The organism is Stieleria bergensis, from assembly GCA_007745635.1.
GTDB classification, from domain to species: Bacteria; Planctomycetota; Planctomycetia; order Pirellulales; family Pirellulaceae; genus Stieleria; species Stieleria bergensis.
In genome coordinates this window covers 6,683,237-6,740,907 of record CP036272.1, presented here as the reverse complement: position 1 = coordinate 6,740,907, position 57,671 = coordinate 6,683,237, and the positions used below count along the sequence as shown (strand labels likewise).

General features: G+C 55.6%; 39 protein-coding genes and 1 pseudogene (1 of these 40 cut by a window edge). 17 read left to right on the top strand and 23 right to left on the bottom strand.

What is annotated here, in order from left to right:
• Together SV7mr_RS23715 and SV7mr_RS23710 are read right to left on the bottom strand one after the other, a co-directional pair.
• A protein-coding gene (locus SV7mr_RS23715) for a DEAD/DEAH box helicase family protein (protein WP_145277355.1) crosses the window boundary here: on the bottom strand, positions 1 to 466 show its 5' end (the start). The gene continues 3,326 nt to the left of window position 1, outside the view; the window shows 466 of its 3,792 coding nt (coding positions 1-466); the start codon lies at positions 464 to 466; its stop codon lies off the left edge, out of view.
• Between the two features lie 97 nt (positions 467 to 563).
• Complete coding sequence (locus SV7mr_RS23710) at positions 564 to 1,457, bottom strand: HNH endonuclease (protein WP_145277353.1); 894 nt, start codon at positions 1,455 to 1,457, stop codon at positions 564 to 566.
• A gap of 1,099 nt (positions 1,458 to 2,556) precedes the next feature.
• Here SV7mr_RS23710 and SV7mr_RS23705 point away from each other — a divergent pair.
• From SV7mr_RS23705 to SV7mr_RS23685, 5 genes are all read left to right on the top strand, one after another.
• Positions 2,557 to 4,224: an alpha/beta hydrolase gene (locus SV7mr_RS23705; protein ID WP_419187849.1), complete on the top strand. Its 1,668-nt coding sequence runs from the start codon at positions 2,557 to 2,559 to the stop codon at positions 4,222 to 4,224.
• Between the two features lie 318 nt (positions 4,225 to 4,542).
• Complete coding sequence (locus SV7mr_RS23700; protein WP_145277351.1) at positions 4,543 to 5,103, top strand: RNA polymerase sigma factor; 561 nt, start codon at positions 4,543 to 4,545, stop codon at positions 5,101 to 5,103.
• The gene (locus tag SV7mr_RS23695) at positions 5,100 to 6,509 is read left to right on the top strand and encodes a FecR domain-containing protein (protein WP_145277349.1); all 1,410 of its coding nucleotides are present in this window, start codon (positions 5,100 to 5,102) and stop codon (positions 6,507 to 6,509) included. The genes SV7mr_RS23700 and SV7mr_RS23695 overlap by 4 nt, the downstream gene beginning before the upstream one ends.
• A 7-nt stretch (positions 6,510 to 6,516) precedes the next feature.
• Positions 6,517 to 7,770 (top strand): DUF1552 domain-containing protein, encoded by a 1,254-nt coding sequence (locus tag SV7mr_RS23690; RefSeq protein WP_145277347.1) that lies wholly within the window; start codon positions 6,517 to 6,519, stop codon positions 7,768 to 7,770.
• 14 nt (positions 7,771 to 7,784) lie between these two features.
• Positions 7,785 to 10,250: a DUF1592 domain-containing protein gene (locus SV7mr_RS23685; RefSeq protein ID WP_145277344.1), complete on the top strand. Its 2,466-nt coding sequence runs from the start codon at positions 7,785 to 7,787 to the stop codon at positions 10,248 to 10,250.
• A 391-nt stretch (positions 10,251 to 10,641) separates the two neighbouring features.
• On the opposite strand, the gene SV7mr_RS23680 is transcribed toward SV7mr_RS23685, so the two are convergent.
• From SV7mr_RS23680 to SV7mr_RS23665, 4 genes and pseudogenes are all read right to left on the bottom strand, one after another.
• Entirely contained in the window at positions 10,642 to 12,759 is a 2,118-nt protein-coding gene (locus tag SV7mr_RS23680) for a sulfatase family protein (RefSeq protein WP_145277342.1), read from the bottom strand.
• A gap of 269 nt (positions 12,760 to 13,028) precedes the next feature.
• Positions 13,029 to 15,383, bottom strand: coding sequence for a DUF1592 domain-containing protein (locus tag SV7mr_RS23675; RefSeq protein WP_145277340.1), 2,355 nt, complete (start codon positions 15,381 to 15,383; stop codon positions 13,029 to 13,031).
• Between the two features lies 1 nt (position 15,384).
• Entirely contained in the window at positions 15,385 to 16,683 is a 1,299-nt protein-coding gene (locus SV7mr_RS23670) for a DUF1552 domain-containing protein (protein ID WP_145277338.1), read from the bottom strand.
• A gap of 367 nt (positions 16,684 to 17,050) precedes the next feature.
• Positions 17,051 to 17,408 (bottom strand): annotated as a pseudogene (locus SV7mr_RS23665) (ADP-ribosylglycohydrolase family protein); the annotation flags it as partial.
• 414 nt (positions 17,409 to 17,822) lie between these two features.
• On the opposite strand from SV7mr_RS23665, the gene SV7mr_RS23660 reads away from it, so the two are divergent.
• The 4 genes from SV7mr_RS23660 (at position 17,823) to SV7mr_RS23650 (ending at position 27,483) form a co-directional block, all read left to right on the top strand.
• Positions 17,823 to 25,607 carry a sulfatase-like hydrolase/transferase gene (locus SV7mr_RS23660; RefSeq protein WP_145277336.1) on the top strand — a complete coding sequence of 2,595 codons (7,785 nt, stop codon included), beginning with the start codon at positions 17,823 to 17,825 and terminating at the stop codon, positions 25,605 to 25,607.
• A 119-nt stretch (positions 25,608 to 25,726) separates the two neighbouring features.
• Positions 25,727 to 26,368: an SGNH/GDSL hydrolase family protein gene (locus SV7mr_RS25815; protein WP_419187848.1), complete on the top strand. Its 642-nt coding sequence runs from the start codon at positions 25,727 to 25,729 to the stop codon at positions 26,366 to 26,368.
• On the top strand, positions 26,365 to 26,604 hold the full coding sequence (locus tag SV7mr_RS25810; RefSeq protein ID WP_419187847.1) for a hypothetical protein: 240 nt from the start codon (positions 26,365 to 26,367) through the stop codon (positions 26,602 to 26,604). Before SV7mr_RS25815 ends, SV7mr_RS25810 begins: the two co-directional genes overlap by 4 nt.
• A 99-nt stretch (positions 26,605 to 26,703) precedes the next feature.
• Positions 26,704 to 27,483: a BPSS1187 family protein gene (locus tag SV7mr_RS23650; RefSeq protein WP_419187846.1), complete on the top strand. Its 780-nt coding sequence runs from the start codon at positions 26,704 to 26,706 to the stop codon at positions 27,481 to 27,483.
• Between the two features lie 969 nt (positions 27,484 to 28,452).
• On the opposite strand, the gene SV7mr_RS23645 is transcribed toward SV7mr_RS23650, so the two are convergent.
• A complete protein-coding gene (locus tag SV7mr_RS23645) occupies positions 28,453 to 29,577 on the bottom strand; it encodes an alanine/ornithine racemase family PLP-dependent enzyme (RefSeq protein ID WP_145277333.1) in 1,125 nt (374 codons plus the stop codon).
• Entirely contained in the window at positions 29,577 to 30,770 is a 1,194-nt protein-coding gene (locus SV7mr_RS23640; RefSeq protein WP_145277331.1) for an N-acetyltransferase DgcN family protein, read from the bottom strand. Before SV7mr_RS23640 ends, SV7mr_RS23645 begins: the two co-directional genes overlap by 1 nt.
• A 1,274-nt stretch (positions 30,771 to 32,044) precedes the next feature.
• Between SV7mr_RS23640 and SV7mr_RS23635 the strand changes: the two genes are divergently transcribed.
• From SV7mr_RS23635 to SV7mr_RS23625, 3 genes are all read left to right on the top strand, one after another.
• Positions 32,045 to 33,568: a hypothetical protein gene (locus tag SV7mr_RS23635; RefSeq protein WP_145277329.1), complete on the top strand. Its 1,524-nt coding sequence runs from the start codon at positions 32,045 to 32,047 to the stop codon at positions 33,566 to 33,568.
• A gap of 698 nt (positions 33,569 to 34,266) precedes the next feature.
• Entirely contained in the window at positions 34,267 to 34,644 is a 378-nt protein-coding gene (locus SV7mr_RS23630) for a TA system antitoxin ParD family protein (RefSeq protein WP_145277327.1), read from the top strand.
• Positions 34,641 to 35,198 (top strand): ATPase, encoded by a 558-nt coding sequence (locus SV7mr_RS23625; protein WP_145277326.1) that lies wholly within the window; start codon positions 34,641 to 34,643, stop codon positions 35,196 to 35,198. The genes SV7mr_RS23630 and SV7mr_RS23625 overlap by 4 nt, the downstream gene beginning before the upstream one ends.
• A 48-nt stretch (positions 35,199 to 35,246) precedes the next feature.
• On the opposite strand, the gene SV7mr_RS23620 is transcribed toward SV7mr_RS23625, so the two are convergent.
• Positions 35,247 to 36,371, bottom strand: coding sequence for a hypothetical protein (locus SV7mr_RS23620; protein ID WP_145277324.1), 1,125 nt, complete (start codon positions 36,369 to 36,371; stop codon positions 35,247 to 35,249).
• A gap of 1,178 nt (positions 36,372 to 37,549) precedes the next feature.
• On the opposite strand from SV7mr_RS23620, the gene SV7mr_RS23615 reads away from it, so the two are divergent.
• Positions 37,550 to 38,152 (top strand): type IV toxin-antitoxin system AbiEi family antitoxin domain-containing protein, encoded by a 603-nt coding sequence (locus SV7mr_RS23615; protein WP_419187845.1) that lies wholly within the window; start codon positions 37,550 to 37,552, stop codon positions 38,150 to 38,152.
• Positions 38,149 to 39,066: a nucleotidyl transferase AbiEii/AbiGii toxin family protein gene (locus SV7mr_RS23610; protein ID WP_419187844.1), complete on the top strand. Its 918-nt coding sequence runs from the start codon at positions 38,149 to 38,151 to the stop codon at positions 39,064 to 39,066. Before SV7mr_RS23615 ends, SV7mr_RS23610 begins: the two co-directional genes overlap by 4 nt.
• Positions 39,067 to 39,087: 21 nt before the next feature.
• Here SV7mr_RS23610 and SV7mr_RS25805 read toward each other — a convergent pair whose 3' ends face one another.
• Positions 39,088 to 39,264 carry a hypothetical protein gene (locus tag SV7mr_RS25805; RefSeq protein WP_419187843.1) on the bottom strand — a complete coding sequence of 59 codons (177 nt, stop codon included), beginning with the start codon at positions 39,262 to 39,264 and terminating at the stop codon, positions 39,088 to 39,090.
• A gap of 61 nt (positions 39,265 to 39,325) precedes the next feature.
• Between SV7mr_RS25805 and SV7mr_RS25800 the strand changes: the two genes are divergently transcribed.
• Entirely contained in the window at positions 39,326 to 39,577 is a 252-nt protein-coding gene (locus SV7mr_RS25800) for a hypothetical protein (protein WP_419187842.1), read from the top strand.
• A 187-nt stretch (positions 39,578 to 39,764) separates the two neighbouring features.
• Complete coding sequence (locus tag SV7mr_RS23605) at positions 39,765 to 41,003, top strand: integrase core domain-containing protein (protein ID WP_145277320.1); 1,239 nt, start codon at positions 39,765 to 39,767, stop codon at positions 41,001 to 41,003.
• Positions 41,004 to 41,595: 592 nt separating this feature from the next.
• Here SV7mr_RS23605 and SV7mr_RS23600 read toward each other — a convergent pair.
• The 11 genes from SV7mr_RS23600 to SV7mr_RS23550 form a co-directional block, all read right to left on the bottom strand.
• A complete protein-coding gene (locus SV7mr_RS23600; RefSeq protein ID WP_145277318.1) occupies positions 41,596 to 43,041 on the bottom strand; it encodes a glycoside hydrolase family 130 protein in 1,446 nt (481 codons plus the stop codon).
• Positions 43,031 to 45,352: a glycosyltransferase family 4 protein gene (locus SV7mr_RS23595; protein ID WP_145277316.1), complete on the bottom strand. Its 2,322-nt coding sequence runs from the start codon at positions 45,350 to 45,352 to the stop codon at positions 43,031 to 43,033. Before SV7mr_RS23595 ends, SV7mr_RS23600 begins: the two co-directional genes overlap by 11 nt.
• A 31-nt stretch (positions 45,353 to 45,383) precedes the next feature.
• The gene (locus SV7mr_RS23590) at positions 45,384 to 46,439 is read right to left on the bottom strand and encodes a glycoside hydrolase family 130 protein (RefSeq protein ID WP_145277314.1); all 1,056 of its coding nucleotides are present in this window, start codon (positions 46,437 to 46,439) and stop codon (positions 45,384 to 45,386) included.
• Positions 46,436 to 48,208 (bottom strand): phosphoenolpyruvate--protein phosphotransferase, encoded by a 1,773-nt coding sequence (ptsP, locus tag SV7mr_RS23585; RefSeq protein ID WP_145277312.1) that lies wholly within the window; start codon positions 48,206 to 48,208, stop codon positions 46,436 to 46,438. The genes SV7mr_RS23590 and ptsP overlap by 4 nt, the downstream gene beginning before the upstream one ends.
• Before the next feature lie 391 nt (positions 48,209 to 48,599).
• Entirely contained in the window at positions 48,600 to 48,845 is a 246-nt protein-coding gene (locus tag SV7mr_RS23580) for a BON domain-containing protein (RefSeq protein ID WP_145277310.1), read from the bottom strand.
• Positions 48,842 to 49,657 (bottom strand): hypothetical protein, encoded by an 816-nt coding sequence (locus SV7mr_RS23575; protein WP_145277308.1) that lies wholly within the window; start codon positions 49,655 to 49,657, stop codon positions 48,842 to 48,844. Before SV7mr_RS23575 ends, SV7mr_RS23580 begins: the two co-directional genes overlap by 4 nt.
• 359 nt (positions 49,658 to 50,016) lie before the next feature.
• The gene (locus SV7mr_RS23570; protein ID WP_145277306.1) at positions 50,017 to 50,454 is read right to left on the bottom strand and encodes a hypothetical protein; all 438 of its coding nucleotides are present in this window, start codon (positions 50,452 to 50,454) and stop codon (positions 50,017 to 50,019) included.
• Between the two features lie 23 nt (positions 50,455 to 50,477).
• Positions 50,478 to 52,046, bottom strand: a complete 1,569-nt coding sequence (gene groL, locus SV7mr_RS23565; protein ID WP_145277304.1) for a chaperonin GroEL — start codon at positions 52,044 to 52,046, stop codon at positions 50,478 to 50,480.
• Positions 52,047 to 52,077: 31 nt separating this feature from the next.
• Positions 52,078 to 53,190 (bottom strand): flotillin-like protein FloA, encoded by a 1,113-nt coding sequence (gene floA / locus SV7mr_RS23560; protein ID WP_473163697.1) that lies wholly within the window; start codon positions 53,188 to 53,190, stop codon positions 52,078 to 52,080.
• Positions 53,191 to 53,321: 131 nt separating this feature from the next.
• The gene (locus SV7mr_RS23555; protein ID WP_145277302.1) at positions 53,322 to 53,597 is read right to left on the bottom strand and encodes a GlsB/YeaQ/YmgE family stress response membrane protein; all 276 of its coding nucleotides are present in this window, start codon (positions 53,595 to 53,597) and stop codon (positions 53,322 to 53,324) included.
• A gap of 117 nt (positions 53,598 to 53,714) precedes the next feature.
• Positions 53,715 to 54,179 (bottom strand): Na-translocating system protein MpsC family protein, encoded by a 465-nt coding sequence (locus tag SV7mr_RS23550; protein WP_145277300.1) that lies wholly within the window; start codon positions 54,177 to 54,179, stop codon positions 53,715 to 53,717.
• A gap of 562 nt (positions 54,180 to 54,741) precedes the next feature.
• Here SV7mr_RS23550 and SV7mr_RS25795 point away from each other — a divergent pair.
• Entirely contained in the window at positions 54,742 to 54,885 is a 144-nt protein-coding gene (locus SV7mr_RS25795) for a hypothetical protein (RefSeq protein ID WP_419187841.1), read from the top strand.
• A 41-nt stretch (positions 54,886 to 54,926) separates the two neighbouring features.
• Here SV7mr_RS25795 and SV7mr_RS23545 read toward each other — a convergent pair whose 3' ends face one another.
• Positions 54,927 to 55,937 carry a glycosyltransferase family 4 protein gene (locus SV7mr_RS23545; protein ID WP_145277298.1) on the bottom strand — a complete coding sequence of 337 codons (1,011 nt, stop codon included), beginning with the start codon at positions 55,935 to 55,937 and terminating at the stop codon, positions 54,927 to 54,929.
• 1 nt (position 55,938) lies between these two features.
• On the bottom strand, positions 55,939 to 57,498 hold the full coding sequence (locus SV7mr_RS23540) for an alpha-amylase family glycosyl hydrolase (RefSeq protein ID WP_419187840.1): 1,560 nt from the start codon (positions 57,496 to 57,498) through the stop codon (positions 55,939 to 55,941).
• Positions 57,499 to 57,671 lie beyond the last annotated feature (173 nt).

Genomic DNA, 57,671 nt, shown 5'->3' with positions numbered 1-57,671 from the left:
TTGCCCGTTGGCTGCTTGCCCGTTGGCTGGGGCTCGGTTCGTCGGAAGCCCGTTCGCTGGAAGTTTCCGTCAGGTCGTCCTTTAGGTAATTCGCTTTGCTAGGAATCACATATCGAACGCCGCCCCGTGGGTCATCCACATCGCCTGAGTATCTTGGGATCACATGGATGTGGAGATGAGGGACGGTTTGTCCGGCTGCATCGCCGGCGTTGAAACCGACGTTGTAGCCGTCAGGTTTTGGGTGCAGCGATTGGTCAAGTTTCTGTTTGACAACGTTGACGAGTTCCATCAATGCGGATTGTTCGTCCGCCGTTGCATCAAACCAAGTGGGTGTGACTCGCCGCGTGATGATTAGCGAGTGTCCAACGTTCACGGGAAAGCCATCGAAAACGGCGAAGGCCAGATCGTTCGAAGCGATCCAGTTCGCTGAAGGAATTTCGAGAAACGGCGAAGTCGCCATACGCATCCACGCTCGCTAGTAAGTCGCTTGACTGTCGTTGGGAAGTGTCCACATCAATAATTGTGACGCAGTGACGCTTGCACGTCTACTCCAGTGAGCCCAGTTACACGGATCCTCGGAAGCGATGTTTGCGGTGCCAGCGACAGTGATGCTGGTCGGGCCAGAGCTTCTCGTTGATCGGGAGTCGCAAACGCTCGCCGTGGTATTCGGTCAGCGAAGTTTGATCCGGACAAGCCTCCGTGAACGCATCGACCGCCACCAGCACTCGGAAATCGTCGTCGATCGACCAAAGGCCTCGATCGAAGAGCCAGTGAGCATTCTTGCCGAGAGCCAGCCCATTTTGAGGATCATTGTTTCGCGAGTCGGCGAACTGATGAATGTGTGCTGCATCGACGATTGACCCACCATCAAGTGTCGTGATTCGATAGCCAGTCAATGCACACGTGAAAGCGTAGGCCGCAGCAACATCAATTCGGAATCGCCCGTTTCTTCCAGCTCGCTCCGCACCCTCGGGGATTTCGAAGTTGGCATCGCGGGCGATTTGATCATCATCTGGAATCGTTAGCCCAACCATGTGATAAAGCGCGTTCCGCTCTGCCGGTTCAAAGTGCTTTGCGATGATTAAGCGTCTGGCGGACTCGCGAAAACTTGCTTTCGAACACGCCTCGACGAACCCAGGTTCCGGCACAACATATTGGGTCACCGAACGATGTTTCGACAGTGAGCCTTCCTGAGTGAACGCCCGCCAGAAACCATCGGATTTCAAGTGATGGAATGGCATCCGAATATCAATCCGCTGCGTTCGGCGGTAGGTGACAATCTGAGCAAATGTCTCGAAGCGAAACGCGATCTCTGGCGTCAGAGAGACGGACTCGCTTGGCAAATCACTCGCATCTGCAAGATCAAGCACCGTCAGCAGCAACAGTGGCTTGTGAGGCGCATTGTTTCGAGCTTTGTTCAGCTTTGCAATCCGATCGAGCCAGTATTGAGTATCCACTATCTAGTCCGACTCCGAATCGATTTCAGCACGCGGTTGTGTTGGGTGACCACGCCAGACGCCTCTTTCCGTCCCCAGCGTTATGGCCGCGACCCCGTTTGGCTTCCTGCGCGGCGTCTCCTGTGAAACTTGCAGGCAAGTCTAGACGGCTTTGAGGCGTTGGTGGACTCCGCCCCTAATTTACTCGGTCGAGCAGAGTGAGACAAGAAACCGCCCTGTTCAAACTCGGCCATGATGGCGATTGGCTCGCCTCGCACGGAACCGTTGACGAATTCATTTTGCCATTCTCTTGCGGGTTTTCATGGGCGCGGGGTTTCATGGCTGGGGTGTCCTACGCGCTTTTTGTGCGATGAAGTTTATGCCCGACTGTGACTCGACTGGGCGTTTGCTTCTGCGAAATTGGACGCGCGAGTGTTGAATTCAGTCCTGCGGAGTGTATTTGCTCATTGGGGTCGGCCGATGGTGACCGATGGATGGGTGACTCAAATTCTCTTTGGAAACAATGGTGCTTTTTGGGGCAGCATCGAGAAGTTTATCGAGGTGTCGAGTCGTCCCGAGACGGTTCACAGAGGCCATGGAATTCGCTGTCGTGGGCGACGATAAGATGCTGCGTCTGCTCGAACTCTCGATTAGACTTCTAGGTTAGGACGCAACGTAGGCGTCCTGACGTTTGCCACGAAGTCCGAACATTCGCTGGTGTTCGGACTTGTTCCGTCAACTCCAGTGCAATCAGCCAACGTTTCGCAGAGATTGTTTTCGCTCACCGCTGCCTTGGGGATGCTCTTGCCGACGACCACTACAGCTGTGCTTGTTTGCTCCGATTGCCATCAGTAGTGCCGAGACGCTTGAATCGTCACCGTCTCTGTTCGCGCTCGCTGTGCTGATTGCGGCGTCGTCGGTCTTCATGCCACCGGTGTCGCCACCGGTTGTGTCGCTCGTTGTTGAACCGGGCCGCTATCGTTGCATTGGCTTTTTCAAGGGCGCTGTGCCGAGGCTGTTGTTGACGTCGTTGGTAACTCTGTTCTTGGTATCGGTGCTGTTTCCGTTATCCTTTGCGTCATGCCTGGCTCAAGACCTCCAACGACGTGTGAGATTGCTTGTGAATAGCTCTTCGGTTTCGCCGCATCGCGGCCTGTTGGCGTCGCTTTCAGTTGTCGGAGTGGTCTTCGGCACGCTGCTCTTCTGTGCATCGCTGACGCCGTCACTGATCCCGCGAACGTACGTTGTGCAGGGGGTGGAGTCCGGCTTTGCGTTGGCGACTGGATACGGTTTTGGTGTTGGCGTTCACTGGTTATGGCAATGTCTCGAATTACCCGTTCTCGCTGCGAGATGGATTTGTTTTGGCAAACGAATCACTCTGGCTTGCCTTGGCTGTATCGTGCTTGTCACTCTGTGGCGGGCAACGGTGTGGGAGAATTCGATTCGCAGCCTGATGGAGATGGAGCCCGTGCGCGGCGTCTATTCACCGTACGTGGTGATGATTTCAATCCCCTTGGCGTTCGTCTTGTTAATGATGGCTCGGGCGTTCAGGAGTGTCTATGGTCTCGTCGACCGGCGATTGAGACGAATCCTCTCACGACGTTATTCTTACTTGATGGGCACGTTTCTGGTCATCCTTGCCGTGCTGACCCTCACCACCAATCTTGTGATCAAACCGACCTTGCGGATCGCCGACAGGGCCTTTCTTGAGATCGATGGTCTCGTTGACGAGGGGATCGAAAGGCCGGTAAGTGCATTGGCTTCCGGGAGTGTCGATTCGCTAATCGATTGGGATGTTCTTTCCAGGCGTGGGAAGGACTTTGTCGTGTCTGGTCCAGAGAGGGGACAGATCGCTGAGTTCATCGGCAGGGAGGCAAAGCCCCCGCTAAGGGTCTACGTGGGCTTGGGCTGCAGAGCGACGGCGCAACAGCGGGCCGAGTTGGCTTTGCAGGAATTGATTCGTGTCGGAGGCTTCGAACGGTCTGTCTTAGTCGTCGCCAATCCAACCGGAACGGGATGGCTTCAACCGGAAGCCGTGGACACGATTGAATATCTGCACGCTGGCGATACGGCCATTGTCACGATTCAGTATTCTTACCTACCGAGCTGGCTGACACTCTTGGTCGATCCAGAGGGGTCGCGGGATTCAGCGCGGGTCTTGTTCGAGACGATCTACGGTCACTGGAGATCGCTTCCTCCTGAGTCTCGGCCAAGGCTTTATCTACACGGCCTGAGTCTTGGGGCCTATGGGTCGGAGACCTGTGCCGACCTGTTCACGTTGTTTGAGGATCCAATTCAGGGTGCCGTCTGGAGCGGACCGCCCTTCCCCAGCACCTCTTGGGCAGACATCACGAAAGCGAGGAACGCAGATTCTCCCGTCTGGCTTCCGACATTTCGTGATGGAAGGATTGTTCGATTCACTGCACGAGAGAACGCCTTGAAAAATACGGGCAAGCCATGGGGGCCGATGCGATTCGTCTACATCCAACATGCCAGTGACCCCATGACTTTCTTTTCAACAGAACTGCTTTACCAGCGACCGCAGTGGCTCAGTGGCGAGAGAGGACCTGACATTTCTCCCTACATGAGTTGGTATCCCATCGTCACGTTCCTGCAGGTCGGTTTCGATTTGCCAATGGCGACAAGCGTCCCAGCGGGCTATGGCCACAATCTCTCCGCGGCCAGTTACATCGACGCTTGGATCGCCGTAACGGCGCCGGTCAATTGGAGTGACGAGGAGACGAAGAGGCTGAAACTGCTTTTCGCCGAAAACCCGGAGGCGTTGTGACTGCCAGCGGGCGAATCCCGCTGGCCCATGATCAGCGGCTGGCTGTTCGAGGCAAGCGACGGGGCGCTGCTAGGCGTCTGCCTGGGACAAATCGACGATTCGTTGCGAAGCTGGTCGCCTGTGGTGAGTGGTGCCCCTCTTTTTGAATGTGAAGCCTAACGCTGGCCGGGGAGGCACGCTGGGCGGGGACAGAGGCGGGCATTTTGCTGAGATTCGGCAATTTCTAGAGATCTTAGGGAAAAAGAATCAGAATGGTTGTGACAAAGGTCGGATTCGACCCTACTTTCGAAACTGACTGAATCTGTGGAAGATGGCTCAATGCAACAGGCAACGATCAAAACAATCCTTGGTGGCGACTTGGACGCCTACGATGCGGTGGTCCGGCAATACCAGGCCATGCTGCTGGGGTACGCGGCGAATCGATTGCCGGATCTTGATGCCGCGCAGGAAGTCGTTCAGCTGACATTCATTCGAGCGTACGAGCAGTTGAATGAATATCAGCCCCAGCGTGATTTCGGAGTCTGGCTCTGTGTGATTTGCAAGCACTTCATTCTGTCGGAACTCGAACGTCAGCGAAGAGAATTCAGGAACCTGGATCAGTTCAGCGACGCTTTGCGGCTTCGTGTGGGCGAGCGCATGGCCGAACTGAGTGACAATGATCAGCGGCAGTCGCTTTCGGCAATGCGTGAATGCTTGACGGCCTTGCAGTCTCAAGCGGCCCTGGTCGTGCGTCTGCGTTACGAAGAGCGGCAGTCGTGTCGCAGCATTGCCGAATCACTCAACCGGACCGTGACTTGGGTCTCCAGTACGTTAAGCCGATCGCGCCGAGCGCTTCGCGTGTGCATCGAGCGTCGCCTCGATGAGGAGGCAACCGCATGAACGAATCACGACTGCAACGGATGCTGGAAGAGTTTCAGGACGATGCGCTGAGCGATACCGACTGCCGCGAGCTTCTGCAGTGGTTTGACGAGGACGAGTCACGTCTGTCACTCTTTGTTGATGAGCTGCGTGTCGGGAATGCGTTAGCGGCACTGTCGGTGCTGGATTCCGATCGCCTGCCGTTGGCCGTCAACGATTGTCTCAAACGCAGCGAACGTGCCATCGATCTCTCAAGCGAGGTGCGCCAGCGTCTTGAAAGCCGCGCTCAGCCATCGCCCGCTGATGGTTTGCAATCAGGTCCCGCGGCACGCCGTTGGTCACGCGGTCGCGCACGCGGGTGGATCGCAGCGTGTGCCGTTGCAGCGGTGGTTTCATTGTGTGTGTTTCTCACAGGCGACGTTGGCACCGGTTCCGGCGATGTTGTCGCGACGGTTCAGAATGCTCGCAAGGTGCAAGCGGTTTCCGTTGGCGATCCCCTGCGATCCGGGCAAGTTTTGAAGCTTGTGGATGGCCGCGTCACCATTAGATTTCAGTCCGGTGCCCGGCTTGCGATTCAGGCACCAGCGGAGTTGAAGCTGCTGGGGCCGAATTCGGCACAGCTTCAGCACGGCGTGGCGACGGTGCGAGTTCCTGGAGCGATCAAAGGGTTTATTTTGGAGACTCTGCACCAGCGAATGACGGACTTGGGAACATCGTTCGGAGTCGATGTGGACACCAAAGGGGACACCGCGATCTCGGTGTTTGAGGGCGAGATCGAATTGGAAGATCGCCGCCGTCTTGTTGGCGGACAGTCGGTCGCGCTCTCCGCGAGTGAACAGTCGCCTCGCGAGATCCCGTATGCTATCAGTCAGTTCCTGAACACATGGCGAGTCTCCTTTGGCGTCGAGCAGTTGATTGGCGATGTCCGTGTCGCCTCACCGGGGGAACGACATTCACCGGGATTGGTCCGCGACAGTGATTCGTTATTGCTGTTTCCTGAACGCGAAGATGCGTTTCTGGAACAAGGTTGCTTGGTCGATGCAATGGAACCGGGGACCTACAGCCGACCTTTCCGAAAACACACCGTGAAGCTGACGCAAGACGTGCGCGTCGACAGCTTTCTTTTGCAATACAATCCGGGACAGGATGACAGCGAGTCCAAGAATCAAACGTTTCAGGGTGAGCTGCATTTTGATCGCCCAATCGTGGCTTTGATCATGCAGAAAGATCTATTGGATGCTTCTGACGCTCGGATGGCGCTTCCTGAAACCGACTTTCGAAATATTTTTCGCCGGGGAATTAACAACGCTGATGTGGTGACGTTAAGTCCCGATCGGCGTGTGCTTCGGGTTGCTCTGAATGTTAGCAATGGCGTGGACCAAATTCGCGTCCTCGTTGCTGCTGATAACGCCTTCAATGACCAGTGAGTGAGTGATGATAAAACAAACGAAACCTCTGGACCGCCGCAAGTTCCTGCAGGGAACGGGCATCGCTCTGGCACTGCCGTTAATGGAAAGTCAGTTGGGCTGGGCAGCGGAAAAACGGGATGCCAATCCTCGGCGTCTGGTCTGTATCGGCAACCACCTTGGGTACTATCCCGGCAGCTTCTTTCCCAAGACGGCCGGCAAGGACTACAAGACCAGCCCGACGCTGCAGAACATTGATGCTCACCGGGATGACTTTACGGTCTTCTCGAACCTTGATGACGGCATGAACGGTGGGCACAAGGGCGTTCAGGCCTTTCTCTCTGGCATCCGCAAGGACGAGTCTGCTGGATTTCCCGATAAGAACATGACCATCGACCAGGCGGCTGCGGAGCACGTTGGCAGTGCCACGCGTTTCCCGTCGATCACGGCTGGATTGGACAACGGCACGGACCTCAGTTGGACTCGCTCCGGTGTGCGTCTCCCGCCGGTCAATAACCCGGCGCGCCTGTTCGCGGCCTTGTTCGTCCAGTCTGATGCCGCGTCAATTGGTAGACAACGCACGCGATTAACGCATCGGGCCAGCGTGCTTGATGCCCTGCGTGAATCCGCTGGGCAGCTGGATGGGAAACTCAGTGCTGCAGACCGCCAGAAACTAGATCAGTACCTGACCAGTGTGCGAGAAGTCGAGAAACAGTTGCAGATGTCGCAGGCGTGGTTGGATCAACCCAAGCCCGCGTCCCCGATCGACCCTGTGGCGGATCAGGAGCGCATGCATCTTGAAGAGATTCCGCTGTTCTACGATTTGCTGACACTGGCGCTGCAGACCGACTCGACGCGCGTCGCCACGTTCGAGATCCCCATGGGGTTTCGGACCTCTGAACTGGATGTCGGCAGCTACCACGGGCTGTCGCACCACAGCAAATCGGAAGAGCGCCTCGCACAGCTCCAGATTGTCGACACCTACCTGATGACACAGTTTGGTCACCTGATCGAAAAGCTGAAGGAAGCTCAGGTCTTCGATCACACCGCGGTGGTCTGGGGCAGCGGAATGGGCAATGGATCAAGCCACAGCAACCGGAACCTGCCGGTGATCCTTGCCGGCGGTGGAATGAACCACCAGGGCCACGTGGTCTGCCCGGATGAGGAGCACAAACGTGTGCCGTTGTCGAACCTGTGGCTGTCGACGCTGCAGTGGTTCGGCATCCAGACCGATCGGTTTGGTAAGAGCACAGGCACATTTTCGCCCATGAAACTGGTGTAAGGCACAGGCAAAACATGAACAAGACAACTTTGACCACACTGTGCCTGGCGATGCTGGTTGCTCTGAGTGGAGTAGCCGATGCCGAGCTGCCCAGGCAGTTTCTTGCGACCTACTGCATCGACTGTCACGGCCCGGACACCCAGAAATCTGACCGCCGCTTCGACGGTCTGGGCGATGCGATCACGGACCTTCACCAGTTGGAGCTCTGGCAGGAGATCGTTGATCAGCTGAACCTCGGCGAGATGCCACCGCCAAAGAAGCGGCAACCGAGTGCAGACGAGAAGGCCAAGACCATCGCGTCGATCACTGCGGGAATCGCCGACGCGCGTGCCGAGTTGACATCTCACGGTCAACACACCGTCATGCGACGGCTCAACCGGTTCGAGTATCAACACACGATCGGTGACCTTCTGTCACTGAATGTTCAGGCATGGAATCCCGCAGCGGATTTCCCGCCGGATGTCAAAGTGGACGGGTTTGACAACAACGGACGCGAACTGGTGACCTCTGGCATGCTGTTGGATCATTACCTGGGTGCGGCCGAGGAAGCGATCAGGCGTGCGACGCATTTCGGGCCTCGACCGGAGTCAAAGCAGTACGCCCAGCAGACGCCGTACTACTTCACTGGCAAAGACAAGGAGAATCTGCCCAAGCTCTTTCATGTTGACCGCTTTCGGTTCATCCCAGACACGCCATACACCGATCTGTATGGCCGTCACTATCGAGGTGGGCACATCGGGTTCCGTCCCTTGTATGGCGGCGTGGCTCATAGCGGCATGTACACCGTGCGTGTGAAGGCTGCGGCGATTGATCGCGATCACCCGTATGGCACGGCCTTGGATGACTTCCGCAACGGTGACCCGCTGGTCTTGGAACTGGCGATGGTTGACCGGGAGGGCAGCGTTGAGAGCACCGGCAACATCACCACCGAACGCTCCGTCGGTCTGGCCGAACTGACCAGCGAGGAGCCGGCGTGGTTCGAGTGGACCACTCACATCGATCAGGGTTTCGAGCCTGAAGTGCGATTTCGCAACGGAACGAGTGCCGCGAAACGCTTGGTTCGCATCATCACACAGAAAGCCGCCGAACATCCCGAGGTCGCGCCGTTCGCCAAGATGAAATCCGGCTATGAGAAATCTCATGGCCTGCTGAAGGTTTATCGCGGTCCGAAACTTCGCATCTTTGACATCCAAGTCGAAGGCCCGCACCTTGAACAGTGGCCGCCGGCGGGTCACCGGTTGATGTATGGCGACCTGCAACCCGAGGATCTGAACCGTAACACAATCATTCAACGCTTGCGTGTGTTTGCCGCCGGTGCTTTTCGTCGCCCGTTGCAGGCTGACGAGTTGAAGCCGATTGAGCGGATGGTGATCGCAAAGCTTGATTCAGGCCTGGAGCCGCTGGCTGCATTGCAGCTTGGGTTCCAGACGATTTTGTGCTCGCCGTCGTTTATCTATCTGCAAGAGGGACAGGGAACGCTTGGCGGGTACAGTCTGGCCTCGCGCTTGTCGTACTTTCTCTGGTCTTCACAGCCTGATGCCCAGCTGCTGGCTCATGCTGGCGCGGGTCACTTAAGCGACCCGAAGGTGCTTGATGCCGAAGTTGATCGCATGTTAAAGGATCCTCGCTCTGAGCGGTTTGTCAATCAGTTCGTGCGGCGCTGGCTGGACTGGGACAACCTGGGTGAGATGCCGGTGTCGGGTGAATTCGGTGTGTATTATCGGGACAATCTTGAGTCGGCCATGGCGGGCGAGACGACGCTGTTCTTCCGTCACCTTCTTGATCAAAACTTGCCGCCCAAACGTTTCCTCGATGCCGATTATACGTTTGTCAACCGTGAATTGGCTGCGCATTACGAGTTGCCTCCGGTCGTAGGCAACCATCTGCGCCGGGTCTCGACCGCTGGCACGGTGCGTGGAGGGCTGATGACCCAGGGCAGTTTCCTGACGGCTTCGGCTAACGGTGTGGACACTTCGCCGGTCGTGCGTGGCATCTATGCTTTGGAGAAGGTTTTGGGATACACTCCGCCGCCCCCGCCCGATGATGTGCCGGAGATTGAACCCGACATCCGCGGCGCTCTGACCGTTCGTGAAGAGCTGGCCAAGCACCGCAGCATCGCTGCCTGCGCCGAGTGTCACCGCAAAATCGATCCGCTGGGGTTCGCCTTGGAGAGTTTTGATCCCATCGGCGCTTGGCGGACTCAGTACGGCAAGGGCTTGCCGGTTGACGCTTCGGGCCAGCTGCCCAGCGGCGAACAGTTCGATGACATCCGTGAACTTCGCACCCTATTGATCAAGCGGCACGATCAGTTCACTCGCAGTCTGAGTGAGAAACTGATGACCTACGCGCTTGGCCGCGAAGTCGAAGTTGGCGATCGCTCTGTCATCGACCGGATTTGCGAGCAGATGGCCGAACCCGACGCAGGCCTTCGCGATCTGATTCGAGCGATCGTCGTCAGCGAGAGCTTCCTGAAGAACTAGGGCGAGACAAGGTGGGACATCTCCTCATCTGCTAAGAGTCGCCTTTCGCGGAGCGAACGGCGACCATCAACCGATTGCCACTGGTCGTGCTGGAATTCAAGCGACGTAGGGTGTTGTGCTTGCACGCACCAGTGCTTTGAAGAGCTTTGCATTCGGTCGGGTGTTGTGCTTGCACGCACCCTGTCAAACCTCGACATCCCAAGCCGGTTGATGGGTTATAAAGTGAACGCATTATTGAAGCGCGTCTTGTCAAAGCAACGTCCGCAGCGATCGAATCAACATCCAGCAGCACATGCTGAGCCGGAGAAGTTCTTGCCTCGCATCTCTTTCAAGGCAGGGGATCTAGGCGAAATCGCTGCTCCAGAATTCACAACAGTTCGGCCGGTAACACTTAGGGGATCTCTGGGAATTCCGTCAGGACTTCACCATCAAACTGAAAATCATCGGCGGTGATGTGTCCCCAGCCGTCGATTGCTTTGTCGACCACTTTGATGAACATTTTCTTGCCGGCGTAAGGGGCAAGATTCCACTCGCGATTTTGCATCACCTGATCTTTCCATCCGCGCGCAAACTGGACTTCATTCCCATCGGCTGTACACAGTGCCACGTACACCAGTGCTCCATCTCCTCCGCCGACGCGAAACGTCATTTTGCCAGCTTTGGGGATGAAATACGGTGACACAATGACACCGGTTTGAGAGTCCAGGCCTTTTTCGGCATCTGCGGACGGTTCAAGCGTCGTCAGGTAGTGTTTGCCCTGTTTGTTGTAGGCGCCCTTGTTGTGGAAGAACCTGTCTCGACTGCCAATGATGTGGCCGAATTGACCGTCGACAATTTTCCAGGGCGCCAGCGTGCCGGATTCAAAATCAAACGATGCAGCGCGGGAACTTGGCGTGGCGGGAATTTTTTTCGCCGGATTGCCTCGTCCTGTGCGGCGAGTCGTGGGGCCGGTTTTTGGTTTGTAGGTTGCCAGCAGCGAGCTCAGTTCCTTGACAACTTCGGGGTGTTCGTTGATCACGTTGATTATCTGATTAACGTCGGCTTCCAGGTTGTAGAGTTGAGCAGGCGGCGCATCCTTCCTGATTTTTCCGTCTTCGATGTCGCTGTTGACAGAACCGACAAAGCTGGCGGCTGCCGGTCCTGCGAATGTGTGGTTGTTGGGAGTCCTGCCCCCGAAACCGCCACTGCCTTGCGACGGAATGTACATCCACTTGCCTTTGCGGATCGACAGATGAGTGCCTTTGTTGGGTGCAAGAACCAGGTGGTCGCGGATCTGTTGCTCGGGTTCGCCTAGAAAGGCAGGGAGCATGTTGACGCTGTCTGCCTGCTGAGTGTTCTCCATGGTTTGTTCAGTGACCGCCGCAAACGTGGCAAGCATGTCAACATTGCTGATCACCTGACTGGAGGTGGTCCCGGCCTTGACTTTGCCCGGCCAGCGGACGATCATCGGCACCCGGTGCCCGCCTTCCCAGATGCCAAACTTGAACCCCAGCAGGGTACCGTTCTGTCGATGCCCAGCTTTGAACGCAGTCTGTCCGCCATGGTTGAACATGCCCCCATTGTCACTGGTAAAGATGACCAGCGTGTTGTCGCTTAATCCCTGTTCTTCCAGGCAGGTCAGGACCTCGCCAACGATCCAGTCCAGTTCGTGGATGAAATCGCCATAAAGACCGCATTGACTGGTGCCCTGGAAACGCTTGGCGGGAGTGAATGGGTGATGGATATTGGTTGTCGCCAGATACAGGAAGAACGGTTTGTCTTTGCGCTCGGTGATCCATTGAACTGATTTTTTTGCGAAGGTTGTTCCCACTTGGTAGTCGTTGAACAACTGGTGAGCCACCTTCGCTCCGCCGAAGGCGTTGGCACTGCGATTGGCAGCCTCTGGGGGAATGGGAGTGATCGCCGTGGCGCCTTTGGCATTCCTGCCCAGATAAACCAGCGGATCATCAGGGTCACTTCCCACGACGCGATCGTTTTCCACATAGACATATGGAGGGGCGCTGTTAACAACCGGCATGCCAAAGTAGTAATCAAAGCCGAGGTCCTGAGGCCCGGGGCGCAACGGTTCCTGCCACGCATTGCGTTCGTTGCCGAACCCCAGATGCCACTTCCCGATGACGGCGGTGTCGTAACCGCGGCTCTTGAAGACATCGGCAATCGTCGTTTGGTCGGTCTTGACGATCAGCGGAGACGTAATGGGTGCCGGCCCCCAAACGCCACGGCCGCCGTTTCCACGCACGGGGTATTGGCCGGTGAGCAGTGCATAGCGAGACGGAGTGCAGACCGCAGAGGCCGAATGAGCGTCCGTGAACCGGCGTCCCTGAGCGGCAAGCCTGTCCAGATTGGGCGTTTGTACTTTCGTCGCGCCGTAACAACCCAAGTCTCCGTAACCGAGGTCATCGGCAAAGATCAGAACGACATTGGGTGGCGCCTCGTCTGCACGGCACAACGGCGCCGCTGTCAGCGAGATCATCAGCGCGGCCAAAATGGTGGTCAGGGTGTTTTTCATGAGTTGAAATTCTGTTGCTGAAAGCGAAGGTTTCGGGGAATGTTGCAGTTTTCGGCGAAGTGTTACGCGATCCTGTCGACAGGCAGTGCTTCGAGCAGTCGCGTTTGTCCGCTTTGTCGACGCTTGTCGCCTTCATCCAGTTCGCATCGATCGACTGATGGCGGCGTGCTGGTCAGTACGCTCGGTGATCAGGGCCGCGCTCGTCACGGATTTCAGATGATTGTGAACCCCGAGACTTGTATGAATCGATTCAGGTGTGTGAAGTTCAGTTAGCGGTGAAGCAGGAGTTCACTGGCCAGCAGGTGCCGTAGCATCGACTGAAATCGGTGTTCGTCTTGCTTCGATTTTGCCGCGACCTGATCGACGATTTCGAGGTCGCGCCGGTTGAGTCGCCTGCCTTTGGCGTATTCGGCCAGTTTGATGATCAGGCTCTTGGCAAATGGATCCTGTTGTGTGCGAAGGAGTTTTCGCAGCTCTGTCACGTTTTGGAACTTGGTGCCAAAGATTTGACCGGCAGGATCAATTGTTGCCCCTGTTTCGTATGCTGCGCGGTATCTTCCGATGACGTCAAAGTTCTCCAGAGCCAGGCCCAGTGGATCCATCCGTTTGTGGCACTCAAAGCAGGCGGGGTCTCTGCGATGTCGGACCAGTTGGTCTCTTGGCGTGTCGACTCCGTTCAGATCGGGGACAAGAGCGGGGACCTCTTCGGGTGGGGCAGGCGGTGGCGTTCCCAGCAGTTCGTCAAGGATCCAGTGGCCGCGGGTCACCGGCAGCGTTTCCACTCCGTTAGACGTGAGGGCCAGGATGCTGCCGTGTCCTAGCAGTCCACCGCGCAGGGATGCTTTGGGCAGTGAGACACGTTGGAATTCCGAGCCACCGTCAAAGGGCAGGTTGTAAACGTTTGCCAGAGTGTCGTTGATGATGGAGTAGTCTGAATCAAGGAAGTCGCCGACAGGTTGGTTTTCAAAAAGCACGTGCCTGAAGAAGTGCAGCGTTTCGTTGCGAAACGCCGTCTCGTAGTTTTGCTTATGGTAGGCCGAGTAGCGTCGGTCTTTGATGTCCGGTGGCATGGTTCCGAGCAGGTCCAGCGAGAGCCATTGGGTGGCGAAGCCGTGGACGAACTCATCCGTTCTCGGATCGCCGAGCATGCGTTCAACCTGGGCCGAATAGACGTCCGCATCGAGGAGCCTGCCCGATCTTGCCAGCTGGAACAGTTCCGCGTCGGGCATTGTGCTCCAGAGAAAATAAGAAAGCCGGCTGGCCAGTTCCAAGGGCGGCAGTTGTCCGATTTCTTCTTTGATGTAAAGGAAATCATGCGAGGCCATGGCGGCGGCAAAGGTCTTGATGAATGCTTCCTGCCAATCCGACGTCCTCTGATACTGTTGGTCGAGGTAATCAAGGTAGTCCCGGACATCCTGATCGGTGGCTGGGCGACGGAATGCACGCGTCAGAAAACGCTGCATCAGTTGAGCGCGGACTTCGGCCTTCTCGAAGTCGGGCATCTCGTCGGTCTGGAAAATGGTCCGGTAGGTAGGGGGCGGCCATTGAGGGTCCAGTGGGCCTTCGAGACTGAATCGAGTCACTTCAACGCCCGGTCCGTTGTAGTTCTCTGGACTGATTTCTTTGGGGTCGACTTTTCGTTGCCGAATGGCTTGGCGAATGCTGGACGCAGGTTTGCCCGCTCCGTTGAGGAAACCGACCCAAGGGTAGGCGCCTTTCTCAAGCCAGACGACAGTGCTGTAGACTTCGAACTGGTCATCTAAAAGATCGAATGACTTTGCCAGATTCGACGTGGACTGCTTGCCTTCGCTATCGAGTCGTGTGCCGATGCCCATCTTGATCGGACCGCTTACGGGCGGGAACTTCATGTTGCCGTAGTGGTTGCGATCCACTCCGGCGGCGTGAACAGTGATCCTGTAGTAACCCGAGATTGCGACTCCGCGTGGGCTTTCACTTGCAGAGTACTGTCCCGATCCACGCAGGACCGTCGAATGCTTCTTGTTTGTGGTGAAGCGTCGATCTCCGCTCTGAAGTTTGCCGGGCTTGAACGCCACAACTTTTGTGACCGGCGGCTGAAGGTCTGTCAGAAACAACGCCATCCGTAAACTGTGTTCGGCTGATTCGAGATACTCCAAAAGCAGCTCATTGGAAATGACCAGCTCGTCCGCATTGGTATCGAATCCGTGGTCGACTTCGTCTTTGAAGACTCGCCCTGCCGGGTCATAGATTCCGGGTTTTAGGCCAAGCAGGTCACGCACGGTGTTGCGAAATTCTCGGCGGTTCAGGCGGCGGTACCCAGTGGGAATGGAGAAGGCTTCATCTCGCGAGATCTGTAGCACAAGTTGAGCGATGCTGGCACGCTCATTCGACGAGGGCTGGCGAGCGTCCTCAGGGGGCATGCTGGCGTCATGGATCTGGTCATAGAGGTCGCTCCAGAGAGCGCCGTCGATCTGGGCGAAGTCGTCCAGACGCACTTCGCCTTTCTGCTTGGTTGCCCCGTGGCAAGCAACACAATAGCGATTGAGGAACGGCTGAACAGGCGAGTAGGGATCGTCCGCGTGCAGTCGTTCAGCAGCGACCAGCAGGAACAGGCACACCAGTGGAAAGGCAGTTTTGGTATTCATATTAAGCCAGCACGTGATTCAGATTTCCGGTCGCGCCATTGAAGGATTCGATCTCGATCCCGAAGTGCTGAAGCATGGTGGTAAAGAGATTGTTCAAGGGAGTTTGTTTGCCATTGTGTCGCTGCACAGCGTCGTAATGACCCTGGTGCTTGAGCCCGCCGCCAGCCAAGATGATTGGCAGGTTGCGGTTCGAGTGTCGGGAGGCATCGCTGATGCCGCTGCCAAAGAACACCATCGTGTCATCCAGGAGAGAACCGCTATTCGAGTTGATTCCCTTCAGTTTTTCGATGAACCGCGATAACTGCTGCATGTAAAACGTTTCAATGATCTGAAGCTCACGTAGATGGCTCGGGCGGTTTCCGTGGTGGGAAAGCGTGTGATAGCCCTTGGTCACGCCGTCGATTTCAATCACACGATTGTGCATCGAGAAGTTTGCGGTGATGACACGGGTGGAATCTGACTGCAGCGCCAGCGCCAGCAGATCAAACATGACCGGCCCGAGGAATCCGTAGTCCAAGCTGCCGTGTCCTCGCGCCGCAGGATCGTACTGTTCCTTGGTGACCTTTGGCTTGTCGATGTCCTGCCAACGGCGCATTCCCTGCAGGCGTTCTTCGGCTTCTCGGATCGCTGTCAGGTACTCGTCCAGTTTGGCCCGATCGGATCGACTGATGTCACGCTCCAGTCGACTCGCTCGTGTACGGACCAGATCAAGGACACTCCCCTGCTCTTCCAGTTTCAATGCACGCTGCTTTCGTGCCGCCGCCGAATCAGCTACGAACAGTTTCTTGAACAGAGCTTCTGGCGAAGTCTCCTGTCTTAGCAGGATTCCAGAGGAGCTGTAGGAAGCGCTCTCGGCGCCTCCCAGCGAGATGTGCAGAGAAGGAAAGCGTGATGTATAGCCCAGGTGATTGGCAGCGACCTGATCGATCGAGATGTTCTGGCCAGGCCGAGCGTTTTTGTTCAGCACGCCGTTGAGCAGTGATTTGATGCCGGCGTGCTTGGTGAAGACATTCGGATGGTCCATGTGCGAAAACAACGTGAACTCACCGCGATGCTTCATCATCGCTGGCAAAACTGGGGACGAAGCGAATTGAGCGCCATACTCGTCGGGGAAAAACGTCGAGGGGTTCATCCCCAGTCCCGTGCTGACAAAGACCATCCTTTTTGATGCTGCGTCCCGGTTCTTCGCCGCAACCGCTTCCGCTGTGTGGACGGATTCAAGCAACGGCAGGGCGATCGAGACTCCAGCCGCCTTCAGGGCGATGCGTCGGGAGGGATCAAGGGTTGAACGGGATTTCATCTTGCTGGATGGCTCCGAATTGCCTCAAGGGCGTGAAGAGTGAGAGAGTTCCGTGATCTCGTCTGTGAACAGTGTAGTCATTTAGACCGTCCAGATCATCGCTACGGCCGACGAAATGGTTTGCCGGTGATCATTTGCCAGCAGTTACCCCGCACGACTGATGGCAACTAGCGTCTGCGGCGCTAACCGCCGGCTACTAGGCCCGATTTTTCGGTGCAGCGTTCGTCCGCGACCAAACCGTGTCTAACGCCAAAACGACTGATCGGGTCGTTGTTGAACTGTCTCTCATCGTTGCATTTCGATCGACATGCAGGCGCAAAGTCTCTTCGATCGCGCTGCGGTTGTCGTTCATGGTTCAGTCAGTGTCTCAGTCAGGTGGAGCAAGCCGGCGGAAGCCGTGAAAGAGAACGACGAATAGGAACAGTAGATTGCGGAGACGCACTGCCATGGGAAGAATCGTAGGCGGTTTCACGGTGCGATTGCCGTCAAGCGACTGCGCCAGCGTTTCGCCCAGACGTTGCATCCAGCCAATGCTTCGTGGCCATTCCCAAATGCCATCGATCCATTCGGTGGGGGGACCTGCTTTCCCGACACCTGTCCCCACAATGCCACCGACGATCGAGGCCGTCGTATCCGCATCGCCTTCCGCACTCAATCACACTGGTAACCGCTTGACGGAAATCGTTGGGGCTCGACAGCCATGCATGGATGGCGACCGGGACGTCGTCCAGGGCTGCGCCGAAACGCGCTCGCTTTTTTTGCTTTAGATTTGTGTACCGCGCCGGCGATGATGAGCATCTAAGCGAGGTCGCGATGGTCGGAGGATTGTGAGCGATGACGAACTCTGGATCCAAATTCAATTCCAGCATTGACGCTGGATACTCTATCGTTGCTCTGGTCATTTTTTGGTGACAAGTAGTGCGAAAGCACAGAGCGTGAAAAGGCGCACCCCCCAGAGAAAAACATTGGTCACATCATGTGAATCATCTGAACTATAATACGAATCGCGCACCAGCATGGAAATTGGCTTGCGTCTTATCGGTCGATCTCGTGCGTTTAGGGCAGCACCCGCTCTAGCAGGTTGACGTTATTTTCTATCGGGCAATCAGCTCATAACCCGCCGAGTCGTTGACTAGAACATGGCTTCCACGAGACTTTACATTTGCGTCATCGCTCTGGCGTTATGCCGCATTGCAATTGGCCAAGACAGCTATCGATGTGTCGACGATGGTCTTCAACTCGATTTGGTTCACTCGGATCCTGAAGCGTTCTACATCAGTATGGACATGGACCCGCGCGGCAATCTTTACGTCGGTGGCCGCGACGCGGTGTATTTGTTTGAAGCCGACGGCGATGGTGGATTCAAAGAGCGAAAGACGATCACAAAACTGCCGCCTGACACCTGGTCTTATTCATTACAGATATCGGGTGACGATCTTTACGTCTTGACCGTTACCGCGTTGTATCGATTGCCAAACGTCATTCGTGATCCAGGCAAGGTGACGTTTGAACGAGTGCTCTGGGGCATCCCGTTGGGGCATATCCATCAGGGATTTCATGGCATGAAGATGGGGCCCGATGGCGGTCTGTTTATCGCGTTTGGCGATCCGCAGCCTGGGCCGTTTCGGCGAAAGACCAATCCGGGACACGTCTGGCACTGGACATTCCTGAGTGGACCCCAGGCTAGCAAGACGCCGTGGACCGGCGTAGGTGGAGTTGTTCGCTACGACCCCAAGTCGCATGACGTGACCGTCATTTCTCAAGGGTTTCGCAACATCTGCGACCTGGACTTTGATGAACATTGGAATCTGTTCGGCAACGACAACGACCAGGAAGGCAGCGCGCTTCATACTTTCGGACGATTGGCTCATGTCACCGAGGGATCGCACTACCAATGGTCGCGAGGTTGGTTGCAGGCAAAAGAGCCTTATCGAAATGACTTAATCGAAACGATCGATCCCGACCTTGGGCGTTTCGTACCGTTTGGCACGTGTTACTACAAAGAAGATCATCTGGGCAAAGCGTATCAGCGGTCGCTGATTGTTGCTCGATGGGGCAGTCGCGAACTGGGACAATTCCCGCTGTCAACCCGCGGTGCGTCATTCGCGAGCAGTCAGAAGCCGTTGCTCGTCGGCAAAGGGACAGCTCGACCGGTAGCGGTGTTCACGGGCAACGACGGGCGGTTATTTGCGAGCATCTGTTTCATGGAACGCAATGAGGCGTCGCCGGTGAAGCGAACGGACCTTGTTGTGATTTCAAACCCAGGAAATCCTTTGGCCCTTCACGCTTATGACCCAACCAGGGCAGACATTCACACGCTGCTGCGTGAAATTGAATCGCCGTCATGGAAGCGACGATTCAACGCACATCGAGAAATCATTTCACGCCGGTTGAGTGGCGAAGTTGCCGTTCGCGAGCGATTTTTCGATGCGGCCGCAGGCAGTCCGGCTTGGTATTCGCTGGCGTGGCTTGCCGGACGCCACGATGATCAGCGAGTCGTCGCTGCGCTTACCCAATCGCTGACGTCACGAGATGAACAACAGGCCAGCACCGCCGCCGACATCCTGCGTCGGTTTCATCGGTTGAGCGAATCCCAGGTAGAGTCGCTGCTGGCAAGTGATTCCCCCATCAAGCAGCTCGCTGGACTGCGAGCCGCCAGTCGAGTTGTCCGTCGCGAGTTCGTTACCAAATTGGCCTCCAGCAGCGACAGTCTTGTTCGTCAAGCGGCTCAACGCTGGATCGGAAGACACACGACGTGGAATGAGCTTGAAAAACAATTCGGTGCAGGCGACTTGCCAGCCCGCCGCGTCTCACTTGCGGCGGCGATGTGGAAATGGAATGACACGGTTGAAAACGGCACGATCCCCGATGGGGTCAAAATCAGTGCCGCGGCTAAGAAGCACGTCAACGGCTTCGGATATGTAGACGATCCGAAGTCAAATCTAGAAACAGAATCCCAAACGTATGGCTTCCAAGTCGGTGGCCTTCCCATGATGGATTGGTGGCAGCAGTCAGCGGCGTCAAATCCTGACGCTCCGGAAATCGGTGTAATCGGCCGCATGATCCGGCAGGCCATCTACGACACCGATCTCGCGCACCGTAAGACGGCAGCTGTCTTTGCCAACACGCTGGGAATGGACCATCTTGCCGCAAGAATCCCAGGTCTCGCCCAAACGAGAAACGTCAAGGCCGACATCGCCAAGGGCGCGACACTCTCGGCCAACGAAGCCATGCCCCCCGAGTACCAGGCGATCGACTGGACGACCGCCTGGAAAAAAGGAGACGCACAGAAAGGCGCGGCGCTGTTCAAGACAAAGTGCGTCGCGTGCCACGATTCCGGCCAGGGTGGTGGTGTCATCGGTCCTTCCCTCGCCGGTGTCGCAAAACGGTTCACGCCACAATATCTGGCTCAGTCCGTCGCCGCGCCAAGCAGGGCTGTTTCGCCCAACTTTCAATCGTGGTCGGTCCTCACGATTGACGGCGAGGTCTTGCTGGGGTTCTTGTCCGGTGAAGACGAGAACCGTGTCACCTTGCAGATGATGGATGGTGCGTTGAAGGCGATCGACAAAGATGACATCGAGGTGAAAGCACCTAGCAAGACATCATTGATGCCGGTCGGACTGATCAACGGACCGGACGAATTGAAGCACATCGTTCGGTACTTGATGACGCTGAAGGCCAGCGGCGACTCCACGTCGGACGGTTTGATTGATTTGCTTGCCGGCGGCGATTTGAAGGAGCATTTTGAGACGACAGGCAATTGGTCACTCGGAGAAGACGGTGTCGCTCATCTGCAGCCACGCAAAGGTGAAACCGATTGGAAGCGATATGGGGACTATCTGTGGCTAAAGAACGAGTATCAGGATTTTCAATGCGTGTTTGAATACAAACACCAGAAAAATGGCAACGGTGGTTTCTACTTCAACGTTCCCGATCGCCAGCAAGCGGTTGGGGCAGTGATTGAAGTGCAAATACGTGACTCGGCCGGCGAGACGAAACTTGACGCACATGCCGTCACCGGAGGCATCTTGCCGGGAGTCGCTCCGAAAGCCAATATGACAAAGCCAGCTGGCCAATGGAATCAGATGAATGTCACCAGCGTGGGAGGCGAAGTCACAGTCAGGCTTAACGGGGTGCTAGTCAATCAGGTCAAGCTGTCAGATCCAAATTTGAAAAGCAAATCAAAACAGGGCTACATCGGTTTCCAGGATCACGGCCTGCCGTTTTGGTTGCGGAACGTCAAAATTCGAAGTCTTGAGCCACCGCCTTCATCCCGGGAAGCTTTCAGCGTTGCTGAAGAAGCTGAGGTCGTTGGCGATCCGACAGCCGTCATCGCTCGCCATGATTTTGATCCGAATGCAGCGAACTCATTCTCGTTCGTTCCGACGAAGGCAAAGTACGTGCGAGTGGATGTGCTGGCGAGCTCGCAAGCGCAACCCTGCATCGACGAACTGGAGATCTTCTCTGGCGACTTGCCGAAGAACTTCGCGTTGCATTCGATTGGCGCAAAAGCAACCGCGTCTTCGCTACTAAGAGGTTATGAAGAAAAACACCAGATCGAATTCCTCAACGATGGCAAGTATGGAAACGCCCATAGTTGGATCCCGGCGAAGACCCCGGGATGGGCTCAGATTGAACTTCCAGAAGTAATCGAGATCGACCGGGTCGTTCTCTCTCGTGATCGCGGCGGCCGGCTTACCCGAAGAGTTCCAGTCTCTTTCGACGTTCTCGTTTCGATCAATGGCAAGAAATGGAAGACGGTGAAGAAGGTGCGGCCGCCAACGAAGGCTCGTCCGCGCAAAGCGGTCCCGCCTCAGCCAGCCCGACCACAAATCGGTCAAGCCGAAGGCGTGCCGAACATCCTTTGGATTACCGTCGAAGACATGAGTCCGACACTCGGATGCTACGGGGACAGTTCCGCCCGAACCCCCAATCTCGACGCATTCGCGAACGAGAGCATTCTTTACACCAACGCCTTTGCGGTCTCTCCGGTCTGCTCGCCATCGCGATCGACGCTCATCACCGGGATGTACAACGCCAGCATGGGGACCAACCAAATGCGGTCCTCCAACCAGATCCCAACGGGGGTGAAAGGCTTTCCGTCCCTGCTTCGCGAGGCCGGTTATTACACGTCGAACAACGTCAAGACCGATTACAACTGCGCTGAGAACACGCGACTGATCAATGAGTCGTGGGATCTTTCGTCAGCCCAAGCACATTGGAAAGATCGGAAGCCCGGCCAGCCGTTCTTCTCGGTGTTCAACGACATGACAACACATCAGTCACGCACCATGGTCTGGCCCTATGCTGTGTTTCAGGAGCACATTCAGTCAAAGCTTACGAAGCAGGAGATTAGCAGTCCCGCTGGCATGCCACTGCCGCTTTACTACCCGGAAACTCCGGTAATCAGCAAGGCGGTGGCCCGATACTACGACTGCGTTACGGTCATGGACAAGAACGTCGGTCGTCTCCTTAACCAGTTGGAAGAAGACGGCCTCGCCGACGACACGATCGTGTTCTTCTACTCCGACCACGGTTCCGGTATGCCGCGGCACAAACGCCTGTTGTTGGATTCGGGAATGCGCGTTGCCCTAATGGTTCGCTTTCCGAAAAAGTTCCAGCACCTCGCTCCGGCGGCACCCGGCACACCATTGGACCGGCTAGTCAGCTTCGTCGATTTTCCGCCCACGGTTCTGAATCTGACCGGACAACCCATTCCGAATTACATGCAGGGAATTCCTTTTCTAGGGCCTGATTGCGAAAACCAGCGGAAGACGGTCTACGGCACCCGGGATCGAGTCGATGAGGCGATGGAGATGGCGCGATCTGTGCGAGACAAACAGTTTCTGTATGTCCGCAACTACATGCCGCACCTGTCGTACAACCAGCCCAGCGTTTTTTCCGACTTGGGCGAGATCAGGAACGAGATCACTCGTTTGGCGGACAGCAATCTCGTTGGGCTCACCGCAGCTCAAAGAGCCTATGCTGGCCCCCGGAAGCCAGTTGAGGAATTCTACGATTGCATCGCTGATCCTGATAACACCATCAACTTGCTCGACGGTGAGCTGAACGCCGCGCAACAAGCCGCAATCAAACGGCTTCGCGAAGCCTATGTCAAAACCCGCCGAGAGATTCGGGACGTTGGCGCTCTCCCGGAGTCGGTGATGCGCGATCTCGTTCGTCAAAAGAATGCGCCCATCCGCGACATCCTGGAAGGCAAGACCCAGCACGCCCCCGATCTCGACGCCGCATGGACAGCCGCCGATGCGGTGGGAACAGAAGATCGAGAGGCCCTTGTGGAATTCCTGAAAAGCCCGAACGCCGCCGAACGCTACTGGGCATTGGTCGGAATGAGGGTCAACTTCGCTGACGATGCCGCTCTCCACACTCTGGCCACCAGCTTGCTCAGTGACGCCGCAGCTGCAGTCCGAACGGAAGCCGCTTCCTGGTTGGCCGAAGCCTCCTCCAAGGACCGCGACCGCGCGCTCGAAATCCTCATCAAAGACAGCTCACTTGATGACTGGTGGAGTGCCCTGCACGCCTGCCGGGCAATTGAGTTGTTGGGGCCGAAAGCGGAACGACTCATTCCCCGCATGAAGGAACTCTACGCGAAGCACCGCAACCAGCCTGGTGATCAAAGTCTTTTCCTCGCCTTCTCTTCCGGAGCCTTTCTCGAACAATTCGGTGCGGAAACGATTCCCTGGGACTTCTCTCCGGGCGCGGGCAGTTTCTCTGCCGAGCCTGACAAAAAGACAGAGCCAGCAGACGACGAGCCTGGCTTCAACCTCATTTTCAACGGAAAGAATCTCGACCAGTGGGACCATCGCCAGGGCGCATGGGAAGTTGCTGACGGTGCGATTTCCTGCACCGGAATGGAGAAGACTAAGAACTGGATCATCTGGCGTGGCGGCACGCCTTCCGACTTTGTGCTTCGTCTCGACTTCAAATACGAAGCTGGCAACTCTGGCGTTCAGGTTCGCAGCGATGACCAGGGCGACCACCAGGTCTTCGGCTACCAGGTCGAGGTCGCTCCGCAGAACAAGATGGGCCTCTGGCATCACTCCCTCCTGGCCAAGGACGACCCGGCCCACGAGGCGAGATTCTTCATGGCGACCGCAGGGCAGGAAGTCGCGATCACAGCCGATGGGAAAAAGTCCGTCAAGCAAGTCGCCAACAAAGAAGAGATCGTCGCTCAATTCCACCAAGATGCCTGGAACACCATGGAGATCATCGCCAAAGGCAACACACTGACCCAGAAGATCAACGGCGTGGTCTTCTCCAAAGTCAGTGACGATGACAAACGGCTGTCTCGCAGAAACGGTGTGATTGCCCTGCAGGATCACGGCAAAGGCTGCAAGGTCGCCTTCCGAAACATCCGCATCAAGAAATTGTCACGCGACGCAAAAAAACAGCCGCGTCAAGCCAGCACGCCTCGGCCTGCGACGAATCGATCATCTGCGAAACCCACCCTGCCCAACATTGTGATCATTCTTGCAGATGATTTTGGCTGGGGTGATGCCAGTTGCAACAATCCTGATTCGCCCATCAAAACACCCAACATCGACCGGATCGCAGCCGAAGGAATTCGGTTTACGAACGCACACACGCCTTCGTCGGTTTGCACGCCGACGCGCTATGGCTTGCTTACCGGTCGTTATCCATGGCGTTCCTATCTGAAGGAAAAGGTACTCGCCTATTACGCTCCCGCAATGATCACAAAGGGGCAAACGACATTGGCTTCTTATCTGAAGTCACAGGGGTATCGAACCGGTGGCTTCGGAAAATGGCACCTCGGTCTTGACTGGACGCCAGTCAAGGGTGACCCCGCGAACTGGCGATCGAATTGGGAGACCAGGGACGTCAAAGTCGCCGCCCTGGTGACAAAGGGAATCGACCACACCAAGCCGTTTCACAACGGACCGACCGATGTTGGATTTGAGACGTACTTCGGTACGCCGTCGAACTGCAACCGGCTGCCTTTCTTCATTCAGGATGACCGAGTGGTTGGTCAGCCGTTGCCAGATCGTTCAGGCATCATGCGTGACCCGGCCTGCGTTCGAGATAAGGTCGACGACATCTACGTTTCCAAAACAGTCGAGTTCATCGAATCGCATGAACAACAACACGAGAACACACCGTTCTTCGTCTACCTACCGCTCAATGCGATTCACGGCGCGGTGGAAGTTCCGGACCGATTCGTTGACAAGACTGGCCTCACAAAACGTGAAGATAAGATTCTTTGGGTCAACCAGAGTGTCGGAAAGATACTTGCGGCGCTCGATCGAATGAAAGTCAGCAACGACACGGTGGTGATCTTCACCACGGATAACGGCCCTATCAATAGCCCAATTGCCAGAGAGAACGGGCACGAGCCGACGGGACCGTATCGCGGCTTGAAGACAAATGTTTGGGACGGTGGCACACGCGTTCCGTTTCTTGCCCGCTGGCCAGGGCAGATTCCAGCTGGCGCATCCACCGATCATCTGATCAGCCTGACAGATCTGCTCGCCACGTTTGCCGCGTTGTGTGGATCACCGTTGCCCCCAGACGCTGGCGTGGATAGCGTCAACCAGTTGCCTTCGCTCTTGCAACGTAAAGATGGCATTGTCCGGCGCCCGGCTTTGGTGACGGCTTCCTACGCCGGTTTCTTGACCATTCGTGACGCTAAGTGGAAGGCCGTGTTCGGAACGAAATGGACGGGGGGACACGTGGCCCAAAACTACGGCGGGGAACCACCGAAAGGAACGCTGCCCGACGATCCGACGATCGGCCAGCTTTTCAATCTTGCCGATGATCCTTTTGAAACGAAAGATCTCTGGGAACGTCATCCCGATGTCGTCAGGAAACTTCGTGCCGAACTTCAAGCGATCCAACAAAAAGGCATGACCGATGATCAGAGCCGGAAACAGACGATCACCCAATGACTAAGAAGGCTTACCAGAAAACGAAGGAAGGTTGAAGTCACTCCTGCTTTCGTGACTGACGCCAGACGCGTTTCTCTACCGGGAACCATCCCAGCTTGAACGAACTGCGAAGTAAACAAATGAAAACGACCGCAATCTTTATGCTCATCTTCGTGGCTTTCGCCTCGCTGACAGCCGCGCAAAACCAAGCCGAACCCACTGGCGCTGCCGAAGCCAGCGCACAGGAAGCCAGCGCACAGGAAGCCAAGTCCGCCGCTGAACTTGATAAAAAGTATCAGGCCTGGGTGGCGACTCTTCAACCAGAACAACAAGCCTGGGAAAAGGTGCTGGAATCTGAGTTGGGCGGATTTTACTTGCCGATTCACAAGCGGCAGAAGGTGGCAGGGCAATCGAATGCCTGGGATTTTGTCGAAGACGATCCAGACCTGCCGCGAGTTCTGCTAATTGGTGATTCTGTATCTCGCGCTTACACCCGGACCGTTCGCTCAGAACTCGCCGGAAAAGCGAACGTGCATCGTGCGCCAGCAAACGGTGGACCCACTGCCACGGGGCTTAAGAAAATGGATGTTTGGCTGGGCGATGGAAAGTGGGACATTATTCAATTCAATTTTGGGATTCACGATCGTCAAACCAAACTCGCCGACTACACCGGTCGCCTCGAACAGCTCATCACGCGGATGCAGGGAACCGGAGCCAAACTCATCTTTGCCAATACCCACCGCTACCCGCTGTGCCCGGCAAGTATTCATCGGCGTCCGTGATCGATCGCAATGCGGCGGCCGCAAAAGTGATGGCGGAACACCAGGTAGAGGTCAACGACCTGTTTGCAGCGATCTCACCGCGCCTCGCCGAACTACAGAACCCTAACGACTGCCATTTCAATGGTGAAGGGAATACTTTTCTCGGTCAAACGGTAGCCGCCTTCCTTGAGCCGCGACTGGGAAAACGTTTCGACCTGTCCGCGCGAGTCAGTGACATCAATCCCGATGCGAAATAACATCCTGTCATCAACTATGTATTTGCTGATGAAAAGGGGAGACCCAAAGATCTTCAGCATGCCGTTGTCGACACCCGAGTCCCATCGCAAGGTAAGCTGGTGATTTGGCTGATGGGCCACAACCAGCAGCTTTTTGAAAGCATTGCCAGCTATGGACTCCACGACATTCAACCCCACTATGCCAATGGTTGGTTTTCGAAGATCGAAGCCGAAGCTCGGGATCGTGGCAAAGTGCTCGGTGACATTCGACTTGAAGCCGCCACAGGCGACGATCACAGTCCGTTAGTAAGCATTCCTAAACACGATGGTGCTGCGGCTCGCTCGCTGCACTTTGTAAAATGGCTCGCAGAGAATCATCCGAAGGGAAACTGGCAACAATTTCTCACCGATGACCAAAGCGATCTGCTCTGGGACAAGGTGATTCTCTCAGGTATTTCGCACGGCTCGACCACTGCCGCTCGTTGGGCAAAGCATCAAAAGGTCGCACGGGTCGTGATGTTCTCCGGACCACGAGATCAGCTGGAATCCTGGCAAGGACTTGAATCTGCAACGCCCGCGAATCGTTACTTCGGGTTTACCCATATTCTCGATGGCGGCTGGACTGGAGATCACTACTGTCGTTCCTGGCAAATGTTAGGGTTGGCCGAGTTTGGCTCGATCGTCAATGTCGATGAGACTCAAAAGCCGTTCAGCCATTCCCGCCGATTGATCACCAACTGCGATGTTCAGGAGAATTCGAGTAGAGCTCATTCCATCGTCGTGCGCGGCAGAGAAAAGTGGGACCGTGTTTGGAGCTATCTCTTTACTCACCCAGTCAATCAGGTGGGCGATCCTGTCCCGTCTGATCCGAATTGCACGATGGATTTGCGAAATAAATGAAGTGGTTTTCTTGACCATGCATTCGCACCTCCCCGTACAGAACCCTCCTGCCACTTTTCGCACAGGGTTCTCTTTTTGTACGTGCTGACATCACCAGGACTTGCCGATTCCGCAAGAGCAGAGCCAGCTGCTAGGACGGTTTACCGGCCGAGATCCTCAGGATCAAGGACTGGTTGCACAGCTCCTACCCAAGGTGCGCTTCGCGACCTTGGGCTGTGAAAGTGGAGCACCTACGTTGTTCGCCAGTCCAGCCTGACGTTCCTTCGAACACATGATCAGAGAAACACGCCCAAGTAACCTGCCAAAGCCAAGGCGATGGCTTTCACAATCGCATCCAGATTTCCGAACGCCGAAGGTGTTCTACCCCATAGCCCAGGGTCGCGCAGCGCACCCTGGGAACGGACTGACGCGGCAAACGCTTGTCGATCAATCGTTCCCTTGGCAGTGGATGCCGCTTGCGATTCGTTAAATCGATCGGTCGTGCGGCAGCGTCCCCAATAGCGGGTAGCACCAAAAACTTGCCATCCCCGGCATTGGTTATAAACCGGAAATAAACCACGAAGGACGCGAAGAGCGCGAAGGAGGAAGTCGCGATAGACGATGGAATTGCTCGGGGAGAATCGTAGGGTGCTGTGCTTGCACGCACCAATTTACTCCGCACCAGCGGCCACCCCCATGATCAACAACAACGGGGCCACGACTGATGAGCAGGAAATCGAGTCATTGAAAATCGATCCGGCTAGCGGCATGCCATTACCAAATCTAAAACCCTCAAAACCAAGCCATTTCAATCCACCGGGCCAATCAAACGCACTCTCACCGCGTCAACGCACTGCCAAGCCGTCAAACGCACGCCCTTCTAACCCAGCCACCCAGTCAAAAACGCCTTGGACACCCAAGTGAAACCAGGCAACCCATCAAGGCTCAAACTCCGTCCCCAAAGCAGAACTCGGTTGATGGCTTATTAAGTCAAGCATCAAAAAACGCCCGCCCCGTCTCCCGAGTTCGCAACGTCGCATCTGGCAAGCCAATTTTTGGTGAGATGACCTTCGTGACGAAGGGTGACGTCATGAGACGGACCAGCGCACTGTAGTTGAGTTGGAACGTCAATTCGGTGCCAACGGGGACGAGGTGGAGACCCGATTCCACGATCAGATGGTCGCTACTGGCCCCAACGATCTTGATGTCGGGAGGCGGCTCGAGGCCGCACGCATCGGTGTCTTGAAGTCCTATGGCGAGGATCGCTTGACAGATGTCACCTCGATCCTGGGTGGGTGGCTTGGCCCCGAATGCGGTCTGTCCGATCTCGCCCCATGGCTGCGTTGGCTTGACCTTCGACTCGATCACCTCGGCGATGAGTGTGATGGCGTCGGTGTGCAGGCCGTTGATTCTTTGGCGATGAAGTGGCTCGCGACCGAGCAGGATCGATTCACCCAAGCGGAGATTGTTGATTCGCCCAGTGTCCGCGCCGCTCAGCGCCCACGGGACGTTGGCGGAGTTCCCGCCCGAGATGACCTCAATCGTTAGGCCGAACTTCGCCTCGATCGATTCGGCGAGTGTAGACAACTCTGCCATGTTCCTGGCGTCGGGTGACACTCCACTACGGCAAGCGAGGTTCGTGCCGATACCTTTAAAAGCGATATACGGGAATCGAAGTGTCTGGCGTACGGCGTTCTCAAGTTCGCCGGGCATGATGCCTTCACGAAGGTCTCCGAGTTCGACCATGAGCACGACCCCGTGTGTCCGCCTCGCCTTTTGCGCGCAGAACGAGATCTTGCGGATGACGTCCAATTCGGTGTTGAAGCTTACTTCGACGTGCGTGACAAGTCGCTCCACTTGACTGAGCATGGGAGATCGGATGAGAGTCATCGACGCCGGTACATTGGCATGACACATCGCTTCGATGTTCTCGATGCGCGAGTCGCCGAGTCCACTCGCGCCCGCCTGTAGCAACGAGCGGGCAATCTCGGGTGAGCCAAGTGCGGCCTTTGTGACGGCCGTGACCGAGATGCCACGATCGGCCAGCCGTGCGACCAGCGAGCGGGCGTTGTGCTCAATCTTGTCGAGGTCGATCTCCAAACGCGGCGCGCTCATTATGCGGCCACGGTCAGCTTCTTCTCAAGCTTCGGATACGCTGCGAGGATCATCTCCACCAATCGGTCGGGTGACCTGGTTAACGCATCGGTGACGGGAATCTGGAGTTCGCTCTCGTACCGCGAGATGGCCCCATCGACTTCGGCGTCGGACATGCTTTCGTGGTTGATCGTGAGGCCGATGACTTTCGTATTCGCAAAGGTTTGGATGAGATTGATTTCGGCGGCCGGAGTCGGCATTGCCATCTGGTCAAAGTCACAGCGGCTTGTTCGTCCTGGGGCGTGCTGCAGCACGACCCCGTCCGGACAACTTCCTCGGAGTATGAAGGACGATGTCGCATAGGCGGGATGACTCAGCGAGCCTTGCCCTTCAATGATGATTACGTCGGGGTTTTCGTTCTCAAATGCTTCGACGATGGTGGATTCTAGCTCACCGGAGCAGAACTGTGACGGGACGGCATCGAGCGCCAACCCGTAGCGGGCACCCTGGATCAAGCCGGTCTGGCCCGTACTGATCATCACCGTTTTCACGCCGCGATCATTTAGCGCGCGGGCGAGGACATTCGCGGTTGTGCGCTTGCCGATTGCACAGTCGGTGCCGAGCACGGCGATGCGCGGGCAGGTGACCTCGGCGATTCGACCGCTAAAGAGTCGCAGGTCTTTTTTGGCGCGAGGCCTTCGAACGTCGAGGATTTTCACGTTCTTCGAGATGCACGCCGCTGCGAACACTGGGTCGTCGTTCAAGAATTCATGGAGACCGTTGACGATATTCATCCCGAGATCCATCGCCTCGAGCACTAGGCCGCGCTCGTGTGACGACAACATGCCACTCGCCGGTGCCGTACCAAAAATAAAGTAGTCGGGTTTGCTGGGGGCGTGCGTCAGTGCATCGGCGAGGTCACGGCAGATGGGAATTCCATTCGGCTTCTCATCAAGCACGATGCCGGAGTCCAGACCCGTCTTTTCGCTGTCAATGACGGAGAGGATCTGGTACTTCTCGGAATGACGGACGAGTCCGTTGGCGGTCTTGCCGTCGATGGACCCGAAGTTTGCTTCGCAATAGACGACTGCCGTTGGGACTCGCTTGCGTCCAATGCCGTTTCGCGATTGGACGGGAATCGCTACATCGGTGGTGGTAAGTTCGTGATTGGCAGTCGGCGCATTGGGCAACATAGCGAACGGGGACGCTGACATTGTGACTCCTCGAGTTGGCTCAGAGGAGGCGACGAGATCGTGCCGACCGAAATTGGCCGAATGTCAACGAGTAGTCCCCGCTAAGTGGGTGCCGACAACCTAGCACGGTTTAACACCGATTGATAGGTGTCACTAGCCCGCAATTCAGCTTTCTACCTGATCTAACGGGAATGTCGGTCTTGGTACATTGCGATAAGGCAGCCGATCGTAGCGCGGGGTGTAAAGTGCCTCCCCGTACAATACGGAAAACGGTACGTTCTCTCTTGGAGAACTTTTCTTAAGTGTCTTCTTGCTATGAGCTTAGCGATTTCGCGTCCCGCTCGGCGGGCCGTCTGACGAGGGAAACGGCTGCGAATCTCTTTTGCTCGGTTGACTCGCTTGTGTTAACCAGAGCACCATTGTTTCGCCACGCGAGAGCGCTATAACGTGACGGAGGTGCCGTTATTTGCTCCTGGTTAAAAGCTTTTCACTCTGGTCTGTTAACCAGTCAGCTGGCCGATTGTGTGGCGACTTCTTGCCTTGCCGCTGTTCTACCTAACGCGATTGTCGCGCCGGCACGTGGCATCCTGTGCGGCCGGTGGGCGCGTGTTGATGGCTTTGATCAACCGGGGAAACTAGGCGGCTGTCCCAGCTGTTGCTAAAATTCTTGATGATCTCTTTGGTGATTCCTTGGATGAGCTGAGAGGCGGCGAGCCGATCAGGTGCCAATGCGCGGGCCTTTTTGCTGGTGGCTTCAGTTTCTTCTTCGGCCTCGCCCCACGAGTAACCGCCCGTGTTGCGTACCGCGCGGAATGCCACAAGGAGCTTGGTGGCCTGCTGAAGTCATCTCGAGCAGTCGCTTAGCTCGGTCTTCGTTTCACCCAATTGTCAAAGAACAATCGTTCGCTGCTCCGCGGTCAGTGACCAAGCTGAGCAGAATCGACGCCCAAGCAAAGATAGCTGCCCCGCCTCACCTCAAGAGTTCGCAAAGACGCGTTTGGGAAACCAAGTTCACGCACCGAGAATCACTCAATTTCTAGTGCTCGAAGGTTTTGTACCGCGCGGTTCCGCCGCATTGCTCCAGCTCCTTGACCCCTGAAAGAGCCCCGTTTTTTGACGATTTGCTGCTGTTTTGAGTGCTATTGCGGCCGGGTGAGGGTTATTGCTAACCTCCTCGGGAGTGTGTTTTTCACGCACTCCTACTAGAGGTGAAATCATCGCAATTACTGGCATTGTGATCGTTGCCTCAGCACATTGAATGGTCCGGTGAACGCCGGCTAACTTCATAGTTTGTTATGCAGCAACAGAGCCAACTCAATCCCCAAATCAGCGACTCCATCAGTGAACCTGGGGGGCGTCTACAACCAACGCACGTTGAACCGGTGCGTGTGTTGGGTAATGGGCGTGCGGCTACAGCCGTGTTGGTTTCTGCTACCGATTATTCTGGGCGTGAGACCGAGTGTGTTGAAAAGATCTTTGCGCCAGGGTTGTTGACTCGGTTTATTTACCGCGCATTCTTTCAAGCACCCTTCGGTTACCAAGCGAATCGAGATGCGATCTTTGCTTGTTACTATCGCAGGCGAGTTGCCTCGCAGCTGATTCGCGTGTTTGTACCTGAAGCAGCTATCGCAGAGCCGCTTTATGTACGCTGGAATCCCGAAGAAGGTGCCTATTCGCTAGCGGCTGAATTCATCAAGGGAAGAGGGATTCGGCCAGCTCCAGCTTTTACCCGCCGACTTCGCAACTCGTTGCCTTGGTCAAAGACGCCTCAGCAGGATGCTGAACAGGGCGAAATTGATGAACTGTTGTCGCTGATGAGTCGCCTGGAAACGCTATTCCGCGAATCTGGAATGGTGGGCTCTGGCTGGCAGGTCAGCAAGTCCGCAGTGGTATCAACAGCGAACTTACTTCGTACCGAATCGGGGTACGTCGTGGTTGATCTTGAGTCTGGTATTCCTGCAATTCTGGTGATGCATTACGTGCTTGCCGGTTTGCGATTGAAGTCGTGGCCGCTCTTTGATGATGTGGATCCTCAAGGGCTAACGGCATTCATTGACCAGAACAGTCAACAGATTGAGGAAGCAATCGGTGAGGATGGCTTGGCTGATCTTCGTTGTGATATTGATTCCTTGATCGCTCATTCCAAGGCCTGGAAAGCGGCTGAAGTCAGTATGTTCCGGAGCGGTCTTCCGTTCCTCAGCTCCGAATTTCAATCGCGCTATCGCCAACAGACATTGGACCATTGGTGCCGAACAGGGCGAACAGACAGTGAAACCGATCAGCGGTTTCGCAACAGTGCAAGGCTTTACAGTCGACCCATCTATTGGGTAGGGATGCTACCTGGCGGCTTGGGCAAAGGGTTGCAAAAGCTCTGCGGCAATCGAGAGGCTCGTAAGCGTTTTCGCCTTTTCTGTACCGACCGGGATTATCGCAAGCATCGGCTTGGTGGCTTCGTAGATCGCAAAGTCGTTCAGTTTCGCCAAGAGCAACGACTGGAATCAAAGTCGAAGCCAGTGACATTTGGTTTGATGTTTCTGGTGCATTGGATTCTTTCCAAGGTCACGCCGACTCGAGTGCATCGCCTATCCCATCAATTCCGAAGTGTTCCGTACCCGCGGTGGAAAGGCAGTCAAGGCAGAGGTCTCACCAGCTCTCAGTGGCTGATGTTGGTCTCGTCAAAGCGAGACCTCCCCGTACACAACTCAATTGACGCCGATTCTCTGTTTCGTGGAATTGAGCAATGCGTTGGACGGATGCGACTGACGGGCGAAACCAATTCTTCGGCGGCCTCATTCGGTTCCAACTCTTGGGCCTTTTGATGCCGCCTCGGTTAACAGCTTGTGTTAACCGGTTCTCCATTTCTTCGTGGCAATAACGGTTGAACACAAAGCGAGACATCGCTTGCCGATCGTGCGACGTGATAAGACGCGACGATTGGTGGCCTGCTAAAGCCATCTCGAGCAGCAGCTTAGCTCAGTCTTCGCTTCACCAAATTGTCAAAGAGCAATCGTTCGCTGCTGCGCGGTCAGTGACCAAGCCGAGCACAATCGACGGCCAAGCAAAGATAGCTGCCCCGCCTCACCTCAAGAGTTCGCAAAGACGCGTTTGGGAAACCAAGTTCACGCACCGAGAATCACTCAATTTCTAGTGCTCGAAGTTTTTGTACCGCGCGGGTTGGACTCGGCAGTCCGGAGTCTCTCCGCGAAAGTTGGAACGTGGGATTCGGCCGCCGCAGCGTGGAAAGACCGCGAAAAAGGGGGCGGAAACGAGAAACGCCCGCGGGTCATGCGGGACCGACGGGCGTTAACTGGTTCGCGAGAGTTTTCGCTTTCTAAAATACAGCTCAAATCGGGGTTGGATCGGTTGCCTGAGTGGTTAGCGTCGAACGGCCAAAAACACCGCAAATTACGGCAACTGACGGACGAGGGGAGACACGTTTCGCGTCCGCTTCGCTCTGGTTTTCAAAATTGCTGGACTGGTCGGTAGCAAAATGCTACCATATGGGTAGAGGTGATTCATGGGACAGCCAGTGAAACTATCGGACGAACTTGTCGACGACGCACGAGCAGTCGTGCCCTTCTCGCAGCGGAGCATTGCCGGACAGATTGAGTTCTGGGCCGGTTTGGGCAAGTCGATCGAACCGCTCTTGCGCGGCGACCGCTCGATGCTGATTCTGCGATCAGGTTCCGAACGCCTCCTTTCGCAAGCGATCGCTGAGGTCGATACCGCCAAGGGGCGCAAGCAAGTGGACGCTTATCTGAAGAAGCGTCCTTATCCACATTACAAACCGGTGCCGGGAAAGCCCGATCTACTTCGACGTATCGAAGCCGACGGTACTGAAACCATTGGTCGATTTGTCGATCGGCAGTTTGAAGAAGTCGGTGACGACCGTTGAGCCTACCGTTTGCGTTTCTGGACCAACGGCCCATCGTTGTAGCCCTCGCCGGATCGAATGGCGCGGGCAAATCAACCTTCTTTGAAACCTTTCTTTCCGACTGTGGCCTTCGTTTCATCAATGCGGATATTATCGCAAAAGGACTGGAGATCACCGCATACGAGGCGGCCGAGTTGGCAGCGTCTATCCGATCTTCACTGGTGACTCATCGCGAGAGTTTCATCTTTGAAACGGTGCTCTCCGATCCCGTCGGTGACAAAGTGGACACTCTCGCCAAGTACTCGGATGCGGGTTACACCGTGGTGTTGATCTTTATCCAGTTACATGAGGTCGGCGAATCGATCCGACGTGTGGCGATGCGAGCCAGCCAGGGTGGGCATGACGTGCCCGACGAAAAACTGAAATCGCGATTCGAGCGAACGAAAGCGAACCTTCAACGCGCCATCGCATGCATGCCCCATGTCTTGGTTTACGACAACAGCAACCTGGAACGTCCTTATCAGTTGGCTGATGTTTACGAGCATGGTAGGCGAGTCGGTGCTTTACCTCCTTAGCTACGGTGAGCACGCCAGGCCTCTTGCGGGTTTATTTTACGCGGCGTTTTATCGGTAGTTCAATCCTTCTTCTTTGAACGCCCGCTTGGCGTAACTGAGCGTTGGATATTTCTTGGCAATCTTCTTGGCGGCTTGGTCAGCGATTCGCGATCCTTCATCGCCACCAACCGCTTCGCGGAGTTCGGCGAGCACCTGCGCGGCTTTTGTGTAATTTTGAGTCGAACGAGTTTGAATTAGCTTTTCGGCATCCGCGATCGCTGCAGCGGGATCTTTGCGTATTTTGGCGAGTCGTTTTTCGAGTTTGCGTTTCTCGCTGGCAAGTTCGCGTTTCTTCCGTTGATCCGCTTTTGTGTTTGCCAGCTCCCGGAGTTCTTCGAGCGTGCGAGAGCCGGCATTGATCGGCCACGTGGCCTTGCCGGACTGGTTCCGCATGGCGGCTAGCGATTCGGCGCGCACCGCTGCCGCGTCATCGTGAAGAACACGCCGCATGAGTGCGCGCAGGGTATCGGGTGAATGGTTAGCCAACCATTGATCTATGTCCGGCTCACGGGCAGCTTGGCCGGGAAGTTTCGGCGACTGTTCATTGGTGGCAGCGAGAAGATCGCTATCGAGTTCGTAGAAGTCAGTCAATTCGGCAAGCTCGGGCGGGAGCTTTCCTAGGCCAGCGGGTACGGGCGGCTCGAGAGATTCTTCATTCCAATTGGATGCCAGCCAGGCAAGGTAGAGCCCCCGCGTGTCACCGGTCATCAACCCTTCGCGGATTTTCGGAAGGCAGGCGACCATTCGCTCGAAGTCGAAGTAATCCTCGCTGTAGAAGCCCGCGTCACATTCAGGTTGGATCGAAAGTACGCCCCCTTTTCCGCGTTTGTCCTTCTTCCATTCGAGGCCGTACTCGGTCGCATAGGCTTTGAACGGTTTCGCACCCACGGGCAGGCCCAATGGCAATCGAAACATCAACTTGCGGACACCGTAGTTTGCGTAGTGCGGGTGCACGTCGTATCCGCGTCGCATCATCTCAAGCGAGTTGCCGTGGAAATCACCGTAATGGTACTCGTTTGTGAATTGCCACCGCGTCACCTCCGCCCGCGTCGACTGGTGACGCATGTACTCAAGTTGCTGGTTATCGAGAGGTTTGTCGACTGCGGCAAAATAGACGTACTGGTAAACGCTCATGGATGGTCACTCCGTTTTGCTTGTGAGACTGCTGATACGACAGTCGGCGGAACCATTAATTTACGACGAAACAGCCGTTCTCTGTAGTTCCTGTTCCCTCAAGCCTGCTGCGATTTGGGAAAGATGCGATCTGCTTTCGCGAAGCTAAGAGGGTGGTTGTGAGCTGACGACTTGTGTCGGCCAAGGCCATCACCTTGACGAGATCAATACTCGGAAGTGAATGACGAAACAGAGATCCCGTTTCGGCTGAACGTCGTCTATTCGCGGCAATCGCGTTATGGCGGTGGATCTATTAGCGCTTGCGACGCTTAAGACCTCCCCGCACACAACTCAATTGACGCCGATTCTCTGTTTCGTGGAATTGAGCAATGCGTTGGACGGATGCGACTGACGGGCGAAACCAATTCTTCGGTGGCCTCATTCGGTTCCAACTCTTGGGCCTTTTGATGCCGCCTCGGTTAACAGATTGTGTTCACCGGTTCTCCATTTCTTCGTGGCAATAACGGTTGAACACAAAGAGAGACATCACTTGCCGATAGTGCAACGTGATAAGAGGCGACGGTTGTCCGATCTTAACCGTCGTGGCGACGAAGTTGGATCTCCTGGGCAACAGCTTTTTACTCTGGCCTGTTAACCAGTCAGTCGGCCGACAGTGTGGCACCGTCTGGCCTTGGCCCAGTTCTACTTGGCGCGATTGTAGCGCCGACACGGGGCATCGTGTGCGTCCCGACCGGTTTCGATGCGAAATCAAAAAGGGAGGAGAACAGGTTGCTGATCTCTGCCAACAGGCAAAACGTGCAAACCTGGTGGGATATCGTTCGCTGCTGCGCGATCAGTGACCGAGCCGTGCAAAATCGACGACCATGCAACGGGGATATCGCTCTACCTCGCCCCAAAAGTTCGCAACATCGCGTCTGGCCAACCAAGCTCACGCACCGAGAATCACTCAATTTCTAGTGCTCGAGGTTTTGTACCGCGCGGGCGTTTCCCGCCATCTCCTCGGCCGAAGCCAAACACTTTGAATCACGTTAAAGGTAAGGAATCCCCAATCCAAAAGCTCGCTCCGCTTTTTGGCTTCAAGGGATCTCGCATCCTTTGCCGTATCAAACTTGATGGCGGTCGATCCTGGACTTAGAATATGTCGGGACTTGCGGATATCTCCCGACGGAATAGAAATCTTGACTGCGACGAAAAAAGAGCTCGTACTGGACTTGTTCAACAGCATGGAAGTGGTGCGGCCACGGGATGTAGAGGCCATTGGTGTTTCGGGCTCCTATCTCAACTTGTTGTTTAGGCAGGGAGTGCTCGACCGCCCTCACCGCGGCCTCTACACGCTTCCTGAAGCGGAACCGACTGAGTTTCGATCCATCGTCGAGGCTTGCAAGCTTTCCCCGAATTCGACGGTCTGCTTGCTCAGCGCGCTGCGGGTCCATGACCTGACGACGCAATCGCCCTATGAGGTTTGGCTTGCGATCGGCGAGAAAGACCGCAAGCCGCAGATAAGCTACCCGCCGATTCGCGTTGTTCGCTTTTCCGGTGCGGCTCGTACATTTGGCGTTGAGCAGCATGAGCTCGAGGGGATCCCCGTCACTGTTTATTCACCAGCAAAAACGGTCGCAGACTGTTTTAAGTACAGAAACAAGATCGGCCTCGACGTAGCGATCGAAGCTCTGAGGGATTGTCGGCGCACACGTAAAGCGACCAATGATCAGCTTTGGAAGGCAGCCAATGCCTGCCGCATGGCGAACGTGATGCGTCCTTATCTGGAGGCAACCTCATGACGGGCATGGCTCATAAGAACATGGCTGCGTCGGTACGTGCGAGGTTAATGAATGTCGCTCGAGAGAATAAAGAAGCTTTTGACTTAGTACTGATCCGTTACGCGCTCGAACGGCTCCTCTATCGTGTCGCCCAATCGACGTATCGAGAGCAGTTCGTTGTCAAAGGAGCGGTGATGTTTCAAGTCTGGAGTAGGTTGCAACACCGGCCAACTCGCGACCTAGATTTACTTGGGGCTGGGGCGCCAGATCTTGAACGATTTGAAGATTGCTTCCGTTCGCTTTGCAACCAGAAAGTCGACGAAGATGGACTTGTTTTCGTGTCGGAAACTGTCACTGCGAACCGTATGAAAGAAGCAGAGGAGTACGAGGGCATTCGTATGAAGCTTGAGGCACAGCTCGTTTCAGCACGAATTCCGATTCAGGTTGACATCGGATTTGGCGACGCTATCACACCCGCTGCAGTGACAACGAAGTTCCCGACCGTTCTAAACTTTCCGTCTCCCGAGCTTCTGTCGTATCCAAGGGAGACAGTCGTAGCTGAAAAGTTTCAAGCCATGGTAGCTCTTGGGATTGCCAACAGTCGTATGAAAGACTTCTTCGACCTCTACACACTCTGCAATCAATTTAAGTTCGAAGGCGCAGTTGTTCAAAAAGCCATTTGCGCGACCTTTGAACGGCGAAAGACAGCAATTCCTGGGTCGCAACCGTTGGCCTTAACATCAGAGTTCACTGCGGATAGTCAAAAAGCTTCACAGTGGATTGCTTTCCTGCGCAAGGGAAATCTCGGAAGCGGGAACCTGGCGCTAGCCGACGTCGCTGAACGTTTAACGGAGTTCTTGATGCCACCATCCATCTCGGCCAGTGAAGGAAAGCCTTTCGTTCAAAACTGGTCGCCAACAAGCGGTTGGTGCTAGCCTCTGCGATGCATCTCACCTTTAGTTGGGTTCAACAAAGTCCGCCGCCCACTGTCTCCAGCCAATTTCTGTTTCAGTGCCGTTGCCCATTGTTTTATTCTGGCCTGATGTGGCGAGCAAATACGCATCCGCACTTTCCTCACCATCGATTTGACTGGAGCGAATGCCAAGGCAGGGCTTCGCTGTTTCAGTGATCATGCTTTTCAGGTTGCAACGCATCAATGATTGTGTTGCTTTTTGACCAGCCACTTAGGCGAGGATGAAGTTTATTCTGCAACCGTGGCAGCTGATTGCCATCTTGCTTGCCGGCTGGGTGAATCGGCAACAGCAAGAAGCGATCGATTACCTGCGTACCGAAAACGATCTCCCCATACACAACTCAATTGTTACCGAGTCTCTGTTTCGTGGAAATGAGCAAAGCGTTGGACGGACGCGACTGACGGGCCAAACCAATTCTTCGGTGGCCTCATTCGGTCCCAACTCCTGGGCCTTTCGATCCTGTCTCGGTTAACACAAAGAGAGACATCGCTTGCCGATCGTGCGACGTGATAAGAGGCGACGGCTGTCAGATCTTAACCGTCGTGGCGACGAAGTTGGATCTCCTGGTCAACAGCTTTTTACTCTGTTCAGTTAACCAGTCAGTCGGCCGACTGTGTGGCGACTTCTTGCGTAGCCCCTGTTCTACCTGCGCGATTGTCGTGCCGAAACGTGGCGTCCCGTGCGGCCTGTGGGCGCGTCTCGATGGCTTTGATCTACCGGGAAAATTGACCCCGAATATCTTCGACCTCTTAGCGGGGTACAAAAACCTCGCCACATCCATTTTCCCAGTGTTTTCAAGCCCCTTTCTACCGCTCGATGCGTGCCCCAGCGATGTTACCGCACACCCCTTTTTGATCCTGCTTGCATCAAGTTCTCGGCAACAATTGGCGGCTCAGAACCGTCTGTTGAAAGCCGAAAACCAAATCCTGCGTTCGAAGCTCCCAAAGAGGATTGAGTTCACACCGAAGGACCGGGAAAAGATCCTTAAACATGGCAAACCACTCGGCGGGAAGATTCGTCAGCTGCTCACGATCATCAGCTACTCGACCTTCCGCCGCTGGGTTCGTGAGTCTGAAGATGGAGCAGCCAAGCCGAAGAAAAAGTCCAGCAGGGGTGGGCGGCCAAGGATCGAAGAGCCCCTGGAAGATGCCATCGTCAGAGTCCGGAAAGAAACCGGCTGGGGACTGACCAAGGTTCGCCAAGCTGTGACTCGACTTGGCCATTCTGTCTCTCGGCAAACAATAAAGAATGTACTGGTTCGCGCGGGGATCGCGCCGGAAGACGACACCGATCCAGATAGCTGGTCAGAGTTCCTGAAGCGTCATGCAGCAGCGATGTGGAAATGTGATTTTGGCTGCAAGAAGAAGTGGACCGTCAAGGGATTGGTCGACGTTTACTTGATGGTGTTTATTCACCTGGGGACTCGCCGAATTTGGGTTTCACGGTGCACGGAAAACCCAACCGGAGACTGGACCACTCAGCAAGCACGCAACTTCCCAATGCACCTGCAAGACGAAGATCTCCCCTGTGAAATCCTATCTCGCGACAATGATGCCAAATACACCAAGTCGTTCGATACAGTGTTTGAGTCAACGAAGTGCAAGGTAAAACGCATCACTCCTGCGAGCCCGAACTTACAAGCTCATGTCGAGCGAGTTATCCAAACTCTGAAGCACGAGGTGCTCAACGGGTTCGTGGTCGTGACCAATCAACAACTCAATAAAATCCTCTCTGTGGGCGCCAACTGGTACAACAACCGTCGCGGTCATTCAGCGCGAGGCAACCTGCCACCGATCCGCGAAACAGACTCGCCGCCAACTATCGACCTGAAGACAACCAAGATTGAGTGTCACAAGGAACTTGGTGGCCTGCTGAAGTCGTATCGAGCAGCCGCTTAGCTCGGTCTCGGTTTCACCAAATTGTCAAAGAACAATCGACCGCTGCTGCGCAGTCACTGACCAAGCCGTGCAAAATCGACGGCCAAGCAACTAAAATTGCCCCGCCTCAACCTAAAAGTTCGCAACGTCGCGTCTGCCAATCCCAGCTCACGCACCGAAAATCACTCGATTTCTAGCGACCGAGGTTTTTGTACCGCGCGGTTTGGCGCACCTTCTATAACGCCGCCGCGAGCCACGTTGCAACGTCAGCGAACGGCGATAGCAAACGGCTATACGACGAAGTAATTCGTAATCCCCACTCCAATTCCATTCAAGCCTTCTTTTCGCACGTGCCGGAATGGAAACAAATTCCGATGCTCGTATGTGAGCGGAGCTGGGTGTCAAACTCTATTTTGATTACTTCTCACTGGGTGGAAGATTAGATGAGGCCGGCTTCCTGCCGTGGTTGGGATAGGCAGCCAAGCAGGTGGGCCAACCAAGGCAGCGCGGGTTGTAGAGTTGGCCAAATCGCGGGCGGCATGACGGCTATTGTGGTTGCTAATACGCGCGATGGATCGAAGAGGTCGACGTGACCTACCACTGTCGATTTCCCTTAGATCATCGAAGATAGCAGTTCATCAATGGGGATCGTGGCAAAGGTCGTGGCGTAGTCCGACATGGCATAGGGAAGCACGAGATGCCCGTTGTGGACCACGCTACCGCAACTGTACACCACGTTGGGGACGTAACCTTCCCGTTCATTTTCGTTGGGAGTTAGCAGCGGTTCTTTTAAGCGGCCGATGACTCGCGATGGGTCGTTCAGGTCCAGCAGCATTGCGCCGATGCAGTACTTGCGCATCGGGCCGACACCGTGAGTTAGCACCAGCCATCCCGAATCGGTCTCGATCGGTGAGCCGCAATTGCCCATCTGAACAAACTCCCAAGGGTAAGTTGGCTTTACGATCATCTGTTTCGTATGCCAGAAGTGGAGCATTTCAGAGTGCATCAGGTAGAGATGTTCACCGTCTTGCCTCGACAACATCGTGTAATTCCCGTTGATCTTGCGGGGAAACAGCGCGAGCCCCTTATCCGAAATCGCCGGCCCATTCAGCGTATGCATCTTGAAACGGAGGAAATCCTGTGTTTCAAGCAACTGTGGCAACACCATCTTTCCGTCATAAGCACTGTAGGTGGCGAAGTACTGCGACGAGCCATCTTCCTCCTGAAACTGCACGAAGCGAGCATCCTCAATCCCGTTGGTTTCAGTGGGTCCAAAAGGAAATATCAGCCGTTCGGACAATTCGTGTTCCGGTAAGTAGGTGATTTCGTAGTTTGACTTGGCGAGCGTGACGACTTGCTCAACGATTGGGGCCAGTTCGTGATGTTGGGGCCAATGTTCTCGCAAACCAGTTCTCAGCGAGTCTTCCAGTTGATCCAACGTGAAATCGTAGTCCAATGTAGACAGCACACGATCTGTGAACGGGTTGCCCAACTCAAGTTCGACCAGTTTGCGGAGAAACAAGTCTTTCTCGTAAACCGCATCTGGGACGAACTGGGGCGTCGTCACGAATTTCGTTGGTTCATCAATCGACAACTGGTTGTCCGCATCAATGACCCCCAAACGAAACGTGACTGATGAGATGTGTCCTTCACCGACCGCCCGCAGACTCAACACGAAGCGACGAGAGCCGACCGCAAGGTTCGACTGGTTGGGATGCCAGACGATCGACGGATTGAACAGGGCTGCTGATTCCAGCGCATATTCCTGAGTGAAGTAAGCACCGAGCAACAGTTGGCGGTTTTCGCTCGGTGCCGTGTCGGTCGGCAAATGACGGCGCATCGCTTCATACTGTCCAAGGAAGAATTCACGCGGCCTCTGATGTCTACCGTGGAACTCTTCCAGCACATGGTGCAGTTGCGCATCAACCTCATCTTTTGACAACGTTGAAATGCGAGCGATGAGCCGAAGGATTCGGTCGTCACCTGGAGGCACAAAGGGACGAAGCACCACACGTCGATTGTTGGGGGAAAGTACGATCTCCGTTCGGTTAAGTGGCATAAGTACCGCCGACCGATTCCTGCGATTGCCACTTCGTTTCGGAACTGGCATCAGTCTTGAATGCGGTCACAGAAACTTCAAGTCGCTGCATTTCTGCTAAGGAAAGCAGGAACGCGAGAGTGGACTCGGCTCCTTGATTCTCATTGACCTGATGTTCGGCCAACCCATCGTAGCATCCGCCTGTCGTTGCATTGTAGATCGGCAATCCGAGATCGTTGCGACCAAGGAACCAGTCGAAGGCCAAGTGCGCCTGTTCATACCAAAACGGCTCTTTGACGACGTCATAGGCCGCGATCGCGGCCGATACCATGGCGTGTGCTTCGATTGCCTGTTGATCATAAACGGCGGCCGATCCGTGACGGCGAAAGAAACCATTGCATCCAATTGGACGGAATCGGCCTTCGGGCGATAACTGTTTTCCGCACAGCCAGCGGAGCGATTCGATACCAATCTGCGTGATCCGCGGATTGTCATTCCAACACCCGCTCAGAATCAATGCGTGAGATAGCTTGGCGTTGTTGTACGTCACGATGTCCTCAAACCAAGGCCAGTCGTCTGTTGCCACTTGATCGTATAGGTCGACGAGTTTCTCAGCCAAACGCTCTCCAGTTTGACTGACGACTCGATCACCACTCATCCGGCGCAGATATTCGTGGACACCAAGCAGCGCAAGTGCCCAGGTGCGTGGGTATGTGCTATTTTCGCAGGCGGGCAGCGTTTTGGGAAACAACTCCATCGCCCACGACTGAAAGCCTCGCCGCCGTGAACGACCGACACAGGTACCGAGTGCCCAGACCGCGCGGCCTTGCGAGTCGTCGGAACCATCTTCTTCAAGCCATCGTCGATCGAAGCCAAGGAAGTTACGAAAGCGGCTGGTTTCCGCATTGAATGCGTAATTCAGAAACGCGGCGTAGGTCGATGCCAGCGAGTGCAATTCCTGCGAATCGGTGCCCAATTCTTCCAGCAAGACTGTCAATATCAGGGCCCGTGCGTTGTCGTCGGTACAGTATCCTTCGTGATGGTTGGGGATCGAATAACAAGCGTGCTGAATGATGCCGCTGGAATCGCTGATCCGTTGCAAGTGTTCCAAGTTCATTCGCGGCAAAGCCAACGGTTGCTCATCGAGCGTTCGCACCGCCAGCGGCTTGCGATCGCTGGCGTACTTCGCTTGTGCGTCGCGGAAGGACTGCAAATAGATTTTCGCCACGTGACTCCATCTCATGTCGCGCCCCATGTCGTAGGCACGATCACGCATCAGTTGTCGTCTTTGATCGTCGCCCAACAGCGCGATGATTTCTTGGCCGATCGCATTCGAATCGGCGAACGGAACGAGCACTCCGCGATCGTCAGCGAGCAACTCTTCGGCGTGCCAATATGGCGTCGAGATGACGGCTTGTCCGCAGCCGAACGCGTAGGCAAGCGTCCCGGAAACGGCTTGTTCTACATTTAGATAAGGAGTGATATAGAGGTCCGCTGCGCCGATGAACTGCGTCAATTCCTCCAGTTCCACGAATCGATTGTAGAAGCTAACATTCTTTGTGATACCCAACTCTTTCGCCATTCGTTCCAGGCTGATTCGATAACGTTCGCCTTCGCTGCGCACCAAGCTGGGATGCGTCGCCCCCAGAATCAGATAGACAAAGTTCGGGAACTCGCCCATGACTTCGGGAATCGCATTCAGCACGTACTCGATACCTTTGTTCGGAGACAGTAACCCGAACGTTAGTGCGACCTGCCTGCCTTTCACTCCGAACTGCTCCTTGAATTCGCTCGGATCCGCGTACGCAGCGTCGGGAATGCCGTGAGCGATCAAGTCCACCTTGCTTTCGGGGACCGCGTAGGTTTGGCACAATGTCTCGCGACTTCGCTGGGTCATCACGACCAGTCGCGTCGAGAGTTCGGTCAGTTGTTCCATGACTCTCTGCTGCGTCGCATCGGGTTCGGACAAGACCGTATGCAGGGTCGTCACGACCGGGATCCGAATGTCACGCAAGAAGGCCAGAATGTGGCTGCCTCCAAGGCCACCGAAAATGCCGAACTCGTGCTGTAGCGAGATCACATCGACATTGCTGAAGTTCAAGTAATCGGCTGCGCGACGATAGGCGTCTAGATCCTGTTCCGAGATCTGAAAACTGACTTCGGACGAGTAGTCGTAACCGCCTGGGATATCATCTACAGGCAGGACGACACATTGGGCCGGAGAGGCTCTGGCGACCGCGCCGCGCAAGTCGTGTGTGAACGTTGCGATGCCGCACTTTCGCGGCAGGTAATCGCCAACGAAAGCGATTTTGGTTAAGTCCGAGTCTGGCATGGGAGGTTCCTTGTTTTGTTTCGATTCATTGTCAATTGAGTGCGCCGAGAATGTCCTGTTTCGCGAAACAGACGACGCCGGTCGAAGTGTCAGCTGCGCCGTAAAAGACGCTGATCAGGTCATCGTGCTCGATCGCTGCGGTCGGAAATGTGACGCGGGGTACGAAGCCGTTTCGCTCGAATTCTGACATCGGTCGCATGATCGGCTGCGTGGATCGCGCGAGCACGCGGGCCGGATTGTCTCGATCCAACAGCAGGGCGCCCACGGAATACTCGCCGACATGACCCTCACGCTCATCTCGACGACTGCCGTGGTAGAGATGCAGCCAGCCTTCTTCAATCAGAAGTGGCGGAGTTCCCCCACCCACGCGGTCCGATTCCCATCCGGCCTGCCCTCGATACAGACACTGGTGATCGCCCCAATGCAACAGGTCGGGTGATCGAGCGATCCAAACTTGTGGCGGACTGAAATGCGAATTTGGATTGGGACGATGCAGGGCAACGTATTGGTCGTCAATTTGTTGGGGAAACAGAACGACGTCTTTGTTCTCTGGACAAAAGATCAATCCGTGTCGCTTGATCGTCACCATATCATCGCTGGAAGCGAGCGATGTCGCGGCGCCCTCTCGTGACACAGCGACGTAAGTGATCCAGTAAGTTTCGTCGATCTTGGTGATTCGAGGATCTTCAATGCCGAACTCGTCCGTCGCTGTCTCCGGCAAGAATACCGCCCCTGGCAACCATCCTTCGGAGCTTCCATCACGCTTGCGAAACACGCGGAGATGGGAGACGGACGTCAGCCGCAATAGACCCGTTGACGTTGATTTTACAACCCGCGGATCGACCGATATCCAATCGGATTCAGGGAACCAGTCGACGACACACTCGCCATCTATTTCCCATCGCGGCAGTCCTATGAAACCGGCACGTTGCTCGACTGGTTTCTCCGCAACTCGCACGAGCATCACGACCTCGTTGCGAATCCGAACCACGCCTGGATTGAACACACCGATCACCTCGAATTCGTCTCGCGACGGTTCCAAGTCAGCCGGACAGATCAGGAGTCGTTCGGAAATTCGAGCAATCATGAGCAATCGCTCGATAAGTCCGGCGACGTTTCTGGCGAAATGAACGTCGTGGCGCAGTCCGATAGTCCCAACGTCAACAGCTCGCGAACTTCACTTGGACTTCGACATTGAAGCGCCCGTTCGGCAAGCTCAGCGGCTCGACGTGAATCGACACGACGGATCGCATGGCGAACGGCTGCGCCTCGACTAGGGCTAAGACTCAATTCTCGAACACCTAGGCCGACGAGTAAGCAAGCAAAGTCGGATTCGCCGGCTTCTTCGCCGCAGACGCATACTGAGCAGATCCAACGCTGACTTGATTGGACAACCCGCTTGATGGCGCGAAGGACAGCTGGATGCATGGCCGTGCAATCGTCCGTGCCCTCGGACAAGTCACGATCGGCCGCCAGCATGTACTGAGTCAGATCGTTGGTGCCGATCGCGACAAAGTCTGCCAGTTCTAAAATCTCGTCCAAGGCAAACAGTGCAGCAGGTGTTTCAATCATCGCGCCGACGGCAGGTCGGCGCAGCACATCGAGTTGCCGCACGGCACGATCGACGTCCGCGATTGCTTGAGAAAAGTCGTGACTTCCGATCACCATCGGGAACAAAATGCGAACATCGGCGGTCTGCGCAACTTGAACAATCGCCCGCAATTGGGCGTCAAGAAGATCCTTTTCGGACAGTGAGAATCGTAAGCCACGCAGGTGAAGGCTCGAACGAACGCTGGCATCATCAAGTGCCAGGAACGGAGGAAGTTTGTCACCCCCGAGATCAAAGGTCCGAATCACCATCGGCAAACCAGCTAACTTGTTTGCCATGTCCCCATAGACTTTCGCCTGCAAGTCGAAGCCCGGACGCTTGTGCGAATCGATGAACAAAAATTCGGTGCGAAACAGCCCAACGCCGCCTAAGTGATGATCCGCGATCTGATCCAGTTCATCCGGCAATCCGACGTTTCCCAGCAGTGAAATCGCCACTCCGTCCTGCGTCACACAGGGTTGCTCTTCTTCGCATGCCAGCGATGAGATTTGCCGCTCGTGCTCGAGCTGTCGAGTTGAAAAGTCCGCCTCCTCCGATTCGTCCGGACCGATCGTGACGACTCCCGAAAGGCCATCGACAAGCAATTTCGCGCCGGACGGAACCCGTGTGGTCACGTTCGCGATCCCCGAGATCACCGGGATCCCCAGTGATCGGGCGACGATCGCAGTGTGACTAAACTTCCCTCCGTACTCGGAAACGATTGCGACCACACCACTGTTGGCTAGCCCGACCGCTTCGGATGGAAGCAGTTCGCGCGTCACAATGACGGATCCCGGCGGCAGCATCTCATAGCTCAACGGTGTCACGCCTGCCAAGTTGCGAGTCATCCTCTGGCCCACGTCACGGATGTCCTGTTCGCGTTGCCGAAGGTATTCGTTATCGAGTTTTTGCAATCGGCTGATCCAGTCGCGGATGACCGAATCAAGAGCCTGCTCGACATTGACGAGATCACATCCAATCTGCTTCTTGACTGTCGCCGCAATTTCACTGGCCATTGACGCATGAGCGGACAGCAGCGCTGCGGCGTCTGCGAGTTTCGGATCACCGCTGGCAGTTTGTTCAGCCATCTTCAGTTCACGCTGGGACCGGTCCAGCGCATCGTCAATCCGATCGCATTCCGTTTCCACGTCGTCGTACAGAATATCGCGATCCGGCAACGTCACCTTACGTTCGACCTCGTAGTCGCAGACGATCGCAATCCCACTTGCGAAGCCAGGTGAGACGGGACTCCCTTCCAATATTTTCATTCTTCTTTCCTAGTTGTTGGGTGCGGCGAATATGCCGTCGTGGCTGCCGGCGGCAGCATGTGGATTGCCGATCGTGACGAAGCTGATGGTCATTTGTTGTTCTCGTTAGTCGTCATGTGATGTTGAATAGGGAATCGTCAAAATCTTTGGCTGAGATTGCGCCTGCAAACCGATACCGTGCCGTCCCGGTTTCCCAGTCAAGCCCATACAGAGCGACACTTGTGAAAGCTCCACGTTGTTGATGGTCGCCCCCGCCAATCAGTCGCAATCCATCCTCGCACACAAGCCAAATCACGTCCGTTGGAAGTTGGCTCGGGCTCGTCAAGCAAGACTGCTGATGGCCATCGAATGGACCTCCGACAAATTTAATGATGAGCATTTGCTAGATCATCTATCCGTTTGGCTTCTTCTTATCCAGCACCTGCAACTGGTCGACGACACGCCGGATTCCCTGCACCGCTGCCACGCATCGAACAATTGGCTTTCGCTCATATTCGTTCTTGAGTGTGCCCGTGACAGTGGCATCCCCACCTCGTACAGCCGCACTGATTCGTGCTGATCCAGGACACTTTTGCATCAACTTACGGTCAACATTCTTCTGAAGCGTCTTGTCGGGAATTTGGTTACCAAGGGTCATGATTCTCTCCGGTGTGAAACGGTACCATGCAGCTTGATTCCATGGTTGAACCGAAGCGTTGTACCGAGGTAGTAAGAAGGGTCTTCGCTGAACTGCCGACAGGATTCGTCAGTAAAGAAATAAAGGGTTCGGCCATCCGTTTGGCGAATACTCGATGCCATCGCCTTGGGAAATGAAATGCCCATGACAGGATCAGTCACCATGTGCGACTTCTGATATTCAGGGTGAAAGAAAACGTCGAAGTAGGTTTCGACAAAGCCAACGAGTTTCGCATCGACCCAAGCAACGACATCCGAATCGGTTTGGTCATCGATCGAAATGGCCAGTTGGTCATGGGACACGAACTTCACGAAAACGGGAAGAATTTGTAAGCGATACTCTACGACCGCATTGTCGACGTCACTGTCGTGAAAGACATCGAACGAAAATTCCATTCGCTTTTGTCGCGCCGCGGACGTCGGAAAAGTGACCGTGGTCGTACTGCCATTGCACTTCGCTCCCGCGGTGCATCCGACGCCATCGCTGTGCGTTAACTGGCCGTCGTTGAATTGGCTCTGGCTCATCAGAACTCCCAAGCGATCGTTGATGATCCTGTTGACCCGCGTTCGGGTCGCGGCAAACTGAGCGAGTCGCGATTGACGTCTCGTAAACTTGGTGGCAGCTTTCTTCTGCATTGATCGAACCCGGGCTTCGGCGTTGTCAATCAATGCAATGAGTCGATCGGCAAGTTCTTTTTTCAGTTGGTCTGCTGCGGCCGCTTTTTCGCTGTTTGGGGCAGCAGCAACATACGTGCTAGATGCGAGGTCGGACACGGGTAAGACTCCTTATATTGTTCCAACAATGTTGGGACCACGAGAGGATTTTCGACCGCTCTGTCGGCAACGTCAGCCCGAGAACGAACGCGTCAATCTTCTGCTCTGCCGTCGTCTGGTCGTCTTCGTATCGTTGCTCAAATAGCCTGACAAACGACTCCCGATCACCGGAAATCATGGCCAGGTCCTCGTCTGTAAACTTGCCCCACTTGAGCTTGATTTGCTGGCTGACCGATAGCCAATCGCGTTTCACTTGATCCCACTTCATCCGAAAGTCTCCTGGTTTGGATTTCTATTACTGATACGTCTTCTTCATGTTTCGTTGGGCTCGAACAGGTCGCAGCGCTTGATCACGCCATTTACTGAGTCTTCGCCAGACTGCTCGCCAGTTCCAATTTGGCTAAAGCCTTTTCAACAGAGTAAGCCTGTGATTCTCGATCCAGTGTCAAGCGAAATGAGAGCGCCACCTGATTCTCTTTTTGCTCCACTGCTTCCAAGACGGACTTCATGGTTGCCGCATTCACATGAGTTTCCTGCGGTCCTGCGGCATCAATCACAACCAGTTGCACCGTATCAACCGAATCAGCGATCTGATTCTTCAAGTAGCCTTTCACCAACGGGTAGGGTATGAATGACTGGTCGCTATTGGCACAGAAAAGGTCATACGATTTCTTGCTTGAGAACCCGTAAATCGCCATGTACTGGAGTCCGCCGGGATGAGCCATTAGCTTCGGACCTAAACGTTGATTGCCGTCAAGCAAAACGTCGCAGGGTGTATTGGCTAGGAGAGCGTTCATGGTCGAACCTTTGTAAGTTCATTTCACTTTGTGTTCGTGATCAGCACATCGCTGGTCAGCAGTAGCGTGGAAACACTGGCGGCGTTCTGCAATGCGCAACGAACGACCTTCGCGGGATCAATGATGCCCGCGACCACCAGATCTTCAAATCGATCTTCGGCAGCGTTGTATCCATAGTTGCCTTTCTCCGCGGCGACTTTTTCGTGGATCAAACGACCGTTCCCGCCTGCGTTCTCCGCAATCCATATCAGTGGCGAGCGGCAGGCACGCAGCACAATGTCGTAGCCCACCTGTTCGCCGTCGCTGAGTTTCGCGGGCTTGCAGGCCGCCGCGGCACGCATCAGCGCGACGCCGCCGCCGGGAAGGACTCCCTCCTCGGCTGCAGCGCGAGTCGCATTCAACGCATCCTCGAAGCGCAGTTTCTTCTCTTTGACTTCTGACTCGGTGGCACCCCCGACGCTGATCGTGGCAACGCCTCCACACAGTTTCGCTTTCCGTGACCGCAATTTCTCTTGGTCGTAGTCCTGGGTCGCTTTCTCAAGTTCGCTATCGATCTGAGCGATGCGGGCTTGAATTTCCGACTTCGTCCCTGCGCCATCAATGATTGTTGTGTGATCCTTATCGATGATGACTTTTTTGGCTCGCCCGAGTGAGTCGAGTCCTAGATTCTTCAGCTGCAAACCGAGACTCTCGGCAATCGTATTGCCACCGGTCATGATCGCGATGTCTTCCATCATCTCCTTGCGACGATCTCCGTACCCCGGTGACTTCACGGCGCAGCAGGTGAATGTTCCTCGCAGACCATTGATCACCAGCGTCGTTAGCGCTTCACCCTCTACGTCTTCGGCCACGATCAACAGCGGTCTGCCAGCCGCCGCAACTTTTTCCAGTAGGGGCAGGAATTCCTGGACATTGGAGATTTTTGCTTCGTGGATTAAAACATAGGGATCCTCCAAGACGCACTCCATCGATTCCGGGTGGTTGACGAAGTAGGGCGACAGGTATCCGTTGTCGAATTGCATCCCTTTGACCCAATTGACTTCGTTGTCGACCGCTTTCCCGTCTTCGATCGTGACAATGCCTCCGGAACCAACCTGTTGCAACGCATCGGCGACAACCTTTCCGATCGTCAAATCGTTGTTGGCGGCAATCGATGCGACCTGAGCCATCGCCTTTTGCCCCTTGATTGCGACGGAACGGGACTGCAAGTGACGCACCACATCTGCAGTCGCCTTTTCGATTCCGCTCTTGAGTCCAACCGGATTGACGCCGGCGACAACCGCTCGCAGTCCCTCGTTGAAAATTGCGTCTGCCAGTACCGTTGCGGTTGTCGTGCCATCGCCCGCCACCTGGTTCGTTTTTGACGCGACTTCACGAACCATTTTCACGCCGATATTTTCGTCGGCGTCATCCAGGTCGATTGCGTCGGCAACGGTGACGCCATCTTTGGTGACTGTCGGCGGCCCAAACGAATTAGCGAGCATCACCGTATGGCCGCACGGGCCAAGGGTGCTGCGTACCGTTCTCGCTAGTTGACCGACACCGCGTCGGATCGCTTCGCGAGCTTCGTCGTGATAGAGCAGTTTGGACATCTTGGCACCTAGGTGTGATTCGTTATTCGGTTCATTGGTTTGCCTCTCTCGCCCTTGGGAAGGGAATCATGGAAGGCCCTTTGTCATCGCCGACATTCCGAGGACCGTTCGGTCGGTCGCGTGTCGCGCCTTGTTTCGGTTCGTTGGGTTGTGTGCCCTGCGCACCTTGCTTTGGTTTCGCTCGAAGGTGGCCAGCGCGGAATGCAGCGGCCAGCGCTGCGGGCACCTGGGCCTCGGCAAGCACTAATTCCGCCCGGGCTTCAGTTACCTTGGCCTTCATCTGCTGCTCTTGAGCCACCGCTTTGGCGCGACGCACTTCGGCCTGGGCTCTCGCAATGCGAGTATCAGCGTCTGCCTGATCGGTCTGCAGGCGTGCCCCAATGTTCTCTCCGACGTCGATGTCGGCAATATCGATCGAGACAATCGAAAAGGCGGTGTTGGCGTCCAAGCCATGTGACATCGCAGCTTTTGAGATCTGCGCCGGCATCTCTAGTACGTCCATGTGCGAATTCGCCGATCCGATCGCAGAAACGATTCCTTGACCGACGCGAGCGGTGATCGTTTCTTCGGTCGCCCCTCCGATTAACTGGTCCAGATTCGTACGAACCGTCACCCTAGCACCAACCAGAAGTTCGACACCGTTCTTGGCAACCGCGCTAAGAGTTTTTTTGCCCTCGCCGTCCTGACGCGGACAGGAGATCACTCGCGGCGAAACACTCGTTTGCACCGCCAGCAGCACGTCACGCCCTGCCAGGTCAATCGCGGTGGCGCGGTCAAAGTCCAAGTCGATTCCGGCTCGTTGTGCGGCGATGATAGCCCGAACCACGGTCATCACATCACCGCCAGCCAGATGATGTGCAAGTAGACGATCGGTGCTCATTCCGCCTTCGCGGTCAATTCGCAAACCTGCCTGCCGGCCCATGACCTTGGCGGTCACGATCAAACGGTGTTCAATCCTCAGAAAGCTCATGACGATCAGGCTTTTCATGTTCACGTCCGCGCCCGACATGTACGCCTGAAGCCAGTACGATCCCCACTTTGCGAAAACCGCAATGAGCAGCACGACCACCAGGGAAGCGATCAATGCTGCCCCAAGTAGCAGTTGCCAAGCACTGGGAATCCACACGTTTGCCATCATTTCCATCGCGACTGCCTCCTTTGGCAGGGCGGACATCGATCGGCTTATCGAGAAAACAAATGCTCCCGATACAACCATCATTTGTCAGTCAAACTTTCGTACTGACGATCCAAAGATCCGTTGCCGAATCATTCGTCCTAAAAGTCGCGCCCGGTTGCCCACAATCTGGGCGCGTAGACTCGATAGCCGTACAGCAAAGCGACGGCACCTCCGGTGGCGATCACCAGACTGCGGACGTCAAAGCCGGTCACGCTTCCGAATCCAATCGCTGTTGCGATCATTCCGCCGACGATCGCACCGCCAATGCCAATCAGCATCGTGGCGACAATCCCACCGGGGTCCGACCCAGGCATCATCCACTTCGCAAGGACTCCGGCAAACAGTCCCATCGCAATCCACAGTAGAATTCCCATAGCAGCCTCCTAAAGGCGTTCGAGAAAGTGTCATTCGATTTCGCGACCTGAGCTAAAGTTGCCCATGCCGGTGAATGCCAAAGTTCAATCAGAACTCGATCAATAAGTTGGCTTCATTCAGTCAGAATCATCAACCTGCGACAGCGGATGGAATCCGTCATCATCGGATCGCTCCATCGATTCACGGTCACTACCTTTGTACGAATCCAATTCAGGAGACAATAAATACACCTGCACCATCACACTGGACTTGAACGTATGGGCGATAACGCCGGTTCCTGTATCGATTTCGGCGGTTGCTTCTCGCACATCCCGACCTGTAATTGTCTTGATTTTCTCGCGTATCGACGTGGACGAACTGGCGAATAGCTGTCGGTGAAACTCTTGTACCTGCGCTGCTCCCTGTGGAGTACGCAACAACGCCTGCTCGGCAGGTGAGAGTGCATCGTCCAAGGTCACGACCAACGTGTTGCCACTGAGGATTGCATTAACCGCTGTGGGAGCGACTCCCGTCCTCTTCTGTTGCATCGCGCCGGCGACACGGGCAACTTGTTGCGTCAAGGTCGATTTGGATTCATTCATTTGGTCACTCCCCGTTCCGTGCGTCTGGGTTAGTCTGCCAGAGAAAAACGCGCACAAAAAAAGCCGACGCGGTAGAACACCTAAAGGTATTCCGCCACATCGGCTTACTTTTTAACGAGCCCTCGGGATCCCAGCTGACTGGGCTTCTCAGATTGCTCTTTATCTTGTCGTCCGGTTTGGTGCCGATGAAAAGATCTTCCGATCAGCTCTCGGCACTTTCATAGTACCGCCGCCGCGTGAAAGCACAATGGTATCGCTGATAATTCGAGTCACTTGTTCTTGTTTTGCAGGCATCTTGGAGAAACGACAAATGAATTTGGCTTGCGCTGGACACCTCGTATTGCAATCTAGAGTCCATCCCTTCTTTCTTCATTAGCCTCCGAACTAGTCGGAATTCTTCGCTTTAACCAAGACTGCTCGGTTAGACTGCGCTCGAGAATCAACTGATATCCACTCAAGCTTACAAAGCTGCCGACGGCCCATTGCGGTGAATTCACGTCGGAATCTATCCGTCCTACCGTACACCGGATCGATCGCAGCTCGCAGGACGACGTTGTTAACAATGACATTCGCTATCGATCAAGGAGACGCAGAGATGGGTGACAAGGGAAGTAAAGACAAAGGCAAAAGAGAAAAACAGAAAAAGGCGCAGCGGAGTCCGAAGGAAAAACGGAAGTTGCAAAAAGAGAAGAAGGAAAAAGGCTGAAAGCAGGCTGGCCAAATTGCTCGGTCCCTGCTTGGCATTTTCTAGGTGCCAACAACGCGGCGGTACAGGGTTAGATAGTCATCCGCCATCCGATCAACGGAAAATCGATCTGCTACGGCGCGGCGGACGCGGCTGCGATCGATCTCGTCGACACGCTCGATTGCCTGATTCACTTCGCTAAGACTGTCGACCAGAAAACCAGTGATGCCATCCTCGATCAGCTCAGGCATCGATCCGCGCCGCGTTGCGATTACCGGCGTACCACAAGCCATCGCCTCGATAACCGAAAGCCCAAACGGCTCGTCGAAATTGATCAGGTGCAGGAGCGCACGTGCGTCTCCAAGGGCCCGCAGCCGCTGCGCCCCACCGACAGCGCCGTGATAGGTTACCCGCGCGCCATCAACGGCTGGCTCGACATCCCGCTCATAATAGTCTTTATCCTGGACGATGCCGTACATGTGGAGATGGCGTCCGCACGTGCGGGCGGCAGCGATCGCCTCAGCAGCACCCTTGTCGGGGTGGATGCGTCCGAAGAAGAGCAGATCGTCACTGCCGGCTGGATTCAGCGGAAAATCGTCGATAGGAATGCCGTGATGAATCGTCGCCGCGTAGCGCAGGTCGGGATGACGATCCGCGTCGCTGATGGCAACGTAATGAACCAGGTCCTGGTATTCCGCATACATCGGCAGGATGCGCTCTGACGAGAAGCCGTGGATCGTCGTCACGATCGGCGTGTCGGTCAGGCGCGCGAAAGCGTGGGCAGGGAAGTCCGCCTGATTGTGAATCAGATCGAACCGGTCGGCTTGTTCAAACAGGTGGGCCAGGTGGCGGAATTCCCAGACCTTCGCGTCGATCGATGTATCTTCCCCGTAGGGAGCTGGCACGACGCCATCGAGCTCCGCGGCGGTGATGCTGTCGAGCGTGGCGAAAAGAGTGACGTCGATCCCACGTGCGACGAGCGCCTCGGTCAGCATACTGGTGACGAGCTCCCAGGGCCCGTAATTTCTCGGGGGCGTGCGCCAAGCGATCGGGGCCAGCATGGCAATTCGCATCTTAGCGTTTCTCCCTCAGTCTCAGTACGACACCTTCGTTCGGGGCAAGCGTGTCGTCCATCGGTCGTTCCGCAAGCGTTGAACAAAGCACTTCGGCGACGCACGTATCCGTGGGCAGGGTCAACGGCCGCGTCTTGTCGCCCAGGTTCAACGCGATCATCAGGCACTCGTCGGTATGTCGCCGCTGGTAGGCGAGCACTTCGTCCGCCGCGTCCACGAGTGTGAAATCTCCGATGGCGAGTGCGTCGTGTGATCGCCGCAGCGTTAGCAAAGATCGGTAGAGACACAGAAGTGAGTTGCTGCTGCGATCTTGTGCTGCAACGTTGCGCGACTGCCAGTCTTGGTTGAGCGGAAGCCAGGGATCGACAGTGCTGAACCCCGCATTTGCCGACTCATCCCACGGTATCGGCGTGCGCGAGCGATCGCGACCGATCCCCAGCCCGGGCTGACGCAGATGCTGCGGGTCGCGCATCCGATCGGGCGCAATCTGCACCTCGCCGATGCCGATTTCGTCGCCCTGGTACAGCGTCGGCGTGCCGCGAAGCGTCAGCAGAAGCATGGCTGCAATTCGTGCCTGCGCCTCGCCAACTCGCGCAGCAATGCGCGGCGCGTCGTGGCTGCCGATTACCCAGTTGGGCCAGCCGAACCAAGGCACAGACTCCTCGTAAGCGACAATCGTCCGTCGCAGCGAGGCTGCGTCCCAGGCGTTTTCGATGAGCTGAAAATTGAACGGCAGATGCACTTGAAGACGATCCGGCGTGCCGTACCAGCGGGCAAGGCGGTCGTTGGGCAAACAGATCTCGCCGATCAGGAGGCGGTCGCCATAGCTGTCTGCCAGAGCGCGAAACTCGGCAGAGATTGCATGCGCTTCCGGCTGGTCGGTGGAATAGAGCTGGATCAGCCGGTCGCGCTGCGTGCGGTCGGGCGTCCAGTACGCATTGATCGGATTGTCGGGCAGTCCTTCGGCCTTGATGATGTGCCAGAGCACGTCGATCCGGAATCCGTCGACGCCGCGGTCGAACCAGAATCGCAGCACCGCCATCATAGCTTCGCGTACCTCGGGCTTGCGCCAGTTGAGGTCGGGCTGTGATTTTAGGAACGCATGAAGGTAGTACTGGCCGGTGGATTCGTCCCACTGCCATGATGAGCCACCGAAGTCGCTGATCCAGTTGTTCGGCGGTCCTTCGTCGGGCGCCGGATCACGCCAGATGTACCAATCTCGCTTCACGTTCTCACGCGAAGAGCGACTTTCGACAAACCATGGATGTTGGTCTGACGAATGATTGGGAACGAAATCGAGCAGAAGCCTGAGCCCGCGCCCGTGGACCGCCGCAAGCAGCCGGTCGAACCCGGCGAGATCGCCGAACATGGGATCGATTTCACAATAGTCAGCAATGTCGTAGCCGAAATCCGCCATTGGAGAGGGATAAATCGGCGACAGCCAAATCGCATCGATCCCAAGCTCAGCGAGATAATCCAGCCGAGACTCAATTCCCGCAAGGTCACCCACGCCGTCAGCATCGCTATCCTGAAACGATCGGGGATAGATCTGATAGATCACCCCGTGCTCCCACCAAGGCACCCGTCGCGGACCTTCGCACATCGGTTTGCGCATCAAGAAACACCGCTGCTCGTGCGATCGTTCCCAAGACGATGCGGGAAGAAAGAGGATCGAACTGCTGATTCCAAGTTGCACAAAACGATGCGAGTGCCTTTCGACTGGAGCTTTGCTTT

Bases quoted from the DNA above. Each gene is read 5' to 3' on its own strand.
- groL (WP_145277304.1), bottom strand. From the start codon at position 52,046: ATGTCCAAACTGCTCTATCACGACGAAGCTCGCGAAGCGATCCGACGC.
- SV7mr_RS23555 (WP_145277302.1), bottom strand. From the start codon at position 53,597: ATGGGAATTCTACTGTGGATTGCGATGGGACTGTTTGCCGGAGTCCTT.
- SV7mr_RS23590 (WP_145277314.1), bottom strand. From the start codon at position 46,439: ATGATTGCTCGAATTTCCGAACGACTCCTGATCTGTCCGGCTGACTTG.
- SV7mr_RS23620 (WP_145277324.1), bottom strand. From the start codon at position 36,371: ATGAGCGTTTACCAGTACGTCTATTTTGCCGCAGTCGACAAACCTCTC.
- SV7mr_RS23675 (WP_145277340.1), bottom strand. From the start codon at position 15,383: ATGAATACCAAAACTGCCTTTCCACTGGTGTGCCTGTTCCTGCTGGTC.
- SV7mr_RS25800 (WP_419187842.1), top strand. From the start codon at position 39,326: ATGAAGTTTATTCTGCAACCGTGGCAGCTGATTGCCATCTTGCTTGCC.
- SV7mr_RS23645 (WP_145277333.1), bottom strand. From the start codon at position 29,577: ATGAGCGCGCCGCGTTTGGAGATCGACCTCGACAAGATTGAGCACAAC.
- SV7mr_RS23700 (WP_145277351.1), top strand. From the start codon at position 4,543: ATGCAACAGGCAACGATCAAAACAATCCTTGGTGGCGACTTGGACGCC.
- SV7mr_RS25815 (WP_419187848.1), top strand. From the start codon at position 25,727: ATGAAAACGACCGCAATCTTTATGCTCATCTTCGTGGCTTTCGCCTCG.
- ptsP (WP_145277312.1), bottom strand. From the start codon at position 48,208: ATGAAAATATTGGAAGGGAGTCCCGTCTCACCTGGCTTCGCAAGTGGG.
- SV7mr_RS23670 (WP_145277338.1), bottom strand. From the start codon at position 16,683: ATGAAATCCCGTTCAACCCTTGATCCCTCCCGACGCATCGCCCTGAAG.
- SV7mr_RS23550 (WP_145277300.1), bottom strand. From the start codon at position 54,179: ATGAATGAATCCAAATCGACCTTGACGCAACAAGTTGCCCGTGTCGCC.
- floA (WP_473163697.1), bottom strand. From the start codon at position 53,190: ATGGAAATGATGGCAAACGTGTGGATTCCCAGTGCTTGGCAACTGCTA.
- SV7mr_RS25805 (WP_419187843.1), bottom strand. From the start codon at position 39,264: ATGATCACTGAAACAGCGAAGCCCTGCCTTGGCATTCGCTCCAGTCAA.
- SV7mr_RS23690 (WP_145277347.1), top strand. From the start codon at position 6,517: ATGATAAAACAAACGAAACCTCTGGACCGCCGCAAGTTCCTGCAGGGA.
- SV7mr_RS23640 (WP_145277331.1), bottom strand. From the start codon at position 30,770: ATGTCAGCGTCCCCGTTCGCTATGTTGCCCAATGCGCCGACTGCCAAT.
- SV7mr_RS23545 (WP_145277298.1), bottom strand. From the start codon at position 55,937: ATGCGAATTGCCATGCTGGCCCCGATCGCTTGGCGCACGCCCCCGAGA.
- SV7mr_RS23610 (WP_419187844.1), top strand. From the start codon at position 38,149: ATGACGGGCATGGCTCATAAGAACATGGCTGCGTCGGTACGTGCGAGG.
- SV7mr_RS23570 (WP_145277306.1), bottom strand. From the start codon at position 50,454: ATGAACGCTCTCCTAGCCAATACACCCTGCGACGTTTTGCTTGACGGC.
- SV7mr_RS23660 (WP_145277336.1), top strand. From the start codon at position 17,823: ATGGCTTCCACGAGACTTTACATTTGCGTCATCGCTCTGGCGTTATGC.
- SV7mr_RS23630 (WP_145277327.1), top strand. From the start codon at position 34,267: ATGGGACAGCCAGTGAAACTATCGGACGAACTTGTCGACGACGCACGA.
- SV7mr_RS23685 (WP_145277344.1), top strand. From the start codon at position 7,785: ATGAACAAGACAACTTTGACCACACTGTGCCTGGCGATGCTGGTTGCT.
- SV7mr_RS23680 (WP_145277342.1), bottom strand. From the start codon at position 12,759: ATGAAAAACACCCTGACCACCATTTTGGCCGCGCTGATGATCTCGCTG.
- SV7mr_RS25795 (WP_419187841.1), top strand. From the start codon at position 54,742: ATGACATTCGCTATCGATCAAGGAGACGCAGAGATGGGTGACAAGGGA.
- SV7mr_RS23635 (WP_145277329.1), top strand. From the start codon at position 32,045: ATGCAGCAACAGAGCCAACTCAATCCCCAAATCAGCGACTCCATCAGT.
- SV7mr_RS23600 (WP_145277318.1), bottom strand. From the start codon at position 43,041: ATGCCACTTAACCGAACGGAGATCGTACTTTCCCCCAACAATCGACGT.
- SV7mr_RS23595 (WP_145277316.1), bottom strand. From the start codon at position 45,352: ATGCCAGACTCGGACTTAACCAAAATCGCTTTCGTTGGCGATTACCTG.
- SV7mr_RS23580 (WP_145277310.1), bottom strand. From the start codon at position 48,845: ATGACCCTTGGTAACCAAATTCCCGACAAGACGCTTCAGAAGAATGTT.
- SV7mr_RS23695 (WP_145277349.1), top strand. From the start codon at position 5,100: ATGAACGAATCACGACTGCAACGGATGCTGGAAGAGTTTCAGGACGAT.